51 protein-coding genes (1 of these 51 running past the window's edge) are annotated in these 57,671 nt (G+C 63.1%); 24 read left to right on the plus strand and 27 right to left on the minus strand.

All coding sequences use genetic code 11. The features are described 5' to 3' along the window. On the plus strand, positions 1 to 190 hold a 190-nt coding region (locus ACX80A_RS06340), incomplete at its 5' end, for an integrase core domain-containing protein (RefSeq protein WP_459258843.1). Positions 191 to 244: 54 nt separating this feature from the next. After that, a complete protein-coding gene (locus tag ACX80A_RS06345; protein WP_459258844.1) occupies positions 245 to 1,120 on the plus strand; it encodes an SDR family oxidoreductase in 876 nt (291 codons plus the stop codon). A 78-nt stretch (positions 1,121 to 1,198) separates the two neighbouring features. On the opposite strand, the gene ACX80A_RS06350 is transcribed toward ACX80A_RS06345, so the two are convergent. The 3 genes from ACX80A_RS06350 to ACX80A_RS06360 form a co-directional block, all read right to left on the minus strand. Next, the gene (locus ACX80A_RS06350; protein ID WP_459258845.1) at positions 1,199 to 2,188 is read right to left on the minus strand and encodes a D-2-hydroxyacid dehydrogenase; all 990 of its coding nucleotides are present in this window, start codon (positions 2,186 to 2,188) and stop codon (positions 1,199 to 1,201) included. A gap of 195 nt (positions 2,189 to 2,383) precedes the next feature. After that, positions 2,384 to 4,594: a catalase gene (locus ACX80A_RS06355; protein ID WP_459258846.1), complete on the minus strand. Its 2,211-nt coding sequence runs from the start codon at positions 4,592 to 4,594 to the stop codon at positions 2,384 to 2,386. A 104-nt stretch (positions 4,595 to 4,698) separates the two neighbouring features. Further along, a complete protein-coding gene (locus ACX80A_RS06360) occupies positions 4,699 to 6,744 on the minus strand; it encodes a putative bifunctional diguanylate cyclase/phosphodiesterase (protein WP_459258847.1) in 2,046 nt (681 codons plus the stop codon). A 188-nt stretch (positions 6,745 to 6,932) separates the two neighbouring features. Between ACX80A_RS06360 and ACX80A_RS06365 the strand changes: the two genes are divergently transcribed. Beyond that, positions 6,933 to 7,811: a hypothetical protein gene (locus tag ACX80A_RS06365; protein WP_459258848.1), complete on the plus strand. Its 879-nt coding sequence runs from the start codon at positions 6,933 to 6,935 to the stop codon at positions 7,809 to 7,811. 685 nt (positions 7,812 to 8,496) lie between these two features. Then, the gene (locus ACX80A_RS06370; RefSeq protein WP_459258849.1) at positions 8,497 to 8,907 is read left to right on the plus strand and encodes a hypothetical protein; all 411 of its coding nucleotides are present in this window, start codon (positions 8,497 to 8,499) and stop codon (positions 8,905 to 8,907) included. 224 nt (positions 8,908 to 9,131) lie between these two features. On the opposite strand, the gene ACX80A_RS06375 is transcribed toward ACX80A_RS06370, so the two are convergent. From ACX80A_RS06375 to ACX80A_RS06390, 4 genes are read right to left on the minus strand one after another with little or no spacing between them, the layout of a single operon-like run. Next, complete coding sequence (locus tag ACX80A_RS06375) at positions 9,132 to 10,643, minus strand: FGGY-family carbohydrate kinase (protein ID WP_459258850.1); 1,512 nt, start codon at positions 10,641 to 10,643, stop codon at positions 9,132 to 9,134. Between the two features lie 33 nt (positions 10,644 to 10,676). Continuing rightward, complete coding sequence (locus tag ACX80A_RS06380) at positions 10,677 to 12,311, minus strand: fucose isomerase (RefSeq protein WP_459258851.1); 1,635 nt, start codon at positions 12,309 to 12,311, stop codon at positions 10,677 to 10,679. Position 12,312: 1 nt separating this feature from the next. Further along, positions 12,313 to 13,095 carry an SDR family NAD(P)-dependent oxidoreductase gene (locus ACX80A_RS06385; protein WP_459258852.1) on the minus strand — a complete coding sequence of 261 codons (783 nt, stop codon included), beginning with the start codon at positions 13,093 to 13,095 and terminating at the stop codon, positions 12,313 to 12,315. Further along, on the minus strand, positions 13,092 to 13,988 hold the full coding sequence (locus tag ACX80A_RS06390) for a fumarylacetoacetate hydrolase family protein (protein WP_459258853.1): 897 nt from the start codon (positions 13,986 to 13,988) through the stop codon (positions 13,092 to 13,094). Before ACX80A_RS06390 ends, ACX80A_RS06385 begins: the two co-directional genes overlap by 4 nt. 214 nt (positions 13,989 to 14,202) lie before the next feature. On the opposite strand from ACX80A_RS06390, the gene ACX80A_RS06395 reads away from it, so the two are divergent. The 5 genes from ACX80A_RS06395 to ACX80A_RS06415 all read left to right on the plus strand — a co-directional run bounded on the left by ACX80A_RS06395 (position 14,203) and on the right by ACX80A_RS06415 (position 18,534). Beyond that, complete coding sequence (locus tag ACX80A_RS06395) at positions 14,203 to 15,522, plus strand: enolase C-terminal domain-like protein (RefSeq protein ID WP_459258854.1); 1,320 nt, start codon at positions 14,203 to 14,205, stop codon at positions 15,520 to 15,522. A 4-nt stretch (positions 15,523 to 15,526) separates the two neighbouring features. Beyond that, on the plus strand, positions 15,527 to 15,850 hold the full coding sequence (locus tag ACX80A_RS06400; protein WP_459258855.1) for an L-rhamnose mutarotase: 324 nt from the start codon (positions 15,527 to 15,529) through the stop codon (positions 15,848 to 15,850). Continuing rightward, on the plus strand, positions 15,847 to 16,818 hold the full coding sequence (locus tag ACX80A_RS06405) for an aldo/keto reductase (RefSeq protein WP_459258856.1): 972 nt from the start codon (positions 15,847 to 15,849) through the stop codon (positions 16,816 to 16,818). The genes ACX80A_RS06400 and ACX80A_RS06405 overlap by 4 nt, the downstream gene beginning before the upstream one ends. Continuing rightward, a complete protein-coding gene (locus tag ACX80A_RS06410; protein WP_459258857.1) occupies positions 16,815 to 17,651 on the plus strand; it encodes an amidohydrolase family protein in 837 nt (278 codons plus the stop codon). Before ACX80A_RS06405 ends, ACX80A_RS06410 begins: the two co-directional genes overlap by 4 nt. Positions 17,652 to 17,718: 67 nt before the next feature. After that, complete coding sequence (locus ACX80A_RS06415; RefSeq protein WP_459258858.1) at positions 17,719 to 18,534, plus strand: GntR family transcriptional regulator; 816 nt, start codon at positions 17,719 to 17,721, stop codon at positions 18,532 to 18,534. A gap of 198 nt (positions 18,535 to 18,732) precedes the next feature. Here the strand turns inward: ACX80A_RS06415 and ACX80A_RS06420 are convergent, their stop codons facing one another. The 3 genes from ACX80A_RS06420 to ACX80A_RS06430 form a co-directional block, all read right to left on the minus strand. Further along, positions 18,733 to 19,725: a substrate-binding domain-containing protein gene (locus tag ACX80A_RS06420; RefSeq protein ID WP_459258859.1), complete on the minus strand. Its 993-nt coding sequence runs from the start codon at positions 19,723 to 19,725 to the stop codon at positions 18,733 to 18,735. A gap of 145 nt (positions 19,726 to 19,870) precedes the next feature. Then, on the minus strand, positions 19,871 to 20,881 hold the full coding sequence (locus tag ACX80A_RS06425) for an ABC transporter permease (protein WP_459258860.1): 1,011 nt from the start codon (positions 20,879 to 20,881) through the stop codon (positions 19,871 to 19,873). 13 nt (positions 20,882 to 20,894) lie between these two features. Next, positions 20,895 to 22,400, minus strand: a complete 1,506-nt coding sequence (locus tag ACX80A_RS06430) for a sugar ABC transporter ATP-binding protein (RefSeq protein ID WP_459258861.1) — start codon at positions 22,398 to 22,400, stop codon at positions 20,895 to 20,897. A gap of 196 nt (positions 22,401 to 22,596) precedes the next feature. Here ACX80A_RS06430 and ACX80A_RS06435 point away from each other — a divergent pair, with 196 nt between their 5' ends. The 3 genes from ACX80A_RS06435 (at position 22,597) to rbsD (ending at position 24,916) form a co-directional block, all read left to right on the plus strand. After that, on the plus strand, positions 22,597 to 23,466 hold the full coding sequence (locus ACX80A_RS06435) for a sugar phosphate isomerase/epimerase family protein (RefSeq protein ID WP_459258862.1): 870 nt from the start codon (positions 22,597 to 22,599) through the stop codon (positions 23,464 to 23,466). Between the two features lie 77 nt (positions 23,467 to 23,543). After that, positions 23,544 to 24,512, plus strand: a complete 969-nt coding sequence (locus ACX80A_RS06440; RefSeq protein WP_459258863.1) for a ribokinase — start codon at positions 23,544 to 23,546, stop codon at positions 24,510 to 24,512. After that, positions 24,509 to 24,916: a D-ribose pyranase gene (gene rbsD, locus ACX80A_RS06445; protein WP_459258864.1), complete on the plus strand. Its 408-nt coding sequence runs from the start codon at positions 24,509 to 24,511 to the stop codon at positions 24,914 to 24,916. Before ACX80A_RS06440 ends, rbsD begins: the two co-directional genes overlap by 4 nt. A 424-nt stretch (positions 24,917 to 25,340) precedes the next feature. Here rbsD and ACX80A_RS06450 read toward each other — a convergent pair whose 3' ends face one another. The 9 genes from ACX80A_RS06450 to ACX80A_RS06490 form a co-directional block, all read right to left on the minus strand. Continuing rightward, complete coding sequence (locus ACX80A_RS06450) at positions 25,341 to 26,066, minus strand: FadR/GntR family transcriptional regulator (protein ID WP_459258865.1); 726 nt, start codon at positions 26,064 to 26,066, stop codon at positions 25,341 to 25,343. Between the two features lie 172 nt (positions 26,067 to 26,238). After that, on the minus strand, positions 26,239 to 27,468 hold the full coding sequence (gene manD / locus ACX80A_RS06455; RefSeq protein WP_459258866.1) for a D-mannonate dehydratase ManD: 1,230 nt from the start codon (positions 27,466 to 27,468) through the stop codon (positions 26,239 to 26,241). Positions 27,469 to 27,512: 44 nt separating this feature from the next. Then, positions 27,513 to 28,484 (minus strand): sugar kinase, encoded by a 972-nt coding sequence (locus tag ACX80A_RS06460; RefSeq protein WP_459258867.1) that lies wholly within the window; start codon positions 28,482 to 28,484, stop codon positions 27,513 to 27,515. Further along, a complete protein-coding gene (locus ACX80A_RS06465) occupies positions 28,481 to 29,113 on the minus strand; it encodes a bifunctional 4-hydroxy-2-oxoglutarate aldolase/2-dehydro-3-deoxy-phosphogluconate aldolase (RefSeq protein ID WP_459258868.1) in 633 nt (210 codons plus the stop codon). The genes ACX80A_RS06460 and ACX80A_RS06465 overlap by 4 nt, the downstream gene beginning before the upstream one ends. A 32-nt stretch (positions 29,114 to 29,145) precedes the next feature. Continuing rightward, positions 29,146 to 30,291: a galactonate dehydratase gene (gene dgoD / locus ACX80A_RS06470; protein ID WP_459258869.1), complete on the minus strand. Its 1,146-nt coding sequence runs from the start codon at positions 30,289 to 30,291 to the stop codon at positions 29,146 to 29,148. Beyond that, positions 30,281 to 30,805, minus strand: coding sequence for a gluconokinase (locus ACX80A_RS06475; protein ID WP_459258870.1), 525 nt, complete (start codon positions 30,803 to 30,805; stop codon positions 30,281 to 30,283). Before ACX80A_RS06475 ends, dgoD begins: the two co-directional genes overlap by 11 nt. 3 nt (positions 30,806 to 30,808) lie before the next feature. After that, a complete protein-coding gene (locus ACX80A_RS06480) occupies positions 30,809 to 31,696 on the minus strand; it encodes a carbohydrate ABC transporter permease (protein ID WP_459258871.1) in 888 nt (295 codons plus the stop codon). 3 nt (positions 31,697 to 31,699) lie between these two features. Then, a complete protein-coding gene (locus ACX80A_RS06485; protein ID WP_459258872.1) occupies positions 31,700 to 32,647 on the minus strand; it encodes a carbohydrate ABC transporter permease in 948 nt (315 codons plus the stop codon). 145 nt (positions 32,648 to 32,792) lie between these two features. Further along, positions 32,793 to 34,082, minus strand: coding sequence for an ABC transporter substrate-binding protein (locus tag ACX80A_RS06490; protein WP_459258873.1), 1,290 nt, complete (start codon positions 34,080 to 34,082; stop codon positions 32,793 to 32,795). Between the two features lie 156 nt (positions 34,083 to 34,238). On the opposite strand from ACX80A_RS06490, the gene ACX80A_RS06495 reads away from it, so the two are divergent. Both ACX80A_RS06495 and ACX80A_RS06500 read left to right on the plus strand, forming a co-directional pair. After that, positions 34,239 to 35,084, plus strand: coding sequence for a FadR/GntR family transcriptional regulator (locus tag ACX80A_RS06495; protein ID WP_459258874.1), 846 nt, complete (start codon positions 34,239 to 34,241; stop codon positions 35,082 to 35,084). Between the two features lie 48 nt (positions 35,085 to 35,132). Continuing rightward, a complete protein-coding gene (locus ACX80A_RS06500) occupies positions 35,133 to 35,642 on the plus strand; it encodes a universal stress protein (protein ID WP_459258875.1) in 510 nt (169 codons plus the stop codon). 43 nt (positions 35,643 to 35,685) lie between these two features. Here the strand turns inward: ACX80A_RS06500 and ACX80A_RS06505 are convergent, their stop codons facing one another. After that, complete coding sequence (locus ACX80A_RS06505) at positions 35,686 to 36,714, minus strand: 6-phosphofructokinase (protein WP_459258876.1); 1,029 nt, start codon at positions 36,712 to 36,714, stop codon at positions 35,686 to 35,688. A 217-nt stretch (positions 36,715 to 36,931) separates the two neighbouring features. Here ACX80A_RS06505 and ACX80A_RS06510 point away from each other — a divergent pair, with 217 nt between their 5' ends. Then, positions 36,932 to 38,860, plus strand: coding sequence for a LuxR C-terminal-related transcriptional regulator (locus ACX80A_RS06510; RefSeq protein WP_459258877.1), 1,929 nt, complete (start codon positions 36,932 to 36,934; stop codon positions 38,858 to 38,860). Between the two features lie 11 nt (positions 38,861 to 38,871). On the opposite strand, the gene dhaK is transcribed toward ACX80A_RS06510, so the two are convergent. The 4 genes from dhaK to ACX80A_RS06530 are packed head-to-tail and all read right to left on the minus strand — an operon-like array spanning position 38,872 to position 42,208. Beyond that, positions 38,872 to 39,867, minus strand: coding sequence for a dihydroxyacetone kinase subunit DhaK (gene dhaK / locus ACX80A_RS06515; RefSeq protein ID WP_459258878.1), 996 nt, complete (start codon positions 39,865 to 39,867; stop codon positions 38,872 to 38,874). A gap of 44 nt (positions 39,868 to 39,911) precedes the next feature. Further along, the gene (gene dhaL, locus ACX80A_RS06520; protein ID WP_459258879.1) at positions 39,912 to 40,550 is read right to left on the minus strand and encodes a dihydroxyacetone kinase subunit DhaL; all 639 of its coding nucleotides are present in this window, start codon (positions 40,548 to 40,550) and stop codon (positions 39,912 to 39,914) included. Further along, the gene (locus tag ACX80A_RS06525) at positions 40,547 to 41,341 is read right to left on the minus strand and encodes an HAD-IA family hydrolase (protein ID WP_459258880.1); all 795 of its coding nucleotides are present in this window, start codon (positions 41,339 to 41,341) and stop codon (positions 40,547 to 40,549) included. The genes dhaL and ACX80A_RS06525 overlap by 4 nt, the downstream gene beginning before the upstream one ends. Before the next feature lie 6 nt (positions 41,342 to 41,347). After that, entirely contained in the window at positions 41,348 to 42,208 is an 861-nt protein-coding gene (locus ACX80A_RS06530; protein WP_459258881.1) for a class II fructose-bisphosphate aldolase, read from the minus strand. 171 nt (positions 42,209 to 42,379) lie between these two features. Between ACX80A_RS06530 and ACX80A_RS06535 the strand changes: the two genes are divergently transcribed. After that, a complete protein-coding gene (locus ACX80A_RS06535) occupies positions 42,380 to 42,817 on the plus strand; it encodes a GlcG/HbpS family heme-binding protein (RefSeq protein WP_459258882.1) in 438 nt (145 codons plus the stop codon). Between the two features lie 17 nt (positions 42,818 to 42,834). Here the strand turns inward: ACX80A_RS06535 and ACX80A_RS06540 are convergent, their stop codons facing one another. Then, positions 42,835 to 43,854, minus strand: a complete 1,020-nt coding sequence (locus ACX80A_RS06540) for a threonine ammonia-lyase (RefSeq protein WP_459258883.1) — start codon at positions 43,852 to 43,854, stop codon at positions 42,835 to 42,837. Between the two features lie 144 nt (positions 43,855 to 43,998). Here ACX80A_RS06540 and ACX80A_RS06545 point away from each other — a divergent pair, with 144 nt between their 5' ends. After that, complete coding sequence (locus tag ACX80A_RS06545) at positions 43,999 to 44,478, plus strand: excalibur calcium-binding domain-containing protein (RefSeq protein ID WP_459258884.1); 480 nt, start codon at positions 43,999 to 44,001, stop codon at positions 44,476 to 44,478. Positions 44,479 to 44,575: 97 nt separating this feature from the next. Here ACX80A_RS06545 and ACX80A_RS06550 read toward each other — a convergent pair whose 3' ends face one another. Further along, positions 44,576 to 45,940 carry a GmrSD restriction endonuclease domain-containing protein gene (locus tag ACX80A_RS06550; protein WP_459258885.1) on the minus strand — a complete coding sequence of 455 codons (1,365 nt, stop codon included), beginning with the start codon at positions 45,938 to 45,940 and terminating at the stop codon, positions 44,576 to 44,578. A gap of 108 nt (positions 45,941 to 46,048) precedes the next feature. Between ACX80A_RS06550 and ACX80A_RS06555 the strand changes: the two genes are divergently transcribed. Both ACX80A_RS06555 and ACX80A_RS06560 read left to right on the plus strand, forming a co-directional pair. Beyond that, positions 46,049 to 47,200, plus strand: coding sequence for a hypothetical protein (locus ACX80A_RS06555; RefSeq protein WP_459258886.1), 1,152 nt, complete (start codon positions 46,049 to 46,051; stop codon positions 47,198 to 47,200). A gap of 135 nt (positions 47,201 to 47,335) precedes the next feature. Beyond that, positions 47,336 to 49,249 carry an adenylyl cyclase gene (locus tag ACX80A_RS06560; protein ID WP_459258887.1) on the plus strand — a complete coding sequence of 638 codons (1,914 nt, stop codon included), beginning with the start codon at positions 47,336 to 47,338 and terminating at the stop codon, positions 49,247 to 49,249. Positions 49,250 to 49,274: 25 nt separating this feature from the next. Here the strand turns inward: ACX80A_RS06560 and ACX80A_RS06565 are convergent, their stop codons facing one another. Beyond that, positions 49,275 to 50,273 carry a LacI family DNA-binding transcriptional regulator gene (locus ACX80A_RS06565; protein ID WP_459258888.1) on the minus strand — a complete coding sequence of 333 codons (999 nt, stop codon included), beginning with the start codon at positions 50,271 to 50,273 and terminating at the stop codon, positions 49,275 to 49,277. Between the two features lie 125 nt (positions 50,274 to 50,398). Between ACX80A_RS06565 and ACX80A_RS06570 the strand changes: the two genes are divergently transcribed. The 5 genes from ACX80A_RS06570 to ACX80A_RS06590 all read left to right on the plus strand — a co-directional run. Beyond that, positions 50,399 to 51,679 carry a class I SAM-dependent methyltransferase gene (locus ACX80A_RS06570; protein WP_459258889.1) on the plus strand — a complete coding sequence of 427 codons (1,281 nt, stop codon included), beginning with the start codon at positions 50,399 to 50,401 and terminating at the stop codon, positions 51,677 to 51,679. A gap of 79 nt (positions 51,680 to 51,758) precedes the next feature. Next, complete coding sequence (locus tag ACX80A_RS06575) at positions 51,759 to 53,201, plus strand: DUF3375 domain-containing protein (protein ID WP_459258890.1); 1,443 nt, start codon at positions 51,759 to 51,761, stop codon at positions 53,199 to 53,201. After that, positions 53,198 to 53,839, plus strand: a complete 642-nt coding sequence (locus ACX80A_RS06580; RefSeq protein WP_459258891.1) for a DUF4194 domain-containing protein — start codon at positions 53,198 to 53,200, stop codon at positions 53,837 to 53,839. Before ACX80A_RS06575 ends, ACX80A_RS06580 begins: the two co-directional genes overlap by 4 nt. Next, positions 53,829 to 57,221 (plus strand): ATP-binding protein, encoded by a 3,393-nt coding sequence (locus tag ACX80A_RS06585; protein WP_459258892.1) that lies wholly within the window; start codon positions 53,829 to 53,831, stop codon positions 57,219 to 57,221. The genes ACX80A_RS06580 and ACX80A_RS06585 overlap by 11 nt, the downstream gene beginning before the upstream one ends. Beyond that, positions 57,211 to 57,671 carry the 5' portion of a Wadjet anti-phage system protein JetD domain-containing protein gene (locus tag ACX80A_RS06590; RefSeq protein ID WP_459258893.1) on the plus strand. The gene runs 856 nt beyond the window's last position, so 461 of the gene's 1,317 nt are visible here — the first part of the coding sequence; the start codon lies at positions 57,211 to 57,213; its stop codon lies beyond the right edge, outside the window. The genes ACX80A_RS06585 and ACX80A_RS06590 overlap by 11 nt, the downstream gene beginning before the upstream one ends.

Below are 57,671 nucleotides of genomic sequence, written 5' to 3' on the forward strand. Positions count from 1 at the left end.
CAAGGTCGAACGCTATAACCGCACCATGGTCGAAGAATGGGCCTACGCGATGCCCTACAAGTCAGAAGCCGAGCGTGTTGCCGCGTTCCCGGCATGGCTCCACCACTACAACCATCACCGAGGCCACACCGCACTCAAAGGTCAACCACCAGCCAGCCGCGTCACCAACCTCTCAGGTCAATACACCTAGGCCCCTGTAGGCTCGACGTTCACGGCTTTCCGGCCGGTGCGAGAGGGGTACAACGTGGGTCAGTCGGGCGAAGTGAACGCCATCCAGGGCACCGTGCTGATTGCCGGCTGCGGGGATCTGGGCACCGAGGCGGGGCTGAGGTTTGCTGCGGCAGGGCACCGGGTGATCGGGTGGCGGCGATCGCCGGACAAACTGCCGGCGGAGATCGAGGGCGCCGCCGTCGACCTCACCGGTGACCTGCCGCGTCTCCCAGCGGACACCAGCATCGTAGTCCTTGCCACCGCAGCCAACGGCCGGACCGAAGACGCCTACCGCTCGGCCTACCTGACGGCCACGGGCAACGTTCTTGACGCGCTGGACCGGGACGGCGTTGATGCCCACGTCCTCCTGGTGTCCTCAACCGCTGTCTACGGGGGTTCCGACGGCGAGTGGGTCGACGAATCGACTCGCCTGGCGCCTGGAACCGCTACCGCTACCATCCTGGCCCGCACCGAGGAACTTCTACGTGCGCGGCGGCCTGACGCCACGATCCTTCGCCTGTCGGGCATCTACGGGCCAGGGCGCACCCGGCTGATCGACCAGCTGACGGCGGGGACCGCCGTCGTGCCCCAGGACATTCAGTGGACCAACCGGATCCACCGTGACGACGCGGCAGCGGCCATCGTCCACCTGACCACACGGGTGAGTGATCCGGGACCGGTGTACGTCGGGGTTGATAATGAACCAGTCGACCAGGGCGAGGTGCTGGAGTTCCTCGCCGCCCAGCTGGGCCTGCCCACGCCGCCGGTGGGACCGTCGTCGTCGTCGCGGTCCGGTGGGAAACGTCTCAGCAACGCGCTGCTGCGTGCCACCGGATTCACGTTCGCCTACCCGAGCTTCCGGGAGGGGTACCGGGCCGTCCTCAGCGGAGACGGGATCAGGCACCCCTAGCCCGGTCGTGCCAGCCTGCGCAGGAAAACAAGCCACTCCGCCCGGACTGGACTCACGTGACCGAATTCGTTCGTTGCGCTAGCCCGACGTCGGTACGTACCCGCGTGCCTTGTCCACCGGGTGGGGCAATTGATCGCCGGCATGCCAGATGAGGAAGTTGGTCTCGAACTGGTGGGCCAGATCTTCCAGCCAGGAGTCGGCGTCGCTCGCCATGTGCGGCGAGATGAGCACCCGGTCCATCCCCCAGAGCGGGCTGGTGGCGGGGAGGGGCTCGACGGCGAAGGTGTCCAGCACCGCACCCGCAATCCCGCCGTCGGTAAGGACCCGTGCAAGCGCTAATTCGTCGACGAGCCGTCCGCGTCCCACATTAATGAGGTAGGACGACGGCGCCATGGCCGCGAGTACGTTGGCGCTGACCATACCGTCGGTCTGCGGTGTCAGGGGCGCTGCCAGGACCACCCAGTCATACGCTCCAATGACTGCCGTGAGGTCTGCGCTCCCGTGGACTGTGCCGAAATCGGGGTCCCCCGTCCGCGCGACCCGGCCGGCGCCGTCAACGTCGGCACCCGCAGCGGTAAGGAGACGGGCAGTGCACCGGCCGATGCTTCCCGTTCCCACAATGAGCACCCGGGCGCCGGCGATGTTGCGGGTGGTTCGCCGCCCCCATACCCGGCGGCGCTGCTGGTCGCGGGTCTGGCCGAAGCCTTTGGCCGAGAACAGCATGGCGCCCAGGACGTATTCGGCCATGGGCCGGTCAAACACACCGTGCGCATTGGTGACGGTGACCGATGACTCGACCAGTCCGGGGAACAGGAGCCTGTCGACGCCGGCCGCCGCGACGTGAAGCCATTGCAGGGAATCGGCGTGTTTCCAGGCTGGTTCCAGCGCACCCGAGAAGAAGTCCCAGAGGTAGAGCACGTCGGCTCCGCGGAGGGCCGAGGGCAGGCCAGCGGCGTCGGTTTCGCGGATGTCCGCCAGCACTCCCACCCGATCCAGCCCCACCACGGGCCGGTCCCCCACCAGCACGGTGACGATCGGTTTGCGCCCGGCCCGCTCGGTGAAGTTCATGGTTAGCATTTTCCCACGTCCGAACTAGCGCAGTTGTGGCGGGTGTTCCCACCTTGGGAGGCTGACGGCGTCAACAAAAGCGCAGCAGTGGTGGGTAACCCACGCGCCAACCCACCGCTGCTGCGCAAATGCGTGAATCCACCCACCACAGCTGCGCAACCGGGGGTAGGGGTAGTGCGGGGGTGGGGTCAGTCCCTACGCCGGGACAGGGAAACGGTCCCAGACGCGGTGCTTCGCCAACAGTTCGGTCAGCGTAATGAGGACCGGCGTTGCGTCGCCGACAACGACGCCCGGTGCGTCGGGGCTGATGGCGCTGGCCTGCAGTACCGAGGACACGTTGCCAATACCACCGATCGCCTTCGAGTGCCTGAACGCCTCAGAAAGGAGCAGCCCAACCCGCGGATCCACGGCGACCGACGGCGATCCTGCCTTCGCGTCCCGGCTGTTGGCGGCGTCGCCACCCGGTGTCGCGGCACCCGCCACGATCAGGGCATCGAACTCGGTGGAGCGCGCGGTCAGGTAGGTCCGCTGGACCACCAGGCCGCCGTCAAGCTTGCCGCCCGTGGGAGCGATGATCAACGGCACCATCCCGGCGTCGTGGATCGCCGAGCTGAGCCTGGCGACGGCGGTGACGTCGCTGTTGGCGTCGGCAATCACACCGATGATCCGGCCCTCGACAGGCCAGGTGCCGCCGATCTGCGAAACTGTAGGGCTGGGCTCGTGATCCTCAACCTGTTCGGTGGCGGGGGGTGCGTCCAGACCGAGGCCGTTGGCAACCTCAGCGCACAGGCGCTCGTCAATGTTGGCCAGATTCTGCAGCTGACGGACCCGTAGGTTCTCTTCGTAGACCTTGCCCAGTTCGAAGGTGTAGGAGGAGATCACGTGGTCCTGCTCAAGCGGGGTGAGGGACCTGAAGAACATCCGCACCTGACTGAAGTGATCCTCGAAGGTGGCCGGACTTTCCCGCACCTTCCGCGACGCCGGCAGCTCCTGCGGAACGTCGATGTAGGCGCTCATGTCCTCACCCGCCAGGAACGGGCATCCACCGTCGAGGGAGTTGGGCTGGTACGGCGCCGCTCCCCCATGGACCGCGGTCTGGTGCATGCCGTCACGGAGCATGTCGTTGACCGGGGCGTGCGGCCGGTTGATCGGCAGCTGGGCGAAGTTGGGGCCGCCGAGGCGGCTGATCTGGGTGTCGATGTAGGAGAACAGCCGGCCCTGCAGCAGTGGGTCATTGGTGACGTCGATGCCCGGTACCAGGTGGCCGGGGTGGAAGGCGATCTGCTCGGTCTCCGCGAAGTAGTTGGTCGGGTTGGCGTTCAGTGTCATCGTTCCGATGATTCGGACGGGAGCCAACTCTTCGGGGACAAATTTGGTGGGATCGAGCAGGTCGATTCCCTCAAACATTTCGTCCTCGGTGTCGGGGAAGGTCTGGATGCCCAGGTCCCACTGGGGGAAAGCACCGGCCTCGATAGAGTCCGCCAGGTCGCGGCGGTGGAAATCGGGGTCCATGCCGTTGATGATCTGGGCTTCTTCCCACACGAGCGAGTGAACGCCCTGCCTGGGCTTCCAATGGATCTTCACCAGGGTGGTTTCGCCTGCTTCGTTTTGCAACCGGAAGGTGTGGACGCCGAACCCTTCCATGGTCCGGTACGACCGCGGGATGCCGCGATCGGACATGTTCCACATGGTGTGCGCCTGAGCTTCGCTGTGCAGGGAAACGAAATCCCAAAACGTGTCGTGGGCGCTCTGGGCCTGCGGGATCTCGCGGTCCGGGTGCGGCTTGGCGGCGTGGACGACGTCGGGAAACTTGATCGCGTCCTGGATGAAGAACACCGGGATGTTGTTCCCCACCAGGTCGTAGGTGCCTTCGTCCGTGTAGAACTTGGTGGCGAACCCTCGGGTGTCTCGCACCGCGTCGGCCGACCCACGGGAGCCGAGCACTGTGGAGAATCGAACGAAGACCGGCGTCTCGACGTCTTTGCCGAGGAAGCCAGCCTTCGTGACCCCTGCTGCGGCCCCGTTGGCCACGAAGGTTCCGTGGGCGCCAGCGCCGCGGGCGTGGACTACACGTTCCGGAATGCGCTCGTGATCAAAGTGGGTGATCTTTTCGCGCAGGTGGTGGTCCTGCAGCAGGACTGGTCCGCGTGGACCAGCCTTGAGGGAATGATCGGTGTCGGCCACTCGCGTGCCCTGGGCGGTGGTAAGGAACCGCCCGCTCTGGGAATTCACCGTTTTGGCGGCCCCTGTAGGTGTGCCGGTAGGTGACACCGGCTCGGGGGCGCCCTGATCGGGCTTGGGCGGCAGCGGTTCGCGGGGTTCCACCGGCTCCGCCAGGCTGGGCGGTTCCACCGAAGGCGCGCCGGGGATAGGCGGGTTTGTGGCTGGGGAATTCTTTTTGCTCATCGATCGCTCCAAACGCTCGGGTAAAGGCAGTGAACCCGCCGTTACCCACCCAGCCTACCCTCAACACTAAGCATGCTTTGTATATAAATGGAGGTCGGGTAACCCTAGAGCGGTGTGAAAATCCCGGAGGAAGCAACACCTTGCCGGCGGATCTGCTGCACCAGCCAGTCCACGAGCAGGCGACCCGCGGCTGGATGGCTCGCGTCGGGATCGTGCTGCTGGGCGTGCCAGCGCATGACGTCGTCGACGGCGGGGCTGTCATCGAGCAGCCCCGTGAGCGGACATTCCCCGAGCGGCCGCGGATGGGGCGCTCCCAGACGGGCGAACTGCCAGTGATAAGCCAGCCCACCCAAATAGGTTCGCGGCCTGGCGGGGTGCACATCAAGAACAAACCTCTTGGCCCAACCGGCTGCCTCAACGGCCGGCAACGGTCGGGTGAGGTAATACCCCTGGCCGAGCGGGGCGCCGAGAACCGTCGCGACCTCGGTGATGCCGAGGTCCTCGAGCCCCTCGATCACAACGTTCATGCCAAAGTCCCTTCCCATCTGGATGAGGGAAGCGATCATGCTCAGCGTCTCGATAGGCTTTCTGCGAATCTCGGAGAGAAGTTCCCGGTCGAGTTTGATGGCGCTGAAGGGGAGGACCGACAAGCGCTTGAGACTGCTGTAGCCGGCACCGAGGTCATCCATCGCCAACCCGACACCCAGTCCCACCAGTAGGTCCAGGGCGTTTCGTTGGGTCTCCCACTCAAGGGTCTGGGATTCCAGCAACTCAAGACCTAGCCGGTCAGCGGCAATCTGATGGCGCTGCAATGCTTGGCGCACCAGGTCGAGGCACTCTGGGTTCAGCAGGGTGCTCGGCGGAAGATTCACCGAGACGCTTGCATGCAGGCCCTCCCGATCCCACTGTGCCACCCATCCGAGCGCCTGATCGATCATCCCGGCAAAGAGGACGTCAAGCTCAGCCTCGGTCAGATAAGGCAGAAACTCACCGGGCGCAGCCAGGCGCCCGTCGGGCATCCGCAAGCGGGCCAACGCCTCAAAGAGGTGAACCGAACCATCACGGAGATCTATCACGGGCTGCATGAAAGCCTCCAGGCCACCGGAGCGCAACTGCGTCCGATAGCTCTCGATGACGGTATTGTCGGGGCGTCCGCCGGCGTCGGAAACTCCCGCTTTCAGGTAGGCGAGGTCGGACCCGATCGCGGCCACCGGTTCTAGAGCGGCGAGCGTCCACCAGTGGTCGCGGTCACTCTTCGTCCTTTTTGACTGATACAACGCATCATCGGCCTTTCGCAGCAGCGTTACCATGTCGCACCCCTCGCGCAAACACAGGGCAAGCCCCATACTCATTCCCACCCTGACGCTTTTCCCCGAAACGAGGAACGGCCGTTCCACGGCATCATGGAGTGAATCCAGAATCTCTGCGAGTATCTCCGGAGCAAGTGCACGGTTGATGTCCCTCACCACGAGGATAAACTCGTCGCCGCCCATCCGACCGAGGAAATCGCCATCGCGCAGATTGGCCTGCATGCGCACCGCCCATTCCTTCAACACCCGGTCCCCAGCCTCGTGGCCGAACGCGTTGTTGACCGCCCGAAAATCGTCGAGATCGATCATTCCTACTGCCGCGGTGACATCACTCTGGTCACCCTTGGCAACGATGTCCTGGAATCGTTCGGCGAGCGCCACCCGGTTTGGTAGCCCCGTTACAGGATCATGCAGCGCCTGGAACCGCAGCTGCTCGTGCTTAGCCATCCGGGTGTTAATGTCCCGTTGGACGCTCGCGTAATGGGTCACCCGACCGGCGGCATCGCGCAGCGGGACCACGCTCAAATCATTCCAGAATGCTGAACCATCTTTCCGGTAGTTGAGGATTTCCCCGCGGAAGGCCTCCCCCGCGGCCAGCGCCGTCCGTATGGCGCGCTTGGTCTCTGGATCAGACCCCGGCCCCTGGAGTAACCGACAATTTCGCCCCACTACATCGTCGGGCAGGTGTCCCGTGATTGTGGTGAAGGAATGCGAAACATGGAGAATATTTTGGCGGGTATCGCTGATTAACGTGACCTCCGAGGTGGCTGCGTGCGCCTGCGCAAACAGTGACTCAGGCAATACCTCCCCCTCGAACCGTGGTCCCCACTCGGACGCCATTCAACTCATCCTTCGGTGTGCTTGGACCCTCACGTTCCACCCCTGCGATTGCAAGAAGGCGTTGTTCGACGATAAGCGAACTGTCTCTCCAGCCCCATACCCCTACAGGAATGGTAGCGGCAATTGTGTGAGGCACAGCACCACCGCTACATTGGGGCCAGACCCGTCCCGCCTGAAAGAAGGACGCCGTGAGCAATCGACAGTCGCCGGAGCCACCGCTGACGACCGCGGCCCGGTGCCTGTATGCCCTAGCGCTGGAAGATTTCACTGTCGAGCGCAACGCGTTGGCGAAAAGCACCGAGGATAAGCCGCTTGCCGATCAGATCAGGCGGTTGCCCAAGCCGTCGATGGCCGGGTGGCTGGTGAACATGCTCGTTCAACAGCGCCCGGATGTGGTGAGAGAGGCACTCGAACTCGGGGCCGCGCTCCGCACCGCCCAGGAGCACCTCGACCAGAACCTGATGAAGGGGCTCGGCCAGCAACGGCAGCGGCTCTTGAGTGCGCTCGGCAAGGACAGCGTCGCACTGGCCACTGAACTCGGTCACCGGGTCAGCACCTCCGTCGGCGCGGAGGTGGAGCAGACGTTTCGCGCCGCGATGACCGATCCCGACGCCGCCGCCGCCGTCTCGAGCGGACGGCTCCTCCGCTCGCTGGCTGCCAACGGCTGGGACGCAGTCGACCTCACCGGCGCGGTGGGCGGGCCGTTCGAACGACCCACGGGCGCCAGCGCCACCGACCCGGCTGAGCCAGGGAACGCCGTGGCTGACGACGAGCGGGTCGAGAATGCCCGCACCAACCTTGAGGACGCCGAACGCACCCTGGCAGAGGCCGACGACGACGCCCAGGACGCGGGGCGCCAGCTCGACAAGTTTCAGGACCGCCGCACCAGCTTGATCACCGAGATTGAAGACCTGCAGCGCCGTCTCACCGAGTCGAGGGCCGATTTGAAGACCCTCGACACCCGGATCGACGCCGCCGGGCGGGAACAGGTAACTGCAGTCCGAACCGCCCGTGACGCTCGGCGTGCGGTGGATAGCGCGCGGCGCCATCTCGAGAAGCTGCTCTAGTCCAGCGCGGTCGACGTTCCGGTGGCTGGTGCTGGCTCGGCCAGTGCAGCGGCGGCCCTTGCGCTGGGTTCGCGGATCGGGGTGCTGGCGTTGAGCGCGAACCCACCCCCGGCCGTCGCCGTCGTGCTGGGCCGTCACCTTCAAACGGTTCATACACCCGACGGCGTCACCCACACCCAGCAACTCCTCACACCGTCGGGGGTGTACGAAACCTACCTCGCGGCAGAGCGGCTGGCCACGACGGGACCCGCCACCACTTCGCCGCACCATCTGCCACCCTGGCCAGCTAACTCCTTAGGGGTTGTCGGGCTGCTGCCGACGCCTGAGCTTGGTCAGTGCATCCCATCGACGGGACGCGAGCCGACGCAGTTCCCCGTTGGCTGTCGCAGCCTGCGTGCTCTGTCGTCGTCTGGTAGGCCAGCTGATCGACCGCCCACCGGTTGGGCCCGCAGGCTGTGCTGAACGGTCCGGCTGCCCCGATGGCGCCGCACCCGCTTTCCGATGCTGCTTCATAGTTAGTACTCCCCCTCAACCCCACCCATTCTTCCGGTAGGAATCAGATCATATGACTCGGACAACCCAACCGTAAATACCCTCAGACCCAAGCGCTCCAAGTAGTACCACTAAATCGTTTGCGTACCGCTAGCCGCCGAATCGAGTAGCCACCACTCGTTACACCGGCATCGTGTCCTTCTACCCTGAAATTCCAAGGGAAGAAGAGGACACTATGATCGACTACGCCATTGAAGCTTTGCCTCTTTATTCACCGAGTGCCCTGGACCAACTGGAGCGCGAACTTGAGAACCCGGTGGCCTGCCAGGCCTTCATCCAGATCTCCATCGGGATGTGGGACCAGCGCTTCCATCGGCTGATGCGTGCCGCCGAAGCCCGCGATGAAGCCCAGTTGATGGACGTCATCCTCAGTATTGAAAGCTCCAGCAAAATGCTGGGACTGGAGCAGCTAGCCGCGCTGGCCGGGGTGCTGAAGTCCCGCCTGGAACGCCGCGACGTGGACGCCGTGCTTGGCCTCCTGCCCTCACTTGAACAGTGCGGCACGCTCAGCATGCGCGAACTGCGAGCGGCACACCCCGCCTGAACCTGCGGCGATCCGGGATGGCACCTCCCGCCTTCATATGGTTTCAGTCTCCCGACGGCGTCACTCACACCCAATAGCTCCTCACGCCGTCAGGGTTTACGAGACCTATCTCGCGATGGAGGCGCTGATCGACGACGGCGCCGACGTCATTCTCCACGCCTGCTCCGACGCGAGGACGTTCGCCCCCGCCTTGAAAAGCTATTCAAGGCCGGGCGCTCTGTCGGTTAGTCACGGAACAGGAGGTGCTGGCGTTGAGCGAGGTGATGGGTTATCTCCCGGGTGGCCGGATACAAGTCGCGGTACAGCGAATACAGCTCCTCGTAGTTTTCCCTGACCGCCGGATTGGGGACAATAACTCTGGCCGTGGGATTCCACGATCGGATATCGACGTCCGAATTACCGGTTACCAACCCTGCAAGGTAGGCGGCCCCATAACTGGCGCCGATAGTATTGGTTGGGACGACTTGCGGGAGACCGGTGATATCCGAGACGATCTGCATCCACAGGTCTCCCTGGGTGCCACCGCCGACGGCAACAATCCGTTCGATCGCACCTCCCGCCGCTTCGATCTGCTCGATGTTGTGGCGCACGCCTAGCGCTGTTGCCTCGAGGGCGGCCCTGTAAAGGTCACCGCGTCCATGCGACAAGGTGAGCCCCGCGATCAGACCGCGTGCATCCGGGTCAGCGATGGGTGTGCGCTCCCCGGCGAAGTAGGGCAGCATCACCAGGCCGCACGCTCCAGGCCCGGAGCGCTCAGCCTCGGCCAGCAATTCCGCGTAATCCACTGAACCGAAGAGCTCCTTGAGCCACCCAGTGATTGCACCGGAGGTTGCCATGCCACCCGCCAGGCTCCTTGTCCCTTCAAAGGCACCGATTGTCCCCCACAGGGTCGGGGTGAAAACCTTCCCAGGGACGGTGTGCACGAGGAACATGGTCGAGCCGTACATCAGCATCAGGTCGCCGTCGTTTTGTGCATCCACGCTGACGGCCTCCGTCCACGCATCGATCGTCCCGGCAATAACCGGCACTCCCGGGGGCAGACCGGTTTCGCGGGCCGCACCCGTTGACACCTTCCCCGCGGTATCCGACGGCCAAATGAGCCTCGGCAACTGCAGGTCCGGGGCGATATGTTGCGACCACGGGTCGTACCAGTCGAGGAGATTGGTGTCGTAGAGCGGCGTGGACTGACTAGCTGAATGATGGTCCAGAACATATTCGCCGGTCAGTTTGAAGGCCAGCCAGGACGATGGCATGAACAGTTTCCGGGCCCGCCCCAGCACGGTCGGCTCATGCTCGGCAATCCAAGCGAGCTTCGGGCCAACCGCCTGTGTGGACAGCACGGATCCGCAACGGTCCAAAATCGCCTGGTCCCCGCCCAGTTCGCGGGTCAGCCGGGAAATCTGGGCGGTAGCGCGGGTGTCCACGCCATAGAGGATGGCCGGACGCAACGGCTGATCATGATCGTCAGTCAACAGCACGCACGGACCCATGCCGCTGACGCCTACAGCGACCACTGTGTCGGGCGAGTCAGCGTTGCCGAAATCTAGCAGCAGCGCCCGGCAGATTGCGGTGAATTCATCCCACCAGATTTGGGCATCCATCTCCACCCAACCCGGATACGGGCGATCCACCCGATGCTCGATCACCTTGGTACGCAGGACTTTACCGTCCATCGCAACCAGGACACCCTTGCTGCTGCCGGTGCCAATGTCGACTCCTAGCACCACGTCAGCCACGATAAAACCCTTCCCGACCGGTCCGCTTCATGGTTACAGGTCAACCGTCCCGCAAAGGTGAACGTGTACGCCCAACTCAGCGAAGAATGCCGCCTTCGCGACGAGCGCCTTATCCGCAGTCTCCGCATCCGGCGCGTAGACCACCTGGACATGGTTGGCCTTATGCCGAGCCATCAACTGGTCCCGGGACACACCGTGAAGTACCGCGTGCATGATGGGCCATTGCTTGTCGGTGGCGTCGAGCCGCCGCCGAGTCTCCTCCTCCGGAAGCTCCACCACGTGACCGCGCCCTAGATCGAGGTGCAATTCACCGTCCATAATGAACACCCGGGACCAGACGATCTCGCCTGGCTTCGAGACTCCCGACAAGGTCGAACCGCCCCGAGGGAAGAATACCGCCGGCTGTCGCATTCCGTACGACTTCCCGTACCCCCCGTTATGCGATGCTGGCACCGAACCCGAAATTTCAAATACCCACACAAACTCACCGTTGTACTCTTCACCCCACCGGATATCGTGGAGAGTATTGGCCGGGTCCAAGCCCATCGCCGTCCAGATCCGGTTTGTGACCAGTGCGTCCACTGCAACACCCTCGTCCACCTCATTGAAATGCGGAAGTGCGGCATCAGGGTAGAGCTCGCGTGATCCACTCCGGGACAGTACTGGAGGACGGGAGACATTATTGAGTAGACCCTCCACCAGGTCCGAGGCGGGGGTCATATCTTTGAGACCCTGCTGGTATTGGATACCAATGGCGTCCGCACCAAAATCATCGGCGATCCGCACAGCTGCCACATACATTTTTAGTTGCTCATGCACCTGCGCCTCGGTGAGTTCAGAGGCGTCGTCAGTACCGAAGTGAAAAGTAAATCCTGCTTCGTCAAGCCAGTTGCGGACAGCCTGTGCTTCCTCGTCGGACACCTTACCCATCTCAGCCAGCAGCGCCGACTGGGAAAGACGTTCCTTATAAATACCCAGCGGATTGAGCAGTTCGTCGTCGATAATGGCGTTGTACATCCCCATGCAACCCTCGTCGAAGATTCCGATGATCGCCTTCTCCGTTGACAATTGCTGGGCAAGGGCCTGCCCCAGTCTGGTTTCAGCTGTCGCGGGCAGCTGGCCCAGATCGCGCACATGGCTGAGATCGTGAACGATAGTTCCGGTCTGCAACCACTCCGCTACCTTGTCGAGCGCCCACTTATCGGTGAAGTCTTCGCTCCACAGCGACGAATAGGCAATCCCGGCCTTTGTCAGCGAGGCTGTGAGGTTCAGTAGCCCCACCAGCCCGGGAAAGTCGCCCGCCCAGTTCGCCACCACCAGGATCGGACCGCGGTGGGACCGCAGCCCGGCCAACACGTGGTGGCTGTACTGCCACACTGCATCCACCACCACCAAAGGCGCTTCGGCGGGAATGCTGCGAAAGACGTTCATGCCGGCGCGCTGGCTGTCAATGAATCCGTGCCCGGTTTCCGGGTTCACCCCGTGGCCGCGGTGAACGGAGAATCCGGAACGCTCGACGGCGGCTGCGAAGTCTGCTTCAAGCTTTTGCTGGGTAGTCCAACCCGCCGTATTCGCGCTCAGGCGGAGGTCACCGCTGGCCACCGTGTACACGGTTTTGTCCCGCAGGACGGGCAATTCTAGTTCCTTCGGAAAGGCGTAACTGGTCATCTCATTCTCCTTTGAATAGGTCGGGTGTTGGCGCCGCGGGGCGCAGGCGTAGGCCCTGCATTCCGCCGTCGACGGCTAGGGACGTTCCGGTGGTCGATCCGGCGGTCGGCGACGCCAAATACATAATGGCGGCAGCCACTTCATCTGCTTGCACCAAACGTCCGTGTGGCTGGCGGGCGTTGAGCGCCGCACGTTCAGCCGCGGGGTCGTCGGCTTTTGCCAGCAGTTTTCCGATCCAGGGGGTGTCCGCCGTACCGGGGTTCACACAGTTCACCCTGATGCTTTCGCTCACGTGGTCAGCGGCCATACTGAGGGTCAGAGCCAGGACGGCGCCCTTGCTCGCACTGTAGAGGGCCCGCTGCGGAAGGCCCGCCGTAGCGGCGATGGAGCAGACATTCACGACGGCCGCCGACGGCGATTCGCGCAGGTAGGGCAGTGCCGCCCTGGTCACCCGCACAATTCCCAGCACATTGATATCGAGGACACGATGCCATTCGTCGTCGTCGTTATCAGCTACCGTGCCCTGGGCGCCAATACCGGCGTTATTCACTACGATGTCCAGACGCCCGAATTTCCTGATCACTGCGTCGATAGCAGCGCGGACCGATCCGTCGTCGGCGACATCACACTGCAGCGCCAACTGGTCCGGTGCCGCGTCGCCCGGGTTCAGATCCAATACTGCAACCGAAGCGCCGGCGGCGGCGAGCCGGGCGGCCGTCGACGCGCCAATTCCCGATGCGCCTCCGGTTACCAGCGCGACGAGACCGGTGAAGTCCGCCGTCACCGCTCACTCACCGATTCCTCGGGTGCATCGAGTTCGGATCCGCCGGCAATGACCTGTCGTTGTCGTCCGAGCCCGTCAATTTCAACCTCGACCACGTCACCAGGTTTCAGATACGGGAATCTGCCGGACAGCGCAACTCCTTCAGGCGTTCCGGTAAGCACCACATCTCCGGGCTCAAGGACGAGATACTGGCTCAGGTGGTGCACCAGATAGTCAACTGGGAAGATCATGTCCGCCGTAGTGGAATCCTGGCGCTGTTCACCATTGACCCAACTGCGGAGACCTAACCTGTCAGGATCCACCTCGTCAGCGGGGACGAGCCAGGGGCCCAGCGGCGAGAATCCTGGTGCGCACTTGCCTTTTGACCATTGGCCACCAGATTCCTCCAGTTGGTAAGTCCGTTCGGAAACGTCATTGGCTACCAGGTAGCCGGCGATGTGGTCACCCGACCGCTCGCGCGATTCCAGGTAGCTTGCCCTTCGTCCGATCACTATGCCGAGCTCCACCTCCCAATCGGTGGTGGTGCTGTTCCGGGGAAGGACCGTCTGGTCGTAGGGACCTGCCAGAGTGTTCGGGGTTTTCAGGAAAATAATGGGTATGGTCGGCGGCTCCGAGCCAGACTCCGCTGCGTGAGCTGCGTAGTTCATGCCAACACAGATAATTGCTTGCGGCCGGGCGATGGGCGAACCAATCCGGCCGGCGTGCTGAAGCTCTGGCAGCGTCCCGTCAGCCAGCGCCCGCCGGGCACGTTCGATTCCGTCGGCCGCAAGGAACTCGCCGTCGATCTCAACAGTGAGACCGGATAGATCATACGTCTTTTCGACACCCGAGGAGTCGGCGTCGAGGACAGCCGGAATCTCTTCGCCTGGCTCGCCAATCCTTATCAGTTTCACTTGTTGTTTCCTGCCTTTTTTTACATGGAACCTTGGTGCCCCAAACCTGGTAGCGCCGCCTGTCGAGACACCTCGCAACGCTGTTGGCTGTCATGATCCAGAATACAGAATCTGCCAACGTTGACAAGGCAGACATCGGATGTCTAGTCTCAGGAGCACCGGTGCCATGTTAAGAGACATCGTCCGGGGCCGCCGCAGCAAGGGAGTTTAGTCAGTGAGTACCATCACAGCCGTCTCGATCAGCGACGTCCGCTTCCCCACTTCCACGTCGCTGGACGGTTCGGATGCGATGAATCCTGATCCCGACTATTCGGCCGCCTACCTCAGGATTGAGACCGATGCCGGGGACGGCCACGAGGGCCACGGCTTCGTTTTTACGATTGGCCGCGGAAATGACGTGGTGGCTGGCGCCCTGGCGGCCCTGGTCCCGTTCGTTAAAGGCAAAAACGCGGAGCACCTCCTCGCTGACATGGGCGCTGTATCCCGGAGCATGGTGTACGACTCCCAACTCCGGTGGTTGGGTCCGGAAAAAGGTGTGATGCACATGGCCATTGGTGCCGTGATCAATGCCCTTTGGGACCTCAAGGCCAAGCGTGCAGACCTACCCCTATGGCAACTACTTGCCCGGATGACACCGGAGGAACTGGTGTCCCTGGTGGACTTCCGCTATCTGACCGATGCCCTCACCGAGGCGGAGGCCCTTACGATCCTCCGTGACGCTCGCCCCGGGCGAGCCACGCGGGAAGCTGAATTGCTTGCCGACGGATACCCGGCGTACACGACCACGCCGGGCTGGCTCGGATACAGCGACGAAAAGCTTGCCCGCCTGTGCCGGGAGGCGGCGGCGGATGGGTTCCACCAGATCAAACTCAAGGTCGGCGCCCACCTGGAGGACGACATTCGCCGTTTGAAAGTGGCCCGCGCAGCGTGCGGGCCCACCATGCGGATTGCCATCGACGCCAACCAACGCTGGGACACTGATGAGGCCGTCGCCTGGGTCAAGGCCCTGGAGGATTCCGATATCGCATGGGTGGAGGAACCGACCAGTCCCGACGACATTCTCGCGCACGCGGCTATCGCAAGGGCCATCGCTCCAATTCCCGTCGCCACAGGCGAGCATGCGCAGAACCGGATCATTTTCAAACAGATGCTGCAAGCCGGATCGCTGGAAGTGCTACAGCTGGACGCTGCGCGGGTGGCGGGGGTGAACGAAAACATCGCCATCCTGCTCCTGGCTGCCAAGTTTGGAGTACGGGTCTGCCCGCACGCCGGCGGCGTTGGATTGTGTGAAGCGGTGCAGCATTTATCGATGTTCGACTTCGTAGCGGTGTCCGGAACGAAGGAGGGCCGGGTCATCGAATTTGTCGATCATCTGCATGAGCATTTCATCGCCCCGGTCGAATTGCACCATGGACACTACCGCGCTCCACTGGTCCGGGGAGGCGGTAGCGAGATGAAGGCGGCCTCCCTCATCGAGTTTGCGTTCCCCGACGGACCGGTATGGTCGGCAGCCGCTTTGACTATGGCAAAGTGACATCATGGAAAGAGAAACAATTGCGGTGCACACCCGGCTCAAACCGGGCAAAGAGGCGGAGTACGACCGGATCCACCGGCAGATCCCGGCTGAACTTGATGAGGCGATGCGTCAGATTGGCGTCCACAACTGGCGCATTTGGCGCAGCGGCCGGGAGTTGTTCCACCTCATCGAAGTCGATGACTACTCCCGTATGCGCACGTTCCTGGCGGAGCATCCAGCCAACCTCCCTTGGCAGGCGCAGATGTCCGAGCTGCTGGAGATCGAGGACAGCTACTCCGGCGATGACCGCGGCATTCCACTGGTCTGGGGTCTACCTCAGCGATGACCACGCTTGCGTTGGGCCCCCTGGGCTACGGAGCCGCCGCGCTGGGGAACCTGTACTCGAGGATTGACGACGACGAAGCCGTGTCGACGCTTATCGCCGCCTGGGACGGCGGCATTCGCTATTTTGACACCGCACCCCACTACGGACTCGGTCTCTCCGAGGAACGGCTTGGTGCGTTCCTGCGAACCAAACCACGTTCAGACTTCCTGCTTTCCACCAAAGTCGGCCGACTCCTGGTAGATAATCCCCAGTTTGAGCCTGGGAACAGGGACACCGAGGGTTTCGACGTCGAGGCCCGCACACTCAGGCGATGGGACTACTCGGAGGCGGGCATCCGCCGCAGCCTGGACGAGTCCCTCGCCCGGCTCGGAGTCGACTCGGTGGATATCCTGTACCTGCACGATCCGGAAGTGCACGGGCTGGCGGCTGCTCTTTCGACCGCGCTTCCGACACTGCGGAAACTTAAGGCCGAGGGTCTGGTCCAGGCGGTTGGCGTCGGTTCCAACTCGGCGGAGGCCGTCGCTACCCTGCTTGCGAAGTCAGCGCTCGACGTCGTGATGCTTGCCGGCCGCTACACTCTGCTGGAACAGCCAGCTCTCGGCACCTTGCTTCACCTCTGCGAGGAGCGGGGCACACGGGTAGTCGCGGCGGGAGTCTTCAATTCCGGCATCCTGGCGAGGAGCGCGGTTCCGGAGACGACCCATTACAACTATCAGCAGGCCCCAGCCGAACTGCTCCACCGGGCGCGGGTGTTGGCTGGCATCTGCCGCCGGCACGGTGTTGAACTACCCGCTGCCGCCCTGCAATACCCGCTGAGACACCCAGCTGTGTGCAGCGTGGTGATTGGGGCCCATGGGGCCGATCAGATGTCCAGCAATATCGCCAACATGGCCGCACCCGTATCCGATGCCCTCTGGGCGGACCTCACCGCCCAAGGTCTGATCCCTCCGGAGTCCACCACCGCATGATCGACGCGCACCTCCACCTCTGGGACCTCGGACGGGGTGGCTATGACTGGATCACACCCGATTTCGGCGAACTGCACCGTGACTTTACCGCAGCACAGGCACGGGACGAGTTGGACCGGGCGGGTATCGCGGAGGCTGTCCTGGTCCAGGCCGAGGACTCGATCGCGGACACCACGTTCCTGCTCGCTACCGCAGAGGCCACTACCTGGATCCGCGGGGTTGTGGGGTGGGTCCAACTGGACAATCCTGGGGCGGCGGCCGCCCAGTTGGAGCAGTGGCTGGAGTATCCGCTATTTACCGGCGTGCGTCACCTCGTCCACGGTGACCCGCGGGACGGATTTCTAGCGCTGCCGGAGGTCCGGCGATCGCTTGCGCTGGTGGCGGCGGCCGGACTCCCGCTGGACGTCCCCGATGCGTTCCCCCGTCATCTCTCTGCCACCGCGGACCTCGCTGCCGCCTTGCCCGAACTGACCGTGGTCGTAGACCACCTGGGCAAGCCGCCCCCTGTTGGCTCGGCCGCCTGGAGCCGGTGGCGGGAGCAACTGGTCCGCTGCGCCGCCTCCCCCAACACCGTGGCGAAACTTTCGGGATTGCGGATTCCTCACGCGGAGTACAGCGTTGAACTGCTCGAACCTGTCTTTACCACGGCCCTCGAACTATTCGGCCCGGACCGCCTGATGTACGGCGGGGATTGGCCCATGACCGTTCCATTCGGCGGTTATCAACCGACGTGGGAGGTGCTGAAGACTCTGATTGGTTCGTTGAGCCCGGCCGAGCAGGAGGCCGTGCTTGCAGGAACAGCCACACGCACCTACCGTAGAACCAACCTGTAATAACACCTTCGCTGCCAGCCCTTGGACGGGGTAACACAGCCGGTGCACCCCCGACGAACGGCTCGACATGTCCAACCAGTCCGCCGGAACCATTCCCGCAGCGGCCTCCATGATCCGGGATACTTCCACCCCGATGTATCAACAATTGTGCGACCGCCTGGCCCACGACATTTCGTCGCGTAAACTTGCACCCGGATTCCGACTCCCAGGTGAGCATGGGATGTGCAGGCTCTACGGAGTGTCCCGCACCGTCGTCCGACAGGCTCTGGGTCAGCTGGAACGCGACGGCGTTGTCGAACGGGTCAAGGGGAAGGGCACCTTCGTGGCACCGCATAAGGTTGCCAAGAGTCTCGTTCACACGCCGCGGGGATTGTACGCGGACGTCGAGGCTCGCGGCAGGACGGCGCACAGCGATGTGCGACGCCAGGCACTTGTCCCCGCTGATGAGGCAGCGGCCGAGGCTCTCCGTGTTGCTGTCGGCGATCCTGTCGTAGCGATCGAACGACTTCGCTACGTCGAAGGCTCACCCTGGTCCCTGACCACTACCTACCTGCCGGCGGCGCTTGCATCACTGGTCCTCGATGCGGACCTGAGCAGCCAGTCGCTGTATGCCTTGTTGGCCGAGAATAATATCCGGGCCGACCACGGAATCCGCTCGGTGGAAGCGACGGTTGCCACCAAAATCCAGGCCGACGCGCTCCAAGTCGCGAAGGGATCGCCGCTCATGCTTCTGCGGAGTGTCATTTACGATGCCACAGATACCCCGGTGGAATTTTTTATCGCTCACCATCGCGGGGACCAAAGCCGCTTTGAATTCCGGATCGACGCCGAGACCTCCTCATCTGCGCAGCCCGGCTTTCACCGGGTGACAACCGGCGCCTGACCAGGCACCAGCCCCAGGGTCGAGCGCCGCGTCCCGCGACTCGAACAAATGGTCGGCACCCGCGTTGTGGAACAGTTGACTATCGCCAACCCGGCGCGGGTCCTATCCTGGCCCGGCGATCCCGCATCGCAGGAGACGATTGAGCCTTAACCGTTGATGGCCCCCGCAGGTGCGAAGGCCATCAACAGTTGTGGGTCGCTACTCGTACAGAACCGGTGCGATTTCCGGGTCGTCGATGTTGTCTGCGTTATAGAAGTAAAACGGGGTATCCGTGATGGGCTCCTGCTCTTCGCCGTCGATTGCCTTCATCGCCGCCTCAACAGTTGCGGCTCCCATACCAATGGGATCCTGGGTAATAGCGCCCGCCATCACTCCACTCCTGATGGCGTCGGTCTGTGCCTTGCCCGAGTCGAATCCGATGATCTTCAACTCGCCCGGTTCAAGTCCGAGCTCGTTGACGCCATTGACGATGCCGATCGCGGAGCCTTCATTCGTGCCATAGAGGCCCTTGAGGTCGGGATTGGACTGGATCATGGCCTTCGCAATATCGGCTGATTTCAGGTGGTCACCATCGCCGTACTGGATGTCAACGACAGTGATGTCCGGGTATTCGGATTCCATTCGTTCCACGAAACCGTCCCGACGTTCCACTCCCGTGCTGTTGATCTGGCTGTGACCGACGATTCCGACCTCGCCGGATCCGCCGATCAGTTCAGCCATGTTATCCGCGGCTAGCGCTCCAGCGTCCTTGCTGTTGGTCTGAGCCAGGTTGACCGGGTAGTCGCTCGCACAGCCAGCATCGAATTGCACTACCGGGATGCTCGCCGATTCGGCTTCATCCATCAATGCAACGCAGGCTTCGGGGTCGAGGGCCGCATAGGCGATGGCGTCGGGTGCGCGGTCGATGGCAGCCTGGAGCATCTGCAGCTGCGCATCAACTTCGGTTTCCGATGCGGGGCCTTCGAACGTCACTTCGACGCCAAGTTCCTCTGCCTTCTCTTCGGCGCCCTGTTTGACTGCCTGCCAGAACTGGTGCTGGAACCCCTTCGATACCATCGCGATGTAAACCTTGTCGCCGGTACCTGCCGAGTCGAGTTCCGAGTCGGTGCTGCCCGCTGAATCGCCGCAGGCGCTTAGCGAGAGGGCCGAGACCATCAGGCCTGCCGCAAGTGCTTTCTTTCCGAATTTCATGATTTCTCCATTTTCGTGTCCGGACGGCATCAGCGCCGACCTTCGGTGTGTGGTGAGACTTGGAATCGTGCTGGCCTACAAGTGATGGCTGGATGCTCTGACTGTTGAGCTCTTTGGGTGCCACCGTGATAGTTGGCCAACGGTGTTAGACCTCACGGCGGCGCCGGAGGGAATCGGTGAAGACGGCAACCAGGATCACGACGCCGACGACGACGTTCTGCCATTCGGTCTGTACCGACATGATGCGCAGCCCGTTGATCAGGACGCTCATGATGAGCGCGCCGATCAGGGTACCGAGGATGGACCCCCTGCCTCCCATAAGTGAGGTGCCGCCGATGATGACCGCGGCTATTGCCTGCAACTCATATCCCACACCCAGCTGGGGTTGAGCTGAATCGAGTCGGGCCGCGATGACCACTCCGGCGATGCCGGTGAACACGCCGGCAACGGTGTAAATGAGGATCTTCCATTTTTTCGTGTCCACACCCGAGATTTTCGTTGCTTCCTCGTTGCTGCCGATAGCGAACGTGTACCGGCCCAACAGTGTCTTGCTCAGAAGCAGGTACGCCACTATCCCCATGATGAACAGGATGAGGACCGCATTCGGTAGCCCGGGTATCAACTGGCCCAGGGAGATATCCCGAAAGCCCTCAACGTTGCTGAAGTAGATCGGCCGGACGCCGGAGATGACGAGCGCCAGACCCTGGGCAATCAGCATCATGGCGAGCGTGGCGATGAACGGTGGCAGGCCGAAGATCGATACGTTCACGCCGTTGATGAATCCCATCAGTGCACCAGTGGCTATTCCGCCCAGCACCCCCACCAGCAGTGGCAACTCCAGGTTGACCAGCAAGATGCCGGTAACCACGGCACATAACGTCATGCCCGTTCCGATAGACAGGTCGATGCCCGCAGTGACAATCACCAGGGTGGTGCCGAACGCCAGGATGCCGATCACCGCCGTCGCCAGCAAGATGCCGGAGATGTTACTCCAGGAGAAGAAATTTTCACTGGCTAGAGAAAAAAACAGCACCAGGACCAGCAGGGTGCCAAATGCCAGCGACTGCTGCAGTCGCTGACGCAGGAATGATGCCTGCCTTGCGCCTGACCGTTCTGAAGCCGGCTTTGACGGCGCCGTTGTCGAAGTTTTACTCATTCTAAGGTGCTCCCTACTGCGTCATTCTCGTGGCATAGTCCATAATTTTGGCCTGGTCGGCGCCTTCGCTATCCATCTCACCGGTGATCCGGCCGGACGCCATTACGATGACGCGGTGGGACAGCCGGAGCACTTCAGGCAGTTCGGAGGAAATCATGATGATCGATTTTCCGCGGTCTGCAAGCTCGTTGAGCAGCCGGTAGATCTCTTCCTTCGCGCCAACGTCGATCCCCCGGGTGGGCTCGTCGAAGATCAGGATGTCGCAGTCTCTCGCCAACCATTTGGCGATGACTACCTTCTGCTGGTTTCCGCCAGAGAGATTCTTCGTGGTGGCGAACATCGAGGGAGTCTTGATGCGCAGCTGCTCGATATATTTCTTTGACGTCCCTTTGCCTGGACCAGTCCGCATAAATCCGAACGGATTCGCGTATTGGCCCAGGGATGAGAGGAGGATGTTGGTGTTGACATCCCGGTCGAGCAGGAGGCCGAGGGCCTTTCGATCCTCCGATAGATAACCCACACCTTTGCGGACAGCGTCGGCTGGCTGGCTGATGCGCGTCTCGTCGCCATTGATGAAAATCTTTCCGGCGGTGATGGGATCAGCCCCAATGATGGCCCGGGCCAATTCAGTCCGGCCCGCTCCCATGAGTCCGGAGAATCCAAGGATTTCACCTCGTCGGAGTTCGAAACTTACCTCCCGCAGCAACTTCTTGGTACTGAGGTTCTCGACCCGCAGGACGACGTCGTCGACGTTGGACCGCTGGATGCTCGCAGGCCGCGCATTCTCATCGATCTCGCGGCCCACCATCATTTTGATGATCTCGTGCTGGTCCACCGCTGCTTTGTCCCGGGTGCCGATGTACTTACCGTCCCGCAGGACCGTGATGCGATCGGCAATCCGCTTGAGTTCCTCCATCCGGTGGGAAATGTAGATGATCCCTATCCCTGAAGCCTTTAGGTCGCCTATCAGGCGGAAAAGCGTATCCGTTTCCGCGCTGGTGAGGGCCGACGTCGGTTCGTCCATAATGACAATCTTCGCGTCAAAGGACAGAGCCTTGGCAATCTCGACCATCTGCTGCTTGGCGACCGTCAGGTTCTCCACCAAGTCCCCCGGCACAATCTCGGTGATTGCCAGCCGTTTTAGGAGTTCTTCGGTCTGCCGGTTGAGTCTGCGCTCATCCAGAAGTCCCAATCGGAGCGGTTCGCGTCCAATGTAGATGTTCTGGGCGACGGTGAGGTGGGGCATCAGGTTCATCTCCTGATGAACAATGATGATCCCCAGTTCCTGCGCGTTACGGGGGCCGTGGATGTCGACCGGTTGCCCCTCCAGGTAAATGGTGCCAGCATCCTTTTCATAGATCCCGGAGAGGATCTTCATCAGGCTGGACTTACCGGCACCATTCTCGCCTACCAGTGCGAGGACTTCTCCACGGTTCACATCGAACTGGACATCACTGAGCGCTTGCACGCCGGGGAAGCTTTTGCTTATCCCCTCAACCTTCAACAATGTTTCGCTCACTGATGCTCCTGCCTCATCGAAGGACACTTCTCGGTCGCTTCCACACCCGAACCGAAGATACCCCCACTGACAGGCCCAGGGAAGGGCAGCCTGTATCTGGATGTATCTTCAGATGATTAATTACTAGAGTAAGGGTAAATATGACGTAGCGCACAGTTTTGGTCGGATGTTTGCAAATAGTTATATAAGGAGATTCATGCTCATTGGATGCCACGCACTGGTCTGGAACGGCTCGCAGGACGGTACGTCAATCGAGAACTCGATCCGACGGACCGCTGAAGCGGGTTTCGATCTGCTGGAGATACCGCTGATGAACCTGGCAGATTTCAATACCTCGTCCACCAAAAAAACGCTGGCCAGCCACGGCCTGAGTGCAACCGCGTCACTCGGGCTGACCGCGGGCACCGACCTGAGCAGTGAGGACACCGACGTCGTCGCTGCGGGTGAGGCATTACTTGGGAGGTGCTTGGAAATAGTTCATGAGCTGGAGTCGGGCCACCTCTGCGGCGTCATCTACAGCGCCATGCAGAAATACCAGCAGCCAGCGAGCGAGCGGGGCCGCAACAACAGCTCGGAGGCCATACGCCGCCTGGCAGAACGGGCGGCCGCTCTGGGGATCACGCTGTCGCTGGAAATTGTGAATCGTTATGAATCCAACCTCCTGAACACCGCGGGGCAGGGCATCCAATTCCTCACGGAGGTGGACCATAACAACGTCAGATTGCATCTCGACACCTACCATATGAATATCGAGGAACCGGACCTATATTCGCCAGTTGTCGCGACCGGGCAGAAGCTTGGCTATGTTCACATCGGTGAAAGTCATCGGGGATACCTGGGATCCGGTTCGGTAGACTTCGGCTCCTTTTTCCGCGCCTTGTCTGCTGTGGATTACGACGGACCTATCGTCTTCGAATCCTTCTCGTCGGCCGTTGTGTCCGGGGAACTGAGCAACACCCTCGGAGTGTGGCGTAATCTTTGGACCGATTCGGCCGAGTTGGGTGCGCATGCCAATCGTTACATTCGTGATCAATTGACGGCGATTAAATCCATTAAACTGCACTAAACATCCGACCTATACTGGTACGGAGCTACACGTCGCCAAATTATGCGTAGCTGTGCAGGACTAGAAAAAGGACCCACATGGCCAAGGAACCGTCGGACCCCCCGAATGCTGGCGTGATCATCGTCGGAAGCGTCACAGCCGACGTGACGACGTTCTCTGAGCGGCTCCCCAAAAGGGGAGAGACCATTCTGGGCGATCAGTTCACCCTGTTGCTCGGCGGGAAGGGCGCCAATCAAGCCGTTTCCAGCGGGCTTGCCGGAACCGATTCCTTCATGGTCGGTTGCATTGGCAATGATCTGTTTCAGGAACTCGTCGGTGGAGGTTTGAGGACTCACGGGGTCGACACTTCCGAATTGCGCGTGGTGAATGCTCCGACCGGTATTGCTCACATCCGCGTCGATGCGTCAGGCGAGAACGACATCGTGATGGTGCCGTTGGCGAATGAACTCCTCAGTGTGGAACAAATCGACGGAGCAATCGGCCGTCTCAGGTCCCGCGCTTCGGTACTGCTAACCCAGTTGGAGATCCCCCGGGAGATCGCTATTCACGCAATCCGTGCCGGCCGCGCAGCTGGACTGACCGTTATTCTGGACCCGGCGCCGGCGGCTATCCTCCCCGAAGAGGCCTGGGGGAACGTGGACTATGTAACTCCAAACGAAACCGAAGCGAGCCTCATAACGGGAATTGAGGTAACTGACTTTGCTTCAGCGGTGAAAGCCGGGCATTGGTTCCTGGCCAGAGGGGTGAGGAACGCCATCATCACGATGGCTTCGGCTGGCGCAGTACTCGTTGCCGAGGACCGCGAGATCGTGTTCCCGGCCTACTCGGTCGTACCCGTTGACACCACTGCTGCCGGGGACGCATTTTCCGGGTACTTCGGCGCGTCACTGGCTGCCGGACTGGGTGTCGACCACTCAATTGCGCGGGCCATGGCTGCTGGTGCTCTGGCTGTCACGAAATACGGCGCCTCAAGTAGCCTTCCCACCTCCGACGAGGTGGGTACCTTCCTCGCAACGCAGACTGACCCGAATGGAGCGTCCACATGAGAAAAAATCCTGGAATCTTGAACCCTCAGCTGTCGCGGATCATCTCGGAGGTTGGGCACACCGATCTCCTGGTCGTCACCGATGCTGGCTTGCCGATCCCGCGGAATGTGGAACGTGTTGAGCTGGCGTACCTCCCAGGAGAGCCGCCCTTTCTAAAAGTTCTCGACGCTGTACTGTCTGAGGTGGTGATCGAAGGTGCAATTCTGGCCGCTGAAATTAAGGATCACAGTCCCCGGCTGCTCGAGCTCATCCTCGAACGACTGGAAGCAGCGGGGGTCAAGCCCTCGTTCGTACCGCATTCCGACTTCAAGGCAATGTCCGTCGACGCCCGTGCCGCGGTCCGCTCGGGCGAATTCACCCCCTATGCCAACGTCATTCTTCAGGCCGGCGTCGCCTACGGGTGATCCACCAGCTAGTGCACACCCCTGAGGCTAACCTGTCAGCGATACTGACCTGAGAGCGATCTGATGAAGTTTTACCTGGATACCGCGGACCGCGTCGAAGCCAAGGCGCTGCTGCATACTGGCCTTTTTTGAAGGACTTACCACCAATCCAAGTCTCCTGGCGACGGCCGGGATCCGGACCGGCGACATCCCAGAGCTGGTGGAGTGGGCCAGTGAGGCTGGGGCAAGAACAGTTTTCGTCCAGACCTAGGGTTCAACTGCGGCCGAGCTGATTGACCGGGGACGGTGGATCTCGTCGCTGGGAGAACGCGTTGTGGCTCGATGGCCAGGTTGAAATCGCCGAGATCCAGGAAAGCATCCGGGCCTAACTCTTCGATGAGGGTCCTCGTCGCCAGTCTTCGCGAGCCGCGACAGGCGTAGGACGCTAGGACGGTCGGTTCGTCCCATCGAAGTCAGCATGGCCCGACTGCTCTAGATCCGCCAGGAGGGCCGCGCGTAGCCACTGCTCGACGCCGCTGATATGTACCATTGTGGCGGCCCGCGCTAGCTCTGCATCGCCATTTTCCAAGGCGGCGGCGATGGCGCGATGTTCGGCAAGGGTTCGCTCGACCGCGTTCTGCTGCGTGAGAGCCCGCCAAATGCGTGCCCTTACCGTCCGGCTGTTGAGCCCGGAGAGCAGTCCTGCCAGATACGCGTTGCCAGCGGCCTCAGCGATGATTCCATGGAACCGCAGGTCGTGATCGAGGAGGTCCTCCACCGACCGGGTGTCAACCTCGTCGATCTCGGCGCCCAGTCGGGCGATATCCCCAGCGGTAATCCGGTTTGCGGCAATAAACGCCGCCGAGGACTCGAGGATGCGCCGCACCTCCAGCAGCTCCATCACCGAGGTGTCACTGTGCAGTTCCACCATGAACGATACTGACTCCTGCAGCAGCTTGGGTTCGAGGCTGGTCACATACGTGCCATCGCCGCGGCGTACGTCCAGCACACGGATGGTCTCCAGCGCTTTGACCGCTTCGCGCAGCGAGCTGCGCGAGAGGCCCAGCTGTTCGCTCAGCTCTTTTTCGGGAGGAAGCCGGTCGCCCGCCGACAGCTGCCCGCCGAGAATCATGTCCTTGATTTTGGTGATCGCATCGTCGGTGAGGGCCATAAACAGATCCTAGTCGTCAGCCAACCTTTCCAGGCCCGCAAGGCTTGCTACTTCACCCGTCCTTCGCCATCTCGCATGCCCGGGAACGCAGCCACCCGGTCCCGCTTGAACCGCCGGCGATCCGGGACGTATCAGTCCGCCGCGACTCGCCAGCTGCGAGGGCCGGTCGCGGTTACCAGTCGTGGATGGTTCCGTCCTTGAGCCGGTTGAACGGCAGATAGGCGGGGGTATAGGGGTGCGCTGCGGCGGCGGCAAGATCCAGTTCGACGCCGAGCCCCGGCTGATCGCCCGGATGCAGGTAGCCGTCCTTGAAGGAGAACGACTGCTGGAATACCTCGTTAGTGAGGTCACCGTGGCGCATGTACTCCTGGATGCCGAAGTTGTGGATCGCCAGGTCCAGGTGCAGTGCCGCAGCCATCCCAACCGGCGAAATGTCGGTCGGCCCGTGGATGCCCGACTTGATCTGGTACTGCGCCGCATAGTCGAGGATCTTCTTCATCGCGCTGATTCCGCCGGTGTGGGTGACCGCCGACCGGACATAGTCGATTAGCTGTTCACGGATCAGGGTTTGGTAGTCGAACACCGTGTTGAACACCTCACCGATCGCCAGCGGCGTGGTGGTGTGCTGCCGGACCAGCCGCAGCGCGTCCTGGTTCTCGGCCGGGGTGCAGTCCTCCAGCCAGAACAGGTCATACGGTTCCAGTGACTTGCCCAACCGCGCGGCCTCGATCGGCGTCATGCGGTGATGCCCGTCGTGCAGCAGCGGCAGTTCCGGGCCGAACTCGCTCCGGACCGCCTCAAATACTGTCGGAATGTGGCGCAGATAGGCGCGGGTATCCCAGTCTTCCTCGGCTGGAAGTGCTGCCCGCTGCGCCGGCTCATAGTCGTACCGGGTGCCACCAGCGCTGGGCTGAGCGGCCACCCCGTAGACCGCGTCGATTCCGGGTACTGCGGTCTGGATCCGGATCGCCTTGTAGCCGAGGTCCAGGTGTTCGCGCACGGAGTCGAGAATCTCGGGGATGTCCCGCCCGCTCGCATGGCCGTACGCGCGGATGCCGTCCCGAGACGCGCCCCCCAGCAGCTGATACAGCGGCATCCCGGCCGCCTTGGCCTTGATGTCCCAGAGTGCGACGTCGACCGCCGCGATTGCCGCCATGGTCACCGGCCCGCGGCGCCAGTATGCTCCCCGGTACAGGAATTGCCAGGTGTCCTCAATCCGGTGGGCGTCCCGCCCGATCAGCAGCGGCACCACGTGGTGCTCAAGGTAGGCAGCAGCGGCGAGCTCGCGCCCGTTCAGGGTGGCGTCTCCGAGCCCGGTCAGGCCGTCCTCGGTGGTGACCTTCAGGGTGACGAAGTTCCGGTCCGGACTCGACACGATCACTTCTGCGCTCTTGATTTTCACTTGGGTCTCCTCGGTATTCAGTGCACATGATTGAGCGGAACGGCTTAGCGGATGGTGCTGCCAGCCGACTGCGCTGCCAGGGCCAGTTCGCCACGGTAGGGCAGGTTTTCCCAGTCCCCGGAACCGGCGACGGCGAAAGACCCAAGCGTGACGCCGCGCAGCAGTCGTCCGGCGGTCGGCTCGGCGTCAAGTAAGGCCGACAGGTAGCCGGCAGTGAACGCGTCCCCGGCTCCCACCGTGTCCACGACCGGCACGGGTAGCGCAGCCTGGTGGACCGTCGGTTCCCCTGGGGCATAGGCGGAAGCGCCGGCCGCACCCCGTTTGATAACGACCTCGCTGACCCCGCGCCGATGCAGACTCGCCACCGCCTCGGCTTCAGAGACACCGGATGCCACGAGGGCGAGTTCGTCGTCGGAGGCAATGATGACGTCGGCCAGCTCCGCCAGCGGGCCCAGCGTCGCCTCGGCGTCCGGACCACTCCATAACTTGGACCGGTAGTTGACGTCAAAACTGACCAGGATGCCGCGGCGCTTTGCCTCCCCGGCGGCCCACAGCGTCGCCTCGGCAGCGCTGCGGGAAAGCGCCGGAGTGATCCCGGTGAGGTGCAGGATCCGCGGGTGCCCGTCGAGCGCCGCCCGCAGATCGTCGATGCACAGCACCGAACCCGCCGAACCCGCCCGGTAGTAGGCGGCACGCGATACGTCGGCGATCCGCTTCTCGAGCAGCATCAACCCCGTCGGCCGCGCGGAGTCGATGACGACGCCGTCGGTCACCACAGCTTCGGCGCGCAGCGTCCGCAGCGCGAAGGTGCCCACCTCATCGGCGCCGAGCCTACCCACCCAGCTCACCCGGTGGCCGAGCCGGGACAGGCCGATAGCGACGTTGGTTTCGGCACCGCCGAGCGACATGGTCATCGCTCCGCCAGCCCGCAACAACCCGGCAGCACGCAGGGACGCCATCGTTTCGCCGAAGGTGACTACGTCCACCGACGGACCGTCGCCAGTGCTCTCACTCATCCGGCGACCGCTGCCGCAAGCTCCAGGTACCGCCGGGCACGGTGGCGCAGTTCGGCAAGGTCCCCGCCCGACGCCGAGTCCCCCACCAGCGGTGACCCCACGCCGACGGCGACGGCGCCGCGGGCCAGGTAATCGGCCGCCGCGGCCTCGTCCACCCCACCGACCGGCACAAACGGGATCCGCGGGAACGGGTCGCGCAGAGCCGAGAGGTACCGCGGCCCACCGAGGGACGCAGGGAAGAGTTTGACTGCTGTTGCACCCTGATCCATTGCCGTGAGCACCTCGGTGGGAGTCAACGCACCGGCAATCACGGGAAGCTGCAGCCGGACCGCCGCGGCCACCGACGCCGACACGGCCGGGGTCACCACGAACTGGCCGCCGGCAGCCGCGACCCGCCCGGCGTCGTCGGCGGTCAGGACCGTCCCGGCCCCGATGGTCGCCCGGTCCCCCACCTCCCGGCGCACTCCGGCGATCACGTCCACCGCGTCCGGGGTGTTCAGCGACACCTCAAGATGGCGGACCCCCACCTCCACCAGGGCCACGGCTGCCCGGATCGAGGCATCACGGTCGGTCCCGCGGACGATGGCCAGCAGACGGGAGCTGGAGAGTCCTGCAAGGAAGTCAGACATGGGTGGTCCTTTCGTAGGGCTGGGAGGCCGATTTACCACTCGGCGTAGGAACCGTCGTCGTGCCGCCACACGGGTGAGCGCCAGGCGTGGCCGCTCTTGTCCACCCGGCGGACTGCGGCCTCGTCGATCTCAATACCCAAGCCCGGCCCGGTCAGGCGCTCCACGTGGCCGTCAACGAACTTCAGCGGAGTCTTGTCGACCACGTAGTCGAGCACCTCGGCGCCCTGGTTGTAGTGGATGCCGATGCTCTGTTCCTGGATCAGGAAGTTGGTGGTGGCGAAGCCCACCTGGAGGCAGGCGGCGAGAGCCAACGGTCCCAGTGGGCAGTGCGGCGCGAGCTGCACATCGTAGATTTCGGCCAGGGACGCGATTTTGCGGACCTCGGTGATGCCGCCAGCGTGGGACAGGTCCGGCTGCGCGACGGCGATCCCGGCCTGCAGCACCGGGAGGAACTCCTGCCGGTTGTAAAGGCGCTCCCCGGTGGCGATCGGGATGGTGGTGGAGCTGGTGAGCCCCCCGATCAGGTGCGAGTTCTCCGGCACAGTGGGCTCTTCCAGGAAGAACGGGTGCAGCGGTTCCAGTAGCGGCGCGACCCGCCTGGTGTTGGCGAGGGTGAACCGGCCGTGGAAGTCGACGGCGACGTCGCGGTGCGGACCGAGCACCTCGCGGGCAGCGGCGACGCGTTCCACGACGGCGTCGATTTCCGCGACGCTGCCGAGCGGGCTCATCCTGCCGCTGGCGTTCATCTTCACGGCGGTCAGCCCCACCTCAAGCTGAGCGGAGATGGAGTCGGCCACCTCGGCGGGATCATCGCCGCCCACCCACCCGTACATCCGGATCCGGTCGCGGACGTGCCCACCGAGCAACTGGTGCACGGGCACGCCAAGGGACTTCCCGGCGATGTCCCACAGAGCCTGGTCCAGGCCGGCGACGGCGCTGGCCAGGATGGCTCCCCCACGGTAGAAGGACCCCTTCGTCATGACCTGCCAGTGGTCCTCGATCCGCAACGGATCCGCGCCGATCAGCAGTTCGGACAGCTGCTCGACGGCGGTCCGCACCGTCTCGGAGCGCCCCTCCACCACGGGCTCGCCCCAGCCGACGATGCCGGTGTCCGTCTCCACCCTGACAAAAAGCCAGCGCGGTGGGACAAGGAAGGTTTCGATCCTGCTAATGCGCATGAATGGTGCTTTCGGAGAGGTACGCGACAATGTGGTCGACCATTGCCCGCGGTGGAAGGGAAAGGTCGACGGTCAGGCCACGTTCGTCGTCGCCCAGGGTCTGCAGGCTCTCGTATTGGGAGGCCAGCAGCGACGGCGGCATGTACTCGTGCTCGCGCGCTGAGATCCGCGCGGCCACCAGCTCCATGGTCCCGTGCGGGTGGACCACCACCAGCTCCGGCGCGTGCCCGCGGAGCAGGTCCCGGTACGCGAGCTTGAGGGCTGAACAGGCGACGACGACGCCCCCCTCCCGTCCGTCGGCCAGTACCGCGCCGACGGCGTGCAGCCAGGGCAGCCGGTTGTCGTCGGTCAGCGGGGTGCCAGCAGCCATCAGGGCTTTGTTGTCCGCGGGGTGCAGGTCGTCGCCGTCGACGAAGCTGACGCCGAGGCGTTCTGCAAGCAGGGCCCCGATGGTGCTTTTGCCAGAACCTTGCACCCCCATGACCACGATCGGTGGGGTAGGTGTAGCCGTCATGGTCTAGCCCTTGGTTGCGCCGGCGGTGAGACCGGAGACGATGTACTTCTGGGTGAACAGGGCAATCACCATGATCGGGATGGTGACCACCACCGAGGCGGCCATCAGTCCTCCCCAGTCAATGCTGGCGTAGGCAACGAAGTTGAAGATGGCTACGGGCAGGGTCTTCGTCTCGGCGCCGGAGAGTACCAGGGCGAACATGAAGTTGTTCCACGAGAAGATGAAGGACAGGATGCCGGCCGTCGCTACGCCGCCGATGGACAGCGGCAGGGTGATCCGCAGGAACGCGCCGATGTGGGTGAGGCCATCCACCCGGGCGGCCTCTTCGAGTTCCAGTGGCATCGAATCGTAGTAGGACATCATGATGTAGACGATCAGCGGCAGGGCCACGAACATGTGCGAGAGGATCAGCACCCCGTACCCGCCCACCAGCGAGAGGTTGGAGAACACGTAGTACCAGGGCACCAGCAGACTCACACCCGGGATGATGCGCGCCATCAGCACCACCAGCGCCGAGCGGCGCATCGCGAACCGGCTCATGGAATAGGCGGCCGGGACACCGATGATCAGGGACAGGGCGGTGGACGCGAACGCCACCCAGAAGCTGTTGAACACGAACGAGAAGTAGTTGTTGCGGCCCAGCACCGTCTCGTAGTTGGCCGTGGTGGGGGTGAAGATCAGGGTTTTGCCGGCGTCATAGATGTCAACGTTGGTCTTCAGGGAGGCAAGGAACATCCAGACCAGCGGGGCAATGAACGCGAGGACCACAAGCGTCAATGCGACAACGCGGAAGATTTTGTAGCCCTGCCGGCGCAGTGGCTTCTTCCGGCGCTTCGGGATACCGGTGGGCTGGGTGCTGCCCTGGCTCAGGATGGGGGCGATCGTGCTCATGAGCTACACGTCCTTCCGGCGCCGGGTCAGAACCCACATGGCCGCGATGATGATGAGGAAGAAGAGAATCAGGACGGTTGAGGACAACCCGTAGTCGTTGTAGTCGAAGCTGAGCCCGTAGGCGTAGATGTTCAACGTTTCCACCTCGTTGAAGGATCCGCCGCCGCGGCCCTTGGTGGCGTACAGCAGGTCGAAGGTCTTGAGGGCGTCGATGCTGCGCAGCAGGACGGCGACAATGATGGTCGGCATCAGCAGTGGGGCGGTGACGTAGCGGAAGCGCTGCCAGGCGTTGGCACCGTCGATTCGGGCCGCTTCGTCGGGTTCCTCGGACAGGGAGGTGAGGCCGGCGAGCAGGATGATGACCACCATGGGGGTCCACTGCCAGATGTCGATGAAGATAACCGTGGGCAGGGCGGTCGCCTGCCCGGAGAGCCAGGGCTGAGGAGGAATGCCGACGAAGCCGAGCACCTGGTTGGCGAACCCGATGTTGGGGTCGAAGATCAACCGCCACATCATGCCGACGGCCACCGGGGTGGCGACCAAGGGAAGAAGGATCGCCACGCGGACCCATTTCTCGCCCTTGAACGGGCGCCACAGCAAAAGGGCGATGCACATGCCGAGGATCATCTGGACGGCGAGCGCCACCGACGTGAATGCGAAGGTACGCCCCACGGCGGGCCAGAAGCGTTCCGTATCGGTCAGCACTTCGGCGTAATTGGCGAACCCAATGAAGTCGGATTCGGCGCGAACCGACCCGGAGGAGTCGGTCAGGCTCAGGTACATCGTCCAGCCGAGCGGGAAGATGATGAGAATGCCGACGAAGATCATGGCCGGGGCTGCGAAAAGCCACTTCCGGTGATTGTTGGCCCAGTCGGAGTAGGCCTTGTAACGGGTGTTCCCCGGCCTACGGTCCTTCGGCGGGATGGTCCTCGGTGGCGAGGCGACAGTCATGGTCAACGTCCTTGTTGCAGGAAGTGCATCGGTTGCATTCTTGGCGGGGTGAAGCGCGTGAGGGTGATGGTGGCGCCGCCTGGCGGGGTTGTCTCCGCCGGGCGGCGCCACATCGTGGGACGGCTACGGGAGCCGCCGTCGGACGCTATTCGCGTTCGTCGTCCAGGAAGGCCTGGAAGGATTCGCTCGCTGCGTCAGCGGCCTCTTCGACGTCGCCGCCGGTGATGCCGACCACGATCGGATCCCCCACCACTTCACGGGCTTCGGCGACGTTGATCACGAGCGGGCGGTCGTAGCCGACGCCGTTTTCGGCGCTGGCTTCGATGGCTGCAGCAAGATCTTCGGGGTAGGTCGAGGTGCCTTCAGGATCGGCCCAGACCGAGGTACGTGGCCCGGGAACCCCTTCCTGCTGGATCTCGAGAACCATTTCTTTACTGGTGGCCCATTCGAGGAACTTCCAGGCGTTGTCCTGGTTGTTGGACGCCTCGTTGATGCCGAGGCCCCACGACGGCACATTGTAGGGCTTGGAACCGGCGGGGCCGGCCGGCAGTGGGGCGAAGCCTACGTTCTCGGCTACCTGCGAGTTCGCCGGATCGGTGGCGTTCTGGTACAGGCTGTCAGCCTCGGTGTAGAAGGCTGCGCCGCCCTGGGTGAAGATGGCCATCGCTTCGGGCCAGCTCATGTCGGTGCTGACATTCTCGGGACCGTATTCGTTGATCATGCGGCCGTAGTATTCGTAGGCTTCCTTGGCTTCTGGTGAGGCGATGGCCGAATTGCCTTCCTCGTCGATGAAGTCACCGCCGAAGCTGTAAAGGAAGCTGGAGAACTGGGTGACGGCCGGTGACTTGCCGGTGCGGGCAACGAAGCCTGCGACGTCGGGGTTCTCTTCACTGATCTGATGGGCAGCGGCTTCGAGTTCCTCAAGGGTTTTGGGGACCTCAAGGCCCGCCTCCTCAAGGAGGTCGGTGCGGTAGTACAGCACTTCGCGTTCGGTGATGGTCGGGACGCCGACCACCTTGTCTTCGAAGGTAGTGGAGTCCACGGGGCCGCTCTGGAAGTCGGACCATTCCCATTCGGGGTTGGATGCGACGCGCTCGGTCAGGTCTGCCAGGTAACCGTTCTGGGCGAACAGCTTGCCCTCCTGCAGAGGCCGGTACATCATGACGTCGATCTCGTCGGTGCCAGCGTTGAGCTGCACGTTGTACTGGGCCGAAAGCTGGTCTTCGCCGAGCTGCGTGAGCTCAACCGTCAGCCCGGTTTCTTCCTCAAATTCGGGGATGGCCTCGATGATCTTGTCGGTCCACACGTGATTGGCAAGGGTGACCCGCAGGGTGTCGGACGCTGCGTCGCCGCCACCTCCGCCGCATGCTGCAAGGGTTCCGCCCAGCAATGCCGTGACCGCCAGTCCGGCTACCCGCATAGTTTTGCGCTGCACTGTTGCTCCAGTTCTCTTCGTTGAGGACACCCGCGTCGACCGGGGCCAGGAGTAGATGATCGGTTTACATCTGCTATAAACCATGATGTTAGTGACAAAGATCATACTTATGCAACCCCGTTACTCAAATGGGATGCTCTTGGTACGCTTCATTTCATGCAGCCACCCGAATCCCTCCCTACTGGTGATGTCTCCCCCGGTGTTGTGTCCTCTGGTCTGCACGCATCGGTCATTGATCAAATGGGGCTGGCCATCGGCGCGGGCGAGTGGGCTGCGGGATCGGTGATGCGGATCGAGGAACTCGAGGAGCGCTACGGCGTCTCCCGCTCGGTCATCCGCGAGGTGCTGCGCGTGCTCGCATCGATGGGCATGGTCGAGTCGCGACGTCGGGTGGGCGTCCAGGTGCTTCCCGCCACGGAGTGGAATCTTTACGACCGCCAGGTCATCAGGTGGCGGCTTGCGTCACCGGGCAGGGTGGCCCAACTCCGGTCACTGACCGAGTTGCGGACCGCCATTGAGCCTCAGGCCGCCCGGCTGGCAGCACTGCGGGCTCCCCTCGCCGACGCCAGCGAGCTAATGGGGCTGGCCGGGAAGCTGTGGGCCGCCGGTCAGGACGGGGACACCGAACTGTTCCTCACCCTCGACATCCAGTTCCATCGCCTCGTCCTGTCGAGTTCGGGGAACGAGATGTTCGGCAAACTCAACTCTCTGGTCGCAGAGGTCCTCACCGGGCGAACCCACTACGGCCTGATGCCTGAGCACCCGCACGAGGAAGCGCTTCAGCTGCACGTCGACGTCGCCAGCGCCATCCAGCGCGGCAACCCGGTCGACGCCCACCACTCAATGCTTGCCATCATGGAACGTGCCATGACCGAGATGAGCACACTGTGGAACGAGGCGGCGAACAGCAACAACGTCTCATCGGTTTCTAAAATTTCCCACCGGAACAGCTTTTACGGAAGTAAAATTGGAGTCACAGAGATGAAGGAGGATCACCCGTAACCACCGACCGCGGCACCCTTGGGTACCGCCTGAGTTAGGAGAACTGTGATGGAAAGAAACCCGGAGGACCCGCAGGTAGTCGTTGGAGTTGACGGCTCGGGGCCCTCCATTCTTGCGCTAAGGCTGGCTGCAACTTTGGCGCCGGCTTTTGGGGCTGAAGTACACGCCGTCGCCTGCTGGGACTATCCGAAGATGTACGAGGATTATCTCCTGCCGGATCCCCAGGCGTTTGAGGAGGCTGCACGTAGCCACCTCATCGCGGCTGTCGAGGAGGCTTTCGGCGCTGAACCGCCTCCCGGTTTTACCAGCGTTGTCGTGCGGGGACACGCGTCGACCCGGCTGATCGAAGCGGGCGCCGCGGCGCACCTGCTCATTGTCGGTCGGCGCGGCCACGGTGGCCTCCGTGGCTTGCATCTGGGGTCCGTGAGCAACGCCTGCGTTGCTCACGCCACGTGCCCTGTTCTTGTTGTCCACGACGACGGGAAGCCCCAGGTCCACCACCGCTGGAGGGACCGTTATCACGAGAATCGACCCCTGGAGCCGTATGACCTGCTCTGACGTGGCCAGCGTTCCCAGTGCCGAGCCGTTTTAGACCTGGCGATCAGCCGAAAAACGTCGTCGCTTCGTCATAGCGAGACTGCGGGACGGTCTTGAGTTGCGCCACTGACTCTTCGAGGTTTACCCGCACGATGTCGGTCCCGCGCAGGGCAACCATGGTGCCCCAGGCGCCGTCGTGAACGGCGTCTACCGCTGCCATGCCCAGCCGGGTGGCCAGCACCCGATCTGATGCACTCGGCGCACCTCCACGCTGGATGTGCCCAAGAGTTGCGGACCGCGTTTCAATCCCGGTTCGTTGTTCAATGATGGGTGCGAGCCGTTCGCCAATGCCGCCCAGCCGGGGTCGGTTGAAGGCATCGAGTCCGCGTTCCGAGTGGGGCTGGCTCATCTCCGCCGAGACAAATCCCTCGGCCACAACCACCAGCGGGGTTCTTCCCCGGTGAAAAGGCTTCGCCACCCACTCACAGATCTCCGCCATACTGGGTTGCTGTTCCGGGATGAGAATTGCGTGGGCACTCGTAGCCATTCCCGCGTGTAGGGCAATCCAGCCGACATGGCGTCCCATGACCTCAGCAATCATGCAACGGTGATGCGATTCGCCGGTGGTTTTCAGCCTATCGATCGCCTCGGTCGCGATCTCCACCGCAGTGTCGAAGCCAAAAGAATAATCAGTCGCGGAAAGGTCGTTATCCACCGTTTTGGGGACACCAATAATCCGCACGCCATCATCACTGAGAATCTTCGCGGCGGCGAGGCTTCCCTCACCACCAATAACAATCAGCGCATCCACCCCGAGAGAACGAAGGTTCGCTTCGATGTGCTCCACGCCGCTGCCCTCGCCGAAAGGGCTGGTGCGGGAAGTGCCGAGGATAGTTCCACCCAGTTTCGCGATACCACGGATGCTCATCCAGTCCAGGATGATCGAGTTGTTTTCAACCAACCCCCGCCAGCCGTCGATGTAACCGATGAACTCGTCGCCGTGGTTCCGGATCCCCCTGAGCACACAGGACCGGATCACGGCGTTCAACCCCGGGCAATCCCCGCCGCTGGTCAAAATTCCAATCCGAGCCATCACTCTTCTCCAGCCATCGTTTCGCCTTATCAGGGACCCTTGCTCTGCTCACCTCAACGCAACCACCAATCCACCGGACCTGCCATGAGGGCTTACCCGCCGTACCCATGGGGGATAACCAGCACGCATCGTGATGTAATGCATAAACCGATGGTGGCGCCGCACCTGTGTCCGGTTCCATGGCGGTTAGACGCGCATTTCGTCAGAGAGGACGGAAATGACTGATTCCTGGCTGGGGTCTGACCCACTGATTCACGGCGCACTACAGGTGGACGGCGCGCAAAAGCGGTTGAACACTGTTGCGGAGCTCGCGCGCGACCTCGCCGGACGATTCGAGCTGCAACCCCTCCTGGAACGGATCCTGGGACACGCGGCTATGCTGCTGGGCTGTGAATCGGGCTCCCTCTCACTGGTCAACGAAGCGAGCGGAACCTACGCCAAGAAAGTTGATTTCGGCGTCGGCTGCCAGGAAGGGCAAACGTTCTCGCTGGAAGAAGGCATCACCGGCCTGGTGGTGCGGGACCGCTCCACGGTGATCCTTCGGACCTACAGTGAAGTGGCGAAGGGCCATATCTCGCCCGAAGATCCGCGGTGGAACTGCGCGGTAATTGGGGTACCCATCCAGTGGGATGCACGTGTGATTGGCACCTGCATCATCTTCGGCGCCGATCCGCAGCGGGTGTTTACTCCCGACGACGCCGCGTTGGCTGAGCTTTTCGCCAGCCACGCAGCGATCGCGTTGAAAAACTCAGAGCTGCACGCCATCGCTTCTGAACGCGAACAGGAAGCCGCGATCGGAGCGGAACGGGAACGGGCGGTGCGGGACGTTCATGAAACCATCGGCCGATCCCTGGCCACCTTGCTCCTCAGTCTCGATGATGCGGACAAAGCGGTCCGGCAGGGCGGTCTGGAAGCCGCTGCGTCCCGGCACATCGGTGCCGCCCGGAATATCGCTCATGACGCCCTGGCCGAGACACGCCGCACAATCCTGGGGATGGGCCCGGCATCCCTCGCGGGCCGGGACCTCGACGTGGCGGTCGCGGCCGAACTGGCCTGGGCCGAATCGATGAGCGTTGCGAAGACGCAGCTCACCGTCATCGGATCCCCCCGTGCTCTTGCACCGGAGATTACCCACCAGGCGTTCAAGATCATCCAGGAGGCACTGGGCAACGTGGTGACACACTCGCGGGCCACGAGTGTTCGGGTGGGGTTGGTCTATGAAAGCGATTCGCTAGCAGTCCTGGTGGAAGACAACGGACGGGGATTTGATCTCGCCACAACCCACGGAGACCACTCGGCCCTGCCCTCGGGTTGCCTCGGGCTGCATGGGATGACCTCGCGTGCCGTCCATCTGGGGGGTGACCTGCACATCGACACGATGCCCGGGTGGGGCACCAAGGTGAGGGCCACCCTGCCTGACAAGGTTCCGGAGCGGGGCGGGCACCCCCAGCCGAGGTGGAAGGTGCTGATCGCCAATGACAAGCCCCTCATCAGCGCTGGCCTGGTCAGGCTACTCCAGCTCAGCGAGCCGGCGGTCCAGATCGCCGCCGAAGTCAGCGCTCCGGCGCAGCTGCTGGACGCGTATGAACTGCTCCGCCCCGACGTCCTGGTGGTTGACCTGGATATGGTTCAGGAAGCCGATCCGGGAGTACTCACGGAGGTCAGGAAACTCGATCCACAGGCCGCCATCGTCGTCCTCACAGATAATCCCACGGTGGACCAGGTGCGGTCAGCCAAACAAGCCGGGGTGCGGGGATTCATCAACCGTAAAGCGGGAGGAGAGGCCATTGCGCGGGTGATCGTCGCAGCCGGCCAAGGGCAGGCCCTCGTGGAGGGCGATATTTTTGATTCCCTCATGGCATCCGCCCCGGAAGACACCACGCTGGACAATTTCACGGTACGCGAACGCCAGGTGCGTGACATGGTGCTGCAAGGCCTGGCGGACAAACAAATCGCCCGCCGACTGCAGATCTCTGCGAAGACCGTTGAGAAACATGTTGGATCCCTGCTACGCAAGACCGGTGCCCGCAACCGGACCATGCTGGTCAGCATGAGCGGCGTCGAGCCATCCCAGTCCACGTCGGACGTGGGTGCGACCCCCGGCATCCGCCGGGGGTCGCACCCACGAACACGATCTGTGTCCTGAAACCTGTCTGGCTAGAACACCCGCATCGCAATCTCGGCGGGATCGTTCAACAGAGACTCGATCTCGTCGTCCAGCCGGACCAGCGTGATCGATGCACCCGCCATATCGAGCGATGTGCAGTACTCGCCCACGTAGCTGCGGCCAACCGTGATGCCCTTGGCGGCCAACTGCTTGTGCGCCTGCCCGTAGAGCAGGTAGAGCTCGCTGATGGGGGTGCCTCCGAGGCCGTTCACCATCAGGGCCACGCGGTCCCCGTCCTTGAACGGCAGGTCGCTGACCACCGGCTCCAGGAGTTCATCAACAATGTCATTGGCTGGCATCATCTTGGCCCGACGCCGGCCTGGCTCACCGTGGATGCCCACACCCACCTCGATCTCATCTTCGCCCAGCTCAAAGAGGGGACTTCCCTTGGCTGGCGGTGTGCAGGCGGTCAGGGCGACACCCATCGTGCGCGTCACGGAGTTCACCTTCTCACCGATCCGGATCACCTCGTCCAGCTCCGCGCCGCGCTCGGCTGCGGCAGCAACCGCCTTGATTACGAAGAAGTTACCGGCGACACCGCGCCGGCCGATCGTGTAGGTCGAGTCCTGCACCGAAACGTCGTCGTCAATGAACAGGGTCTTCACGTTCACGCCCTCGGCGGCGGCCATCTCCTGGGCCATGTCGAAGACCATCTTGTCGCCGGTGTAGTTGTTTACCAGCAGCAGGACGCCTTTGGGTGAGGCCAGCAGCTTGGTTGTTTCGAAGACATAGTCGAACGGGGGTGCGGCGAAAACGTCACCCGGGCAGGCGGCGTCGAGCATCCCCTTACCCACAGCCATCACGTGGGCTGGCTCGTGACCTGAACCAGATCCCTGAACGATCGAGACCTTGTTTTCGTTGGGGCTGTCGGCCCGCATGATGAGGTTGTATTCCGGCACGTACTTCAGCGTGTCGGGGTTGGCCAGGGCCAGGCCTTCGAGCATTTCCGGAACAAACTGCTTGGGATCATTGACGAACTTTTTCATGAGGGCTCCACATCGTTGTGTTGAATTGAAGGTCAAAGAAGGGGCTAGCGTGCCGCCCATTCGGCGGTCAGTCGTTCGATCATGATGGCTACTGCCACCGCGCCAGCGTCGGGAGAACCGATGCTTCTTTTTCCGCTGTAGCTGGCCCGTCCCCGCCTGGCCTCCAGGGAGCTGGTGGCATCGGCTGCGGCCCGGGCTGTGTCGCAGAAGACTTTGAGGCAGGCGGCGGCGTCGGTTCCCTTGCCGAGCTCGCGTTCCAGCTCGTCCGTCGCCGGGACGATAGCATCGAGGAGGGTCTTGTCCCCGAGCTCGGCATTCCCGCGCGCCTTGATGCCATCGGTTGCACCGCGCAGCATGGCGACGACTGTCGCGCCGTCCATGATTCCTGACGCTTTCGCGGCGGCTGAGGCTCGAAGGAAGGCCGTCCCCCAGAGGGGGCCGGAAGTTCCACCAATCCGGCTGGAGATGGCCAGCGCAATTTGCTGCAGAAAGGTGGCAGGGTCGTCGCGCTTGAAGGTATCCCAGTCGGCCAGGACCTTCTCGAAGCCGCGGGCCAACGAGTATCCCAGGTCTCCGTCGCCGACGACGGCGTCAAGGTCACCGAATTCCTGTTCCTTGTCCACAGCCGTCTGCGCGATGGAGCGGACCACAAATTCGACGTTCTCAAGGTCGGTGGATGTCATGATGCCTCCGGATGGGTTGTGGCGGACGGTGAATCCAGTAGCTGTTGGACGGTGGCGAGGGAGACGACGTCGGCCACCTCAACGCCGAGCGGGTTGGCCAGCACCTCCGCCTGCTCGCCGGGGTCTCCCAGTGAGCTGACCACGAGGGACGCCCCGGTGAAATCTTCGGAGCGCGTGAAACTGCTGACGGTGACAACAGTGCGCAGGCCCGCGGCTACTGCCGCGCGGAGTCCGTTTGAGCTGTCCTCGACCACCACGACATTGTCGGTGCTGAGGCCGAGGTCCTCGAGCGCAAGCAGGTAGATGTCTGGCGCCGGTTTCTTGCGCGGCACCACGTCTCCGGCGAAGACGGCGAAATCAGCCGCGAGTTCCTTCCCGACGGCGTGCGTCAGGACCGCGCGGACTGCGGGTTCAGCGGAGGTGGACGCGACGGCGAGGCCCCAGCCGGCGTCGTGCGCCTCCTGCACCAGCCGGGCAATTCCATGCCGCGCAGGCATGACACCGCCAGCCACCAAATCTGTGTAGATGGCGGTTTTACGTTTGTGCCAGGCGAGAATCGCCGCATCTTTGGCGTCGTCGTCGTGCAGTCCCAGCTGACTGCTGACCTCGTCGGTGAGAATGCTGCGCATCCGTTCCTTGCCGCCGCCAATTTTCACCTTCTCTGCGTAGTCCTCAACGCTCCACTGAACGGGCACGGAAAATTCCTCGAAGGTGCGATTGAAGGCCGGGAGGTGCCCAAATTGCTCGGTGTCAGCGAGCACACCGTCGCAGTCAAAGATCAGGGTAGGCATGATCAGCTACCTGCCCTTTCCTGCGCTGCCGAACTGATCGGCCAACTCCTTGACCATGTCGATGATGTCTCCGCGGGTGTGCTTGAACAGCGACGGCGGATCCCACTTGTTGTTCTGCTCGGCCTGCTTCAGGAAGGTCAGAGTGGACTGCATGAACGTTTCCTTCAACGCCGTGGAGATGTTCACCTTGGCACAGCCGCGGGAAATCAGGTCCTGGAACTGTTCAGGGCTGAGCCCGCTACCGCCGTGCAGGGCGATGGGGAGGGACCGTGCTTCGACGATCTCGGTGACCCGGTTGGCGTCCAGGACGGGCGCCGCCTTGTACGTGCCGTGGGCGTTGCCGATGGACGGTGCGAAAACATCGATCCCAGTGGCGTCGATAAAGTTCAGGGCCGTCTCAAGACTCTGCTGTTTTGATACTTCATCGGAGCCGTGGTCGTCCTCGACGCCGGTGATCGCCTCAATCTCACCTTCCACCTGGGCGCCGTAGCTGCGAGCCTCGCGGACCACCTCGATGGTTTGGCGTTGGTTTTCTTCAACCGGAAGCGCTGAAGCGTCGAAGAGCACTGAGTTCCAACCGGCTTTCAGGCACTCGGTCACCACTTCGCGATCTGGGCAGTGGTCGAGGTGAAGGGTCACCGGTACCTCGATGCCGCGGGTCAGCGATTCCCACATCTCAAAAAGAACCCGGGAGCCGATGCTGCGCACTGTCTTCACCGACGTCTGCAGGATTACCGGCGAGTTGCATTCCACCGCACCGGCGAGCACCGCCTCCATGGTCAGATCATTGAACACGTTGATTGCAGGCACACCATAACGAGCCGAAAATGCCGGATCGACAATGTCCTTCAAGGGCACAACACCCACGTCAAACCTCCTTGGTAGCTGGGTTACACGGTAGGCGAGAACCCCAGGCACGGGTATGAGGGAACACCCTCCCCCTCGTGGGGGTAATCACTACTTGGCAAGCCGCGCGATGCCAGCAACGCTGTCCTGAGCACAATGCTGTGCTGATCGACGTTGAGGAAGAGGAAGCTCATGGAAACTGGAACCGTGCTTGAAACTGTCAGCCTGGATGAGGCCCGCCGCGTGATCGACGCCGCCGCTTCGAAGGCAACCGAGATTGGACAGCCGATGGATATCGCAGTGGTTGACGCCGGCGGCAACCTGAAATCGCACGTCCGGATGGACGGAGCGAATATCGGCAGCATCACCATCGCGATCAATAAGGCGTACACCGCCATCGCCTTCCAGTGCGAAACCGGCGACCTGCAGGGGATGACCCGACCGGACGGCCCGATCTACGGCCTGAACGACGCGCATGGTGGCCGCCTCGTGGTGTTCCCCGGGGGCATTCCGCTGGTGCGGGATGGGAGCATTGTCGGTGCTATCGGCGTGTCTACGGGATCCATCGAACAGGATCAGCAGGTGGCTGAGGCGGGCGTGGCGGCGTTCTCTAGCGTGGCGGTGTCCTGACCCCCACCGGGCACAGTTCAAGCAGACAGCACCCGGGCCATCAGCGCCGGATCGACGGAGCCGCCCGAGACGACCGCCGCGACCGTTGCACTGCGCGGCGCCAGGTCGTGCATCCAGGCTGCGGTCGCGACGGCGCCCGACGGTTCCGCGACGAGGCGGCCCTCCACGGCGATGTGCCGCACCGCGGCGAGGATCTGTTCTTCGGAGACGGTGACGACGTCGTCGACGTAACGCCGGATGTGTTCCCATGGGTGGACGCCGACGGCGGGAGTTCGGAGCCCGTCCGCCACCGTGCGGTACGTGAGCTTGGTGTCCCAGGTGATTCTGCGCTGCTCGCGCAGGCTTTCGGCGGCGTCAGCGGCGAGTTCGGGTTCGATACCGATCACCTGAACCTCAGGGCGTAGTGACTTGATGGCGGTCGCGATCCCGGAGATCAGTCCGCCACCCGAGATGGGGACGAGGACGACGTCGACGTCGGGCAGTTGTTCGATGAGCTCCAGTCCAACGGTGCCTTGACCGGCGATGATGCGCGGATCGTCGTAGGGCGGCACCGGAACGTAGCCGTGCTCGGCAGCGAGTTCCAGGGTCCGGCTGTCCCGTTCAGCTGCCGGCACCAGTACCACCTCGGCGCCCAGGGCGCGAACGGCTGCCACCTTGGTGGGTGGGGCGGCGTCGGGCATTACGATGACCGCGTGCAGGTCGAGCCGTTTGGCCAGCCAGGCCACGGCACGGGCGTGGTTGCCGGAGGATTGGGCGATGATGCCGCGCTCCCGGGACTCGTCGAGCACCTGGGCGATGGTGTTGTAGGCGCCACGGAGCTTGAAGGCGCCGGTCGGTTGAAGGGACTCGGCTTTGAGCTGAAGGATGTCGGACGATCGATCCGGGTGGGGCAGCGCGATGATCGGCGTGCGCAGGACCAGGTCCTGAATCCGTTCGGCGGCGGCCCTGATGTCGTCGAGCGTCACCAGGTCAGTGGCTGTGCTGGCTGCCGCGTTAATTGTGGCCGAGTGGTGAGCGGTGGCGTTGGCTTTGTCCATAGCTGGATCCTACGCGGTTGCGCTCTTCCGCTCCTGTCACCTATTGGTTAGTGAACCGGTTGCTTCTGGTTTTGTCTGTAGCGGAAGTTATGCTGAGCAGGCCGTCCACACCGAGTGGGCGGTGTCACACCAACAGGGGGATACATGAGCAAGCGCACAGCAGGTCTCGCCATCGCGGCAGCAGTAGGTTTCACAGCTCTTTCAGCAACACCGGCCATGGCAGTAGCTCTGCCCTTCGACAACTGCGGCGAAGCTGCGGCTTTCGGCGTCTTCAACATCCCCATCGGTACGCCCGGCTACCAGCCTGGCCTCGATAGGGACAAAGATGGCGTCGGATGCGACGCGGCTGGGACCCCCGCGTATGACGCATCGATCGTCGCAGGAATCGTTGCCGAGAACACTCCGCCTGTAGTGGTGGTGCCTCCCGTCGAGCAACCGGCAGTTGCGGTTCCTCCCGTAGTGGAACCGGCTCAGGTGAGCCAGATGCCTGTCGGCGGTGCCGACACCGGCGTTGCTCAGCAGTCCGGCGCGGATCTGGGTGCGGTCGCACTCGGCGGCGGCCTGGTGCTTACCGCGGCTCTCGGCGGGGCGTACCTGGTTCGCCGCGCTCCAGTTCGGGCCTAGGGTTCGTCGCCAGGTTACGGCTGCTTCTCCAGCAAGTTCACGGTCGGTGTAGGCGTTTCGGCGCTTACACCGACCGCGTCAGTTAAGTACCTGGCAGCTACTCGCAGCCAACTCCGTCGCCGTCGCCATCGAGGTGACTTCCGTAGCCCGGCTGGCCCAGCAGTACCGGGGCAGCGCCCGCGGCTCGCGCGGCCGTGCAGTTAGCGAAGGGCGCTGCCGGGGCAGGCGCGGGTGCCGGGACGGGAGCCGGAACTGGCGCGGGTGCTGGTGCAGGCGCGGGCGGCTCAGGAACTGGCGCGGGTGCTGGAGCTGGCGCGGGCGCCTGCGTGGGTGCCGGTTCCGGGACCGGCTCGGGCGAGGTCTGGCTGGTCGGCGCCAACGTGTCCGAGCAGTTACCGAGAACACGGGCCATAGCCTCGCGCTCGGCCTGGGTGACCCACAGGCTATAGGTCGCTTTGACCGAGATCTGACGGGCAACATACTCGCAGCGGAACGACTGGTTAGGCGGCAGCCAGGTGGCGGCGTCGCCCGCTCCCTTTTGAGAGTTGATAGGTCCGTCGGTGGCCTGGAGATTCAAGGGGTCATTGGCGAAGGCGAGGCGCTGGTCTGCGCTAAGCTGCTGGGCGCCCTTCTGCCAGGCATCCGACAGGGCCACCACGTGGTCAATCTGGACGTCGCTGCTGGTGGATTGCCCCCTCAAAAAGTCGATGGTGGTACCGGTGTAGGGGTCATCGAGGATTCCCGACTGCACCTTGCAGGGCACCGAATTGGCATGAATGATCGACGTAAGGTCACGGTTGAGCATGTCGTTGCGGGTGTCACAGCCGTTGCGGTCGATGTCGGCCCAGGCCTGGCCGAACAGGTCCCTGTCGTACCCCGTTTTCGGTGCCCGGCCTTTGACGGGAAGGGTGTCCAGCAGGTCGAGTGCCCGGATGCCATATTCAGGCTGGTCGCTGGGCGCGCTCGGGTCGCCCTCTACGGTGGCTATTTCCGCGCTATCGAGTGGTGCCACGTCCGGGCTAGGGGTGGGCGACGGTGTGGCGGTCGGCGTCTTGCTCGGGGTGACCGACGGCATCGGAGTGGGTGTAGGCGTGGGCGTCTCGACCTCGGCCGGAGCAAACGTACTTTCCTCGGCGACGGCAGCGGGTGCCGTGGTGTCACTGGGCGGCGCCAGGAGTCCCCCGACAACGAGAGTCACCAGTGCGGCCGCCATGGTGATGGCACCCATCTTCCGGCCCGCGATGCCGGCCCACGATGCCCGGTTGGTGACAACCACATACAAACCGGTGATAAACGCGACCAGTCCCGCCATGATGACGGCGCCGCTCACCCCACTGCTGATGAGGCCAAGGACGATCAGGAAAAGAAAAGCTCCAGCGGCCAGAGCCGTGGGTATTCTTGTTTTCGGTTTGTCCGTCGACGGTAGTGGGCTCGCGGCAGGCGGCAGCGGTGGATTGTTCAAAGTAGTTCCCCCAGGTAAGTGATTGTCTGGGTAGCCTACCTGTTACCACGGCGGGCGCTTGCGGTGACAGCATCCGACCGGTGATGATTACGTAGCGCATCAGCGCGAATGTTCACCGTTGTTGGGGCTCCGGTGGGCAACCAGCGTCTGGGTCCCCCGCCGCAGGAAGAAACATCAGTGCTGCATTTCCCGTCATCAAACACCGCCGCTCACCGGCCAGCGCCGGCCGATGTCGCTCAACTGGATCATTTACTGGATGACTCCGTGTGGGCCTTCAGCAACTGCAGGGTGGATGCGCCGGGGAACCCGGTCGCTGAAGTTGACTGGCTGTTTTACAACACGAGGCGCGGCGACTTCACCGTCTCTGAGTGGAAAGGCTTCCATTCGCCGGTTGCTGCGGTCAAGGACACCGGCGTGAAATGGATCCTGGCGGATGGTTCGGAAGCAGCCAACCCGATCGAGCAGGTAGCCCGGCAACATGAAGCCGTGCGCGCTGTGCTCAGGAGTTCGGTGCGGCCACAATTCTTTCCGACCGTTGCCGCCCGGGATCTGGCGCTCCAGCAATGCGTGTACGCTCCCCAGATCGGGCCAAAGACCACGCGCGAGCGTCTCCGGTTCGGGCGGGTGCACGGCTCACTGGCTGACCTTGCGCAATCCCTGCGGGAGAACCGGACTATCCCTGTTCCCCTGCTCGCAGCCGACCCGCCGGCTCTCCTCGAGCTCGCAGAAGCCCTGGCAGCCCTGTTCCGTTGCACAATCTCCAGAGCCGCGCGCCGAAAACTAACCATCCCTTCCGTCAATCCGGTAGAGGACAGCGCCCAGCGCATTGTCGACATCCATCTACAGCTCTCAAACCTCCACAGCGAACTGGCCCGGCTGATGATGAAGCAGCCAACTGCAGTGACTCCGACCGCACCAAAACAGCCCGCCAAAACATCCAAAATCACCGAAGTCGAGGTCATGAGAACCCACCTCGACAAGCACCTCAAAAGCGCCGGCAATGACCCGCATTCCGTGGTCCGCGGTCTTAGCCGGGCCTGGAACGCCGCCTTGCGGGATCCGAACATGCATCGTGGCGGTGCCGTGAACCAGACCGTATTTGGAACGGCTGCAGCGGAACGGGTCAAGCACCTCGGGCCCCTCAAAGAACTGCTCGGTACCAGCGTTCCCGCTTGGTGTCTTCAGGAGGCCCTCTCCGCGGGCCTGAACGCCGCAGTTGACCCCAGGCGTTCCTCCCACCTTTTGGTGTCCAGGACCTGATTCGTTCAGGCGAAAACCTCGGCCGAACGGGTCAGCTCCTTGACGGATTCGGCCGCGTCCGGTTCAATCTGATGACACCCTAGTGACACGAGTCACTAAACCATCTGACCCCTCAACGGAGAGAATCCCCTACTCATGTCTCCTACACCCCCCACCGATCATCGGTCCGCTCCTCCCCTCGCCACCGGTCGCCGCAAGGCCGCCCTCCCCGCCCTCGTAGCGGCGGGCCTGACCGCTGCCCTCCTCGTGGCGCCCAGCACCATCGCGGTTGCCGCACCCGCCCCCGCGGCGGAAACCAACGCCAAGCACCAGCCAGTCGTACCTGATCTTGGCCCCAACGTGACAGTATTCTCGCCCACCATGCCCGTCGAGGACATCCAGGCGACGGTCGACGCCGTCAACGCCCGGCAGATCGACGACGAAATGGGCACCAACCGTCAATCGCTGCTGTTCCTGCCCGGTACCTACGGCACGGACGAGAAGCCGCTGCAGTTCAAGGTGGGCTACTACACGGAGGTCGCCGGTCTCGGTGAGTCGCCCAGCGACGTAACGATCAACGGCAAAATCGAGGTCTATAACCGTTGCCTCGAAAACAATGGCACGAGCAACTGCATTGCCCTCAACAACTTCTGGCGCACCCTGTCCAACCTGACACTCCAGGTCAACGGAGCGGGCCAGGACGGGTGCCGGCAGTCCGCGAATTTCTGGGCTGTCTCCCAGGCCGTCTCCCTGCGCCGTGTCAACGTCACCGGCGGAACCCTGTCCCTGATGGATTACTGCACCGCGGGACCCCAGTTTGCCAGCGGCGGGTACATGGCTGATTCGAAGGCCGGCACGATCATCAACGGGTCCCAGCAGCAGTGGTTCACCCGTAACAGCACAATAGGCTCCTGGTCCAACGGTGTATGGAATGCCGTATTCGCCGGCGTCGACGGCGCCCCCGCGGACACCACCTTCCCCACACCCCCGTACACCACTCTCGAGGAAACCCCCGTCAGCCGCGAGAAGCCTTACCTTTTCGTCGACGATAGCGGGTCTTACAACGTGCGGGTGCCTTCAGCGCAAGTGAATTCGAGAGGAATTTCCTGGGAGGACGGCGTCACCGAGGGCAGGACCATCAAGCTGTCGGACTTCTTCATCGCCGACCCGTCGGACTCGGTCCAGACCATCAACAGCCAGCTCGCGCGCGGCAAACACCTCCTGCTGACCCCCGGGGTGTACGGCATCGACAACACTATTGCGATCAAACGGGCCAACACGGTGGTCCTGGGTATGGGCCACGCGACCCTCACAGCTGTGGGCGGCGCAACCCCGATGCGCGTAGCCGACGTGTCCGGCGTCGTCCTGGCAGGTGTGACGATCGACGGCGGTGAGGTCAACTCGCCGCTGCTGCTCCAGATCGGCACGAAGAACGGAAATAACAGCGCCACGAAAAACGACCCACTCAATCCAACCACGCTCAGTGATGTGTATTTCCGGATCGGCGGACCGAACGTCGGGAAGGCGGACGTCAGCCTGGAGGTCAACAGCGACAACGTTCTGATCGACCACATCTGGGCCTGGCGGGCGGATCACGGCAACGCGGGTACGTTCGGCTGGGATATCAGCACAGGGCGCAACGGTGTGATCATCAATGGTGACAACGTGACCGCAACCGGACTCTTCGTGGAGCATTACCAGGAGTACAACGTCATCTGGAATGGTGAAAACGGCCGCACGGTCTTCTTCCAGAACGAGCTCCCGTACGATCCTCCCAACCAGGAGGCCTGGCAGCACGACGGCGTCCTTGGCTGGGCCGGGTACAAGGTGGCCGACGACGTCAGGAACCACACCCTCTGGGGCGGCGGCTCCTACATCTTCACCAACGTGGATCCCAGCATCCACGCCACCCGGGGCTTCGAGGTGCCGGACACCGCCGGGGTGCAACTGAACCACATTCTCACCGTGAACCTTGGGGCGGGCACCATCGACCACGTCGTCAATGACACTGGGGCTCCGGTCAGTAACGACAACACGGGTATCCCCAGCTACGTGGTGCAGTACCAGTAGGCCCAGCCAATCAGGCTGAGCCGAATCAGGTTGAGCCGCGAACCACCAGCACCATACCGTCTCCCGGAGGGGCGGCCCACTCGGTTCCACCGGGTGGGTCGCCCAGACCTGCGAGTACCAGCCCGGCCAGGTAGCGAGCCTGCAGGTCGATAGATTGGGAGATGGTGGTGAGCGGCGGCTCGGCGAGTCGGGCAGCTGGCGCGTCATCCACACCGACGACTGCCACTTCCCTGGGGCACTCGAGTCCAAGCATCCGTAGCCCGGCCAGGACGGCGAGCGCGACGTCGTCGTTGTACGCGGCGACGCCGGTCACCGGGTCCGAACCCTGCCGCCAGGCCCGCAGGGCGACGGCGGCCGAGGCTGCCTCAAGGTCAACCGGCAGCACCACCGGCTCGGGTAGCTCGTGGTCAGCGCATTCACGGCGCACGCCCTCCAGCCGGTCCGCGGCGAAATGCTCCACCCGGGCGTCGGTCGGCCAGGCGTAGGCGATCCGGTGCCGCCCGGTGGCGATGAGTTGCTGCGCCTGCAGCCGGCCGATCCTGATCTGACTCCGGGAGGGTTGATCGGAGACTGCTGCGACGGCGTCGCCGGCGGCTCCCAACACCTGGATGCCGGCCTGGCGCATGGCCAGGAGATCGGCCTCGTCGAAGGGCGCCAGACCGATCACCGCGCGCGGTGTGACCACGCGCCAGAGATCCTGCAGAGGACGCCGCCCCCGGGCATGGTGCACCAGCACCGAAAGCCCCCGCTTGGCAACTTCGTCGGCGAGGTGGTCAAGGAGGGTCTCGATCACGGGGCCGATAGGCCAGTCGGGGAGAATGCAGAGCACGAGGTCGGTGCGACCGGTCTTCAGCGCCCGTGCAGCCGCCGACGGCGCGTAGCCCAGCCGTTTCCCGGCATCGTGCACCCGCTGCCGGGTCTCCTCGGAAATACTGACGCCCTCGCGCCCGGTCAGGACATAGCTCACGGTGGTGCGTGAAACCCCGCTCTCACGAGCCACGTCGGCGCTGGTTATCCCCGCCATTTCCCTCCCCTTCGGACCTCGATCCCTGTCTACCGCCATCCTAGTGTCTCTCTTCTTCGCCAGCCCGCGGGAATCCTGCCGCGCAGCCTCTGGCCCTGAAGCCAGAACCGGAGTAGACATGGCTCATGAGCAAAGCACGGGGGGCCGCAGCACTGCTGGCGGAGGCGCTGGGAATTGTCCTGGGAACCGAGAAAATTCCGCTCCGACTGCGGGCTTGGGACGGCTCCGAAGCGGGCCCGGCGTCCGCCCCGGTGATCGAATTCCGCTCCAGGCGGGCCCTGCGCCGCATGCTCTGGTCCCCCGGGATGCTGGGCCTGAGCCGCGCCTATGTGGCCGGTGACATCGATGCCCCCGGCGACCTCTACGAAAGCTTCACCGCCCTCAGCGCCGTCGGAAAGTTCGCCGACCTTGAACCCTTCAGCGCCCCGACCCTCCGCGAGCGTGCAAAATTGCTCACCACGGCCGTCCGCCTGGGCGCGATCGGATTCAATCCTGCTCCCCCGCCGGAGGAAATCACCATCGACCGGGTGGGCCGGAAACACTCCAGGAAGCGTGACGCCGCAGCCATCTCCCACCACTACGACGTCGGCAACGACTTTTACGCGCTCGTCCTCGGCCCGTCCATGGTGTATTCCTGCGCAGTCTGGGACTCCCCCGACACAGGCCTCGACGCGGCGCAGGAAGCGAAACTCGATCTGGTCTGCCGGAAACTCGGGCTGCAGCAAGGGATGCGGGTGCTCGATGTGGGGTGCGGCTGGGGCAGCTTCGCCCTCCACGCGGCGGAACGCTACGGGGCCGACGTCGTCGGTGTCACCTTGTCCACCGAGCAGGCGGAACGCGCCCGCAAACGGGTGGCTGACGCCGGTCTCAGCGAGCAGGTGCAGATCCGCGTCCAGGACTACCGCGACGTCGACGACGGCCCATACGACGCGATCAGCTCCATCGGGATGTCGGAGCACGTGGGCCGGGCCCAGATCGGCGCGTATGCGAGCCACCTGTTCGGCCTGCTGCACCCCGGCGGCCGCCTCCTGAATCACGCTATTTCGTGGAACGCCGGGGACACCATGCGGCCGGACCCGGATTCGTTCATCCCGAAGTACGTGTTTCCCGACGGCGAGATGCTCAGTCTCACGGTGATGCTGGGCGCCCTGGAGTCAGCAAAGTTCGAGGTGCTCGACGTCGAAGCGCTGCGCCGACACTACGCGCTCACTCTCCGGGCCTGGGTCCAGAACCTTGAGGATCAGTGGGAAGAAGCGGTGGGCCTGACCAGCGAGGGTCGGGCCCGGGTGTGGCGCCTGTATATGGCGACCAGTGCGCTGGGGTTCGAGAACGGGCTGACGGGTGTGAACCAGGTGCTGGTGCAGCGCCCCGGCGGGACCGAGCCTCCGCTGCGGCGGACCATCTGACCGCTCACACGGTTTTGGGGGCATCGTGCCCTAGCATTGATTACCAAAGGCACCCCAGGGCTAGGTGGACTCAGGGCGGATGGATTTCTACGGGATCAATTCTCTTCGCGAAAACAATGCAGGTTGGTCACTGCTCCGCGCCCAAAACGCGCCGCTGGCGATTGCCTTCTTCATCACGGCCTTCACGGGGCCGAATCAGCGTAATCTCGGCCGTCAGCAGCTGATCGACACCCTGGATGACGTGCTCTTTAGCCTCAGGGACTCCTTCGGGGAGGACAGCTACCCCCGTTCCGCTGGCGAGTACCTCGATGACTGGGCGGCGCCCGAGCGGGCCTGGCTAAGGAAGTACTACGTCACAGGGCAGGACGAACCCCGCTACGACCTGACGCCGGCAGCCGAAAGCGCGATCCGGTGGGTGGAGAGTCTGCAAAGTCGTGACTTTGTCGCCACGCAGTCCCGCCTCACCAGCATCTTCGCCGTCCTCAAGCAGTTGGTCCAGCGCTCCGAAACCGACCCGGCCGAGCGGCTTGCCGAGCTGCAACGGCAGCAGGACGACATCGACGCCGAAATGCAGCGGATCAGAGACGGTCATATCGCGGTGATGAGTGCCCCCGAGGCGCTGGATCACTTCCAGCAGCTGACCACGCTCGCACGGGACTTGCTCGCAGACTTCCGCGAAGTCGAACAGAACTTCCGCAAACTCGACCGCCAGGTGCGCGAACAGATTGCCACGTGGGACGGCACCCAGGGCGAGCTGCTCGCTTCCATCTTCGCCAATCAACAGGACATCAGCAGCTCCCTGCAAGGGCGGACCTTCCAGGGCTTCTGGGACTATCTCATGTCGCCCCGGCTCCGCACGGAACTCAGGGATTTACTGGAACGCGCCACCCAGATCGACGCCCTCGCAGCGCTGGACAACATTCATGCCGTCGCCAATCTGCACCAGGACTGGCTCCCCGCGGTCGAGCAGACCCAAATGACTGTCCGCCAGCTTTCCCAGCAGATGCGCCGGCTGCTGGATGACAAGGTATTCCTCGAAAACAAGCGCATCATGCAGCTCATTCGCAGTATCGAATCCGGCGCCCTGGAAACCCGCGGGCGTCCAGCATCAGGCACCTTCATGCACCTTCCCGCCCCGGCAGTCGAGGTGGCACTCCCCTTCGAGCGCCCACTGTATGAGCCCAGCCGGCGGGTACTGGTCGACGACGCCATCGTGACCGCCGACGACGCCGATCTGGACGCGGCCGCCCTGTTCAGCCAGTTCCATGTGGATTCGGCGCGACTCGTGTCGCAGATCGACGCCGTCCTGGCGGAAACCGATCAAGCCAGCCTGGCAGACATCACCGGCAGTTACCCGCTCTCGCAGGGACTCGCCGAAATTGTTGCCTACTATCAACTGGCCACTGAATCCGAGTGGGCCACCATCAACCCTGAATCCACTGATCAGCTGTCCTGGGCCCTCCCCGATGGAAGCATCCGGGAAGCCACCATTGACCAGATCATTTTCGTGAGGCCCACATGACTCTTCAACCGGACACCACCACGCCGCAGGAACTGCCGGGTGTGATCACTCGCCTGTTCAAAGGGGTTGTGTACGCGGAATCTGATGAGAAGGCCTGGCAGGCGTTGCTTGAACTCACCTCGCAGGTGCGAGATTACGTAGCCGTCCTCGGCCTGGATCTCATCCTCGACGAGCCCGAAGGGTACGCCTTCCTTCGTTCCCGGGAAGACCCGGACAGCACCCTCCCACGGCTGATTCCCCGCCGCCAGCTCACCTTCAATGTCAGTTTGCTGCTGGCCCTCCTGCGTGGCCGAATGCTCGAATTCGACACCAACAGCAGCGAGGTCCGTCTGATCATGTCCGAACAGGATATTGCGGACCTGGTGTCGGTCTTCCTGGCCGAGTCGAGCAATGAAGCCCGGGTGCTCGACCGGCTCGGCACAGACATCAAGAAGGTCATCGAGCTGGGTTTCCTCCGCAAAATGCGCGGGCAGCCCGGCACCTATGAGGTGGCACGGATCCTCAAGGCGTTTGTTGACGCTCAGTGGCTGGAGGAATTCGACGCGCGCCTGGCCGACTACCGGGCATCGCTGGGTGGTCCGGGCACCAGGGACAGCGAAAATACGACCGCCGGGGAGGGCGGAGCAGATGACAACTAACCTTCAGGACAGCCTGTTCAGCCTTGACGAACCGCTGGACGACGGCGCCATGCCGCCGGGGTTCCGGCTGCGGCGGCTGGAGTTACTGAACTGGGGAACCTTTCATCAGGGTGTGAGGACGTTCCGGCTCGATGGCGCCAACAGTTTGTTGACCGGCGATATCGGCTCCGGCAAGTCCACAGTGGTGGATGCGATCACCACCCTGTTGCTCCCTGCGAACCGGATTGACTACAACAAGGCGGCCGGTGCGCAGAAGAAGGAACGCACCCTGATGTCCTATGTGCGGGGCTTCCACAAGAGCACCCGCAGTGCCGGCGGAGAGTACTCCAAGCCTGTTGCGCTGCGCACCACCGGCACGCTGACCGTGGTCCTGGGGGTCTTCCACAACGAACAGCTGGGCAAGTCAGTGAGCCTCGCAATCACGCTATGGGCCACCCAAGAAGCAGGACAACCGAACCGCTTCTACTCCCTGTCAGAGCAAGCCCAAACCATCGCGGAGGACTTCGCCAATTTTGGGCAGGAACCCGCAAAACTGAAGAAACAGCTGCGGGCCGCTGGCGCCGTCGTGCACGACTCGTTCGATCCTTACGCCGCCGCCTTCAAACGGCAGTTTGGTATCAGCGGCAACCAGGCCATGGAGTTGTTCCACCGGACGGTGTCCATGAAGCAGGTGGAAAACATCACCTCGTTTGTGCGCACCAACATGTTGGAAGAGGACGACGCTGCCGCCCGGATCGGCACCCTGATCCACCACTTTGACGACCTCAAGAAGGCGCACGACGCCGTCGTCCGCGCCAAGGATCAGATCACCCTCCTCGAACCGATCCGGGACGGATCCACACTCCATGCCGCGCTGAGCCGCGAGGACGCGTTGTCACGGGCGCAGCGTGACCAGCTGCATCCCTGGTTCACGGATCGGAAGCTCCAACTCAGCATTGAACATCAGGAAGAGCTGCGCAGCACCGGGCTTCGATTGAACGAAGACGCCGCCACAACCGCAGCGGAAATCGCTGATGCCAGGCATCAGCTGACAGCGATACAGGACGACATTCGTTCAAACGGCGGCGGCCGATTGGCAGCCATCGACGCCGACGTCTCACGCCTGGGCTCGGAGCTGGCCCGCCAGCGGTCCCGCTTTGACGGCTACTGCGTGGCCGCAGCCGACCTGGGATTGCAGGCCCCGGAGGACCGCGTTCTTTTTGATCGTAACCGCGGCCGGCTTGCCGAGGTGGAGGCGGAGCTGCGCTCTCGATCCGCCGAGCTGCAGGAGTCAGTGACCGGGCTGACCATCACGCGCACCGAACTCGACGGACGTCTCCGCGCGATCGACGCCGAACTCGCCAGCCTCCAGGCCCGCGTCGACTTGCTGCCCGGCTACCAGGTGGAGCTGCGGCATCGTCTCTGCGAGGGAACGGGAATCCCTGAGTCGGCACTGCCGTATGCGGGCGAGCTGCTGCGTGTGCGCGACGGCGAGGGCGGATGGGAAGGCGCCGCGGAACGTACGCTGCGGGGTTTTGCGCTATCGCTACTGGTACCGGAAGAACACTATGCGGCCGTCAGCAGTTGGGTGGATGGAAACAACCTGAAGGGTCGTCTGGTCTACCGCCGGGTCGGGGACCGATACTCACCGCGACCGGCCGAACCGGGGACGCTGGCCTCGAAAATCTCGGTAAAACAGGCGACACCGTTCAGGGACTTTCTCCTGGATGAGCTCAGTGGCCGGTTCGACTATTTCTGCTGCGAGTCAATCGAGGACTTCCGCCGGCGCCCCCGTGCCCTGACGATGAGCGGCCAGCTCAAGGGTGGTGGCGGGCGGCACGAGAAGGACGACCGGAAGGACATTGCGGACCGTCGCAACTTCGTCCTCGGCTGGGACAATCATGACAAGATCGCCCGGATCCGAGCGGAGCGGGACGAGGTGGCGGGTGAGCGCGCCGCGGCTGATGCAAGACTGACCAAAGTGTCCCAGTTGTTGGGTGCGCTCGGTCGGAAGCATCAGTATTTGGGCACCCTCAGTTCCATCGCTGACTTTGGCGAAATCGGGTGGCAGGAGACCGCTCACAGGATTGAGGAACTGAAGGAGGAACGTTCACGCCTTGAATCCGCGAGCGACGTCCTCCAACAGCTAGCGACGCGCGAATCCGAACTCAAGAACCAGGTGAGACGGCTCGAAGAGAGGGTGAGCAGGATTCAGCAGCGCCTGGGGGCGAATGAGAATGCTGCACGGGATATCGCTGAGGCGGTCGAGGACTGTCGCGCGGTACTGGCGGACACCCCACTGACTGACGACGGCGCCGTGCTGGCCGCCGTCGGGATGCTGGCCGCCGAGTCGCTGGGGAACGCAGCCCTCACCTACAAGAACACAGCCAACGTGGAGTCAGCGGTACGGAACAAACTGACGGCAGTTATCGACGCGCTAACCAAACGGATCGCTACCGCCGCGGAGTCGACCGTGCGGAGGATGGCCGATTTCCGCAACAAATACCCCAACGAGACCACCGAGTTCGACGCCGCCCTTGAGTCCGCGGGCGATTTCAACCGGATGCTGGACGAATTGGTGAGCAATGACTTGCCCCGGTTCCAAACGCACTTCAAGGAGTCGTTGAACCAAAACACGATTCACGAGGTGGTGGCGTTCAACGCGTTCCTCGACAGCCGCCGGCAGGACATCGTTCACCGGATCAGCGAGATCAATATGTCGCTGGCCGGGATCCCCTACAATTCTGGGCGGCACATCCAGCTGGAGCATCAGCCCACCACGGATCTCGACGTGCGGCAGTTTGGCATTGATCTGCGAGCGTGTTCGGAGGGAAGCCTGAGTGATCAGGATCAGTACTCCGAGCAGAAGTTTCTGCAGGTGGAACGCCTCATTGAGAGGTTCCGGGGACGCGATGGGTACACCGCGCTCGACGAGAAGTGGACGTGGAAGGTGACCGATGTACGCAACTGGTTCACGTTTTCCGCCTCGGAAAAGTGGACTGAAACCGGTGAGGAGTACGAGCATTTCACCGACTCGGGCGGAAAATCCGGCGGCCAGAAGGAAAAGCTGGCATATACCATTCTTGCTGCGGCCCTGGCTTTTCAGTTCGGGCTCGGGTCCGCGGGCAAGACCAGCGGGAAATCCGCCGGTCGTAGTTTCCGATTTGTGGTGATCGATGAGGCGTTTGGCCGCGGGTCGGATGAGTCGGCTCGTTACGGTTTGGAACTTTTCCAACGCATGAAGCTGCAGTTGCTGATTGTTACACCCTTGCAAAAGATCCACGTCATCGAACCCTTTGTCTCCCATGTGGGTTTTGTGGCGAACACCAACGGCGATGATTCCCAGCTCCGCAACATGACCATCCAGGAGTACCGGGACGAGCGCACGTCACGTGCCGGCTGACTCCCGGTGGACTTCCCTTGCCGAACTGCGTGCGCAGTCGGTCAAGGCGTGGGGCCGGGGCACTCTGCTGCGGGAACTCTTGGGCCCCTCAGGCGCCTATCCGCGCCGTCGTTCCCTGAAAAAGCCAACCGCCACGGAGTTACGCGACAGCTACGGGGCGGCACGCACCTGGGCCGGGGAGTTGTTCGGAGCCGTCGGTGATTTCTCTTTGGAGACGGCCGAGATTGGCCGAACGACCATCGGAACAAACAGCGTGCCAGCCGCTGCGGTGTTTGCCCGGGTGGAGGACGAGATTGCGTTTGCCGGCAAAACAAGGGACTCCCTTCGCGCCTTGGCCGTCGCCGGGCAGCTCGCGGCGATTGACCCCGCCCTGCGCGCGTGGGCGGCGAGACGTCCACTGGAGCTGCTGCGGTTGGGTGACTCGGCGTTACTTGCTGCAAAGGCCGCTGT

It is taken from the genome of Arthrobacter sp. TMN-50 (assembly GCF_054511125.1).

Bases quoted from the DNA above. Each gene is read 5' to 3' on its own strand.
- ACX80A_RS06350 (WP_459258845.1), bottom strand. From the start codon at position 2,188: ATGAACTTCACCGAGCGGGCCGGGCGCAAACCGATCGTCACCGTGCTG.
- ACX80A_RS06355 (WP_459258846.1), bottom strand. From the start codon at position 4,594: ATGAGCAAAAAGAATTCCCCAGCCACAAACCCGCCTATCCCCGGCGCG.
- ACX80A_RS06360 (WP_459258847.1), bottom strand. From the start codon at position 6,744: ATGGCGTCCGAGTGGGGACCACGGTTCGAGGGGGAGGTATTGCCTGAG.
- ACX80A_RS06380 (WP_459258851.1), bottom strand. From the start codon at position 12,311: ATGACCAGTTACGCCTTTCCGAAGGAACTAGAATTGCCCGTCCTGCGG.
- ACX80A_RS06400 (WP_459258855.1), top strand. From the start codon at position 15,527: ATGGAAAGAGAAACAATTGCGGTGCACACCCGGCTCAAACCGGGCAAA.
- ACX80A_RS06405 (WP_459258856.1), top strand. From the start codon at position 15,847: ATGACCACGCTTGCGTTGGGCCCCCTGGGCTACGGAGCCGCCGCGCTG.
- ACX80A_RS06410 (WP_459258857.1), top strand. From the start codon at position 16,815: ATGATCGACGCGCACCTCCACCTCTGGGACCTCGGACGGGGTGGCTAT.
- ACX80A_RS06415 (WP_459258858.1), top strand. From the start codon at position 17,719: ATGTCCAACCAGTCCGCCGGAACCATTCCCGCAGCGGCCTCCATGATC.
- ACX80A_RS06420 (WP_459258859.1), bottom strand. From the start codon at position 19,725: ATGAAATTCGGAAAGAAAGCACTTGCGGCAGGCCTGATGGTCTCGGCC.
- ACX80A_RS06425 (WP_459258860.1), bottom strand. From the start codon at position 20,881: ATGAGTAAAACTTCGACAACGGCGCCGTCAAAGCCGGCTTCAGAACGG.
- ACX80A_RS06435 (WP_459258862.1), top strand. From the start codon at position 22,597: ATGCTCATTGGATGCCACGCACTGGTCTGGAACGGCTCGCAGGACGGT.
- ACX80A_RS06440 (WP_459258863.1), top strand. From the start codon at position 23,544: ATGGCCAAGGAACCGTCGGACCCCCCGAATGCTGGCGTGATCATCGTC.
- rbsD (WP_459258864.1), top strand. From the start codon at position 24,509: ATGAGAAAAAATCCTGGAATCTTGAACCCTCAGCTGTCGCGGATCATC.
- ACX80A_RS06450 (WP_459258865.1), bottom strand. From the start codon at position 26,066: ATGGCCCTCACCGACGATGCGATCACCAAAATCAAGGACATGATTCTC.
- ACX80A_RS06460 (WP_459258867.1), bottom strand. From the start codon at position 28,484: ATGAGTGAGAGCACTGGCGACGGTCCGTCGGTGGACGTAGTCACCTTC.
- ACX80A_RS06465 (WP_459258868.1), bottom strand. From the start codon at position 29,113: ATGTCTGACTTCCTTGCAGGACTCTCCAGCTCCCGTCTGCTGGCCATC.
- dgoD (WP_459258869.1), bottom strand. From the start codon at position 30,291: ATGCGCATTAGCAGGATCGAAACCTTCCTTGTCCCACCGCGCTGGCTT.
- ACX80A_RS06475 (WP_459258870.1), bottom strand. From the start codon at position 30,805: ATGACGGCTACACCTACCCCACCGATCGTGGTCATGGGGGTGCAAGGT.
- ACX80A_RS06480 (WP_459258871.1), bottom strand. From the start codon at position 31,696: ATGAGCACGATCGCCCCCATCCTGAGCCAGGGCAGCACCCAGCCCACC.
- ACX80A_RS06485 (WP_459258872.1), bottom strand. From the start codon at position 32,647: ATGACTGTCGCCTCGCCACCGAGGACCATCCCGCCGAAGGACCGTAGG.
- ACX80A_RS06495 (WP_459258874.1), top strand. From the start codon at position 34,239: ATGCAGCCACCCGAATCCCTCCCTACTGGTGATGTCTCCCCCGGTGTT.
- ACX80A_RS06500 (WP_459258875.1), top strand. From the start codon at position 35,133: ATGGAAAGAAACCCGGAGGACCCGCAGGTAGTCGTTGGAGTTGACGGC.
- ACX80A_RS06505 (WP_459258876.1), bottom strand. From the start codon at position 36,714: ATGGCTCGGATTGGAATTTTGACCAGCGGCGGGGATTGCCCGGGGTTG.
- ACX80A_RS06510 (WP_459258877.1), top strand. From the start codon at position 36,932: ATGACTGATTCCTGGCTGGGGTCTGACCCACTGATTCACGGCGCACTA.
- dhaK (WP_459258878.1), bottom strand. From the start codon at position 39,867: ATGAAAAAGTTCGTCAATGATCCCAAGCAGTTTGTTCCGGAAATGCTC.
- dhaL (WP_459258879.1), bottom strand. From the start codon at position 40,550: ATGACATCCACCGACCTTGAGAACGTCGAATTTGTGGTCCGCTCCATC.
- ACX80A_RS06525 (WP_459258880.1), bottom strand. From the start codon at position 41,341: ATGCCTACCCTGATCTTTGACTGCGACGGTGTGCTCGCTGACACCGAG.
- ACX80A_RS06535 (WP_459258882.1), top strand. From the start codon at position 42,380: ATGGAAACTGGAACCGTGCTTGAAACTGTCAGCCTGGATGAGGCCCGC.
- ACX80A_RS06540 (WP_459258883.1), bottom strand. From the start codon at position 43,854: ATGGACAAAGCCAACGCCACCGCTCACCACTCGGCCACAATTAACGCG.
- ACX80A_RS06545 (WP_459258884.1), top strand. From the start codon at position 43,999: ATGAGCAAGCGCACAGCAGGTCTCGCCATCGCGGCAGCAGTAGGTTTC.
- ACX80A_RS06555 (WP_459258886.1), top strand. From the start codon at position 46,049: ATGTTCACCGTTGTTGGGGCTCCGGTGGGCAACCAGCGTCTGGGTCCC.
- ACX80A_RS06560 (WP_459258887.1), top strand. From the start codon at position 47,336: ATGTCTCCTACACCCCCCACCGATCATCGGTCCGCTCCTCCCCTCGCC.
- ACX80A_RS06565 (WP_459258888.1), bottom strand. From the start codon at position 50,273: ATGGCGGGGATAACCAGCGCCGACGTGGCTCGTGAGAGCGGGGTTTCA.
- ACX80A_RS06570 (WP_459258889.1), top strand. From the start codon at position 50,399: ATGAGCAAAGCACGGGGGGCCGCAGCACTGCTGGCGGAGGCGCTGGGA.
- ACX80A_RS06575 (WP_459258890.1), top strand. From the start codon at position 51,759: ATGGATTTCTACGGGATCAATTCTCTTCGCGAAAACAATGCAGGTTGG.
- ACX80A_RS06580 (WP_459258891.1), top strand. From the start codon at position 53,198: ATGACTCTTCAACCGGACACCACCACGCCGCAGGAACTGCCGGGTGTG.
- ACX80A_RS06585 (WP_459258892.1), top strand. From the start codon at position 53,829: ATGACAACTAACCTTCAGGACAGCCTGTTCAGCCTTGACGAACCGCTG.